At 30.5% G+C, this 57,671-nt stretch carries 56 protein-coding genes (1 of these 56 running past the window's edge); 35 read left to right on the top strand and 21 right to left on the bottom strand.

The genetic code is table 11. The features are described from left to right. Positions 1 to 821 carry the 5' portion of a UDP-4-amino-4,6-dideoxy-N-acetyl-beta-L-altrosamine transaminase gene (pseC, locus tag K354_RS0110570; protein WP_024955470.1) on the bottom strand. The gene continues 304 nt to the left of window position 1, outside the view, so the window shows 821 of its 1,125 coding nt (coding positions 1-821); its start codon is at positions 819 to 821; its stop codon lies off the left edge, out of view. Further along, positions 818 to 1,807 (bottom strand): UDP-N-acetylglucosamine 4,6-dehydratase (inverting), encoded by a 990-nt coding sequence (gene pseB, locus K354_RS0110565; RefSeq protein ID WP_024955469.1) that lies wholly within the window; start codon positions 1,805 to 1,807, stop codon positions 818 to 820. The genes pseC and pseB overlap by 4 nt, the downstream gene beginning before the upstream one ends. A gap of 115 nt (positions 1,808 to 1,922) precedes the next feature. On the opposite strand from pseB, the gene K354_RS0110560 reads away from it, so the two are divergent. The 7 genes from K354_RS0110560 (at position 1,923) to K354_RS0110530 (ending at position 7,129) form a co-directional block, all read left to right on the top strand. Further along, complete coding sequence (locus K354_RS0110560; RefSeq protein ID WP_024955468.1) at positions 1,923 to 2,678, top strand: flagellin; 756 nt, start codon at positions 1,923 to 1,925, stop codon at positions 2,676 to 2,678. 4 nt (positions 2,679 to 2,682) lie between these two features. After that, complete coding sequence (locus K354_RS0110555) at positions 2,683 to 3,264, top strand: class I SAM-dependent methyltransferase (protein ID WP_024955467.1); 582 nt, start codon at positions 2,683 to 2,685, stop codon at positions 3,262 to 3,264. Then, positions 3,261 to 4,031, top strand: coding sequence for an alpha/beta hydrolase (locus K354_RS0110550; RefSeq protein ID WP_024955466.1), 771 nt, complete (start codon positions 3,261 to 3,263; stop codon positions 4,029 to 4,031). Before K354_RS0110555 ends, K354_RS0110550 begins: the two co-directional genes overlap by 4 nt. A gap of 19 nt (positions 4,032 to 4,050) precedes the next feature. Next, complete coding sequence (locus K354_RS0110545) at positions 4,051 to 4,485, top strand: deoxycytidylate deaminase (protein ID WP_024955465.1); 435 nt, start codon at positions 4,051 to 4,053, stop codon at positions 4,483 to 4,485. A 95-nt stretch (positions 4,486 to 4,580) separates the two neighbouring features. Beyond that, positions 4,581 to 5,030: an acetyl-CoA carboxylase biotin carboxyl carrier protein gene (gene accB / locus K354_RS0110540; RefSeq protein WP_024955464.1), complete on the top strand. Its 450-nt coding sequence runs from the start codon at positions 4,581 to 4,583 to the stop codon at positions 5,028 to 5,030. A 2-nt stretch (positions 5,031 to 5,032) separates the two neighbouring features. After that, positions 5,033 to 6,364 carry an acetyl-CoA carboxylase biotin carboxylase subunit gene (locus K354_RS0110535; protein ID WP_024955463.1) on the top strand — a complete coding sequence of 444 codons (1,332 nt, stop codon included), beginning with the start codon at positions 5,033 to 5,035 and terminating at the stop codon, positions 6,362 to 6,364. 93 nt (positions 6,365 to 6,457) lie between these two features. After that, positions 6,458 to 7,129 carry a hypothetical protein gene (locus tag K354_RS0110530; protein ID WP_024955462.1) on the top strand — a complete coding sequence of 224 codons (672 nt, stop codon included), beginning with the start codon at positions 6,458 to 6,460 and terminating at the stop codon, positions 7,127 to 7,129. Here K354_RS0110530 and K354_RS0110525 read toward each other — a convergent pair. Then, positions 7,126 to 7,968 (bottom strand): peptidylprolyl isomerase, encoded by an 843-nt coding sequence (locus tag K354_RS0110525; RefSeq protein WP_024955461.1) that lies wholly within the window; start codon positions 7,966 to 7,968, stop codon positions 7,126 to 7,128. The two genes, K354_RS0110530 and K354_RS0110525, sit on opposite strands and share 4 nt — an antisense overlap. A gap of 192 nt (positions 7,969 to 8,160) precedes the next feature. On the opposite strand from K354_RS0110525, the gene gltX reads away from it, so the two are divergent. From gltX to upp, 4 genes are all read left to right on the top strand, one after another. Then, positions 8,161 to 9,564 (top strand): glutamate--tRNA ligase, encoded by a 1,404-nt coding sequence (gene gltX / locus K354_RS0110520; protein WP_024955460.1) that lies wholly within the window; start codon positions 8,161 to 8,163, stop codon positions 9,562 to 9,564. Further along, positions 9,557 to 10,837 (top strand): malic enzyme-like NAD(P)-binding protein, encoded by a 1,281-nt coding sequence (locus K354_RS0110515; protein ID WP_024955459.1) that lies wholly within the window; start codon positions 9,557 to 9,559, stop codon positions 10,835 to 10,837. Before gltX ends, K354_RS0110515 begins: the two co-directional genes overlap by 8 nt. A 121-nt stretch (positions 10,838 to 10,958) precedes the next feature. After that, the gene (locus K354_RS0110510; RefSeq protein WP_024955458.1) at positions 10,959 to 11,600 is read left to right on the top strand and encodes an adenylate kinase; all 642 of its coding nucleotides are present in this window, start codon (positions 10,959 to 10,961) and stop codon (positions 11,598 to 11,600) included. Between the two features lie 86 nt (positions 11,601 to 11,686). Then, the gene (gene upp, locus K354_RS0110505) at positions 11,687 to 12,310 is read left to right on the top strand and encodes a uracil phosphoribosyltransferase (protein WP_024955457.1); all 624 of its coding nucleotides are present in this window, start codon (positions 11,687 to 11,689) and stop codon (positions 12,308 to 12,310) included. A gap of 31 nt (positions 12,311 to 12,341) precedes the next feature. Here the strand turns inward: upp and K354_RS0110500 are convergent, their stop codons facing one another. From K354_RS0110500 to K354_RS0110485, 4 genes are read right to left on the bottom strand one after another with little or no spacing between them, the layout of a single operon-like run. Beyond that, on the bottom strand, positions 12,342 to 12,944 hold the full coding sequence (locus K354_RS0110500; RefSeq protein WP_024955456.1) for a class I SAM-dependent DNA methyltransferase: 603 nt from the start codon (positions 12,942 to 12,944) through the stop codon (positions 12,342 to 12,344). Between the two features lie 15 nt (positions 12,945 to 12,959). Next, a complete protein-coding gene (locus tag K354_RS0110495) occupies positions 12,960 to 16,136 on the bottom strand; it encodes an NAD-glutamate dehydrogenase domain-containing protein (protein ID WP_024955455.1) in 3,177 nt (1,058 codons plus the stop codon). A 57-nt stretch (positions 16,137 to 16,193) separates the two neighbouring features. After that, on the bottom strand, positions 16,194 to 17,555 hold the full coding sequence (gene gdhA, locus K354_RS0110490; RefSeq protein ID WP_024955454.1) for an NADP-specific glutamate dehydrogenase: 1,362 nt from the start codon (positions 17,553 to 17,555) through the stop codon (positions 16,194 to 16,196). A 38-nt stretch (positions 17,556 to 17,593) separates the two neighbouring features. Continuing rightward, the gene (locus K354_RS0110485; RefSeq protein ID WP_024955453.1) at positions 17,594 to 18,265 is read right to left on the bottom strand and encodes an MqnA/MqnD/SBP family protein; all 672 of its coding nucleotides are present in this window, start codon (positions 18,263 to 18,265) and stop codon (positions 17,594 to 17,596) included. A 103-nt stretch (positions 18,266 to 18,368) separates the two neighbouring features. Here K354_RS0110485 and K354_RS0110480 point away from each other — a divergent pair, with 103 nt between their 5' ends. The 9 genes from K354_RS0110480 (at position 18,369) to K354_RS0110440 (ending at position 26,832) form a co-directional block, all read left to right on the top strand. Beyond that, complete coding sequence (locus K354_RS0110480) at positions 18,369 to 19,409, top strand: threonine aldolase family protein (protein WP_024955452.1); 1,041 nt, start codon at positions 18,369 to 18,371, stop codon at positions 19,407 to 19,409. A 4-nt stretch (positions 19,410 to 19,413) separates the two neighbouring features. Next, positions 19,414 to 19,635, top strand: a complete 222-nt coding sequence (locus tag K354_RS0110475; protein ID WP_024955451.1) for a MoaD/ThiS family protein — start codon at positions 19,414 to 19,416, stop codon at positions 19,633 to 19,635. Between the two features lie 4 nt (positions 19,636 to 19,639). After that, positions 19,640 to 20,077, top strand: coding sequence for a molybdopterin synthase catalytic subunit (locus K354_RS0110470; RefSeq protein ID WP_024955450.1), 438 nt, complete (start codon positions 19,640 to 19,642; stop codon positions 20,075 to 20,077). Continuing rightward, positions 20,074 to 21,294 (top strand): molybdopterin molybdotransferase MoeA, encoded by a 1,221-nt coding sequence (locus tag K354_RS0110465; protein WP_024955449.1) that lies wholly within the window; start codon positions 20,074 to 20,076, stop codon positions 21,292 to 21,294. Before K354_RS0110470 ends, K354_RS0110465 begins: the two co-directional genes overlap by 4 nt. Then, positions 21,291 to 22,445 carry a Bcr/CflA family efflux MFS transporter gene (locus tag K354_RS0110460; RefSeq protein WP_084607364.1) on the top strand — a complete coding sequence of 385 codons (1,155 nt, stop codon included), beginning with the start codon at positions 21,291 to 21,293 and terminating at the stop codon, positions 22,443 to 22,445. The genes K354_RS0110465 and K354_RS0110460 overlap by 4 nt, the downstream gene beginning before the upstream one ends. 90 nt (positions 22,446 to 22,535) lie before the next feature. Further along, entirely contained in the window at positions 22,536 to 23,876 is a 1,341-nt protein-coding gene (locus tag K354_RS0110455) for a GntP family permease (RefSeq protein WP_024955447.1), read from the top strand. Then, positions 23,877 to 25,001, top strand: coding sequence for a glycerate kinase family protein (locus K354_RS0110450; protein ID WP_024955446.1), 1,125 nt, complete (start codon positions 23,877 to 23,879; stop codon positions 24,999 to 25,001). Positions 25,002 to 25,056: 55 nt separating this feature from the next. Beyond that, complete coding sequence (locus K354_RS0110445) at positions 25,057 to 25,878, top strand: mechanosensitive ion channel family protein (RefSeq protein ID WP_024955445.1); 822 nt, start codon at positions 25,057 to 25,059, stop codon at positions 25,876 to 25,878. A gap of 219 nt (positions 25,879 to 26,097) precedes the next feature. Then, a complete protein-coding gene (locus K354_RS0110440) occupies positions 26,098 to 26,832 on the top strand; it encodes a hypothetical protein (protein WP_024955444.1) in 735 nt (244 codons plus the stop codon). 398 nt (positions 26,833 to 27,230) lie between these two features. On the opposite strand, the gene K354_RS0110435 is transcribed toward K354_RS0110440, so the two are convergent. Continuing rightward, complete coding sequence (locus K354_RS0110435) at positions 27,231 to 27,428, bottom strand: hypothetical protein (protein WP_024955443.1); 198 nt, start codon at positions 27,426 to 27,428, stop codon at positions 27,231 to 27,233. Positions 27,429 to 27,801: 373 nt separating this feature from the next. On the opposite strand from K354_RS0110435, the gene K354_RS0110430 reads away from it, so the two are divergent. After that, the gene (locus K354_RS0110430) at positions 27,802 to 28,209 is read left to right on the top strand and encodes a DUF2237 family protein (RefSeq protein ID WP_217994604.1); all 408 of its coding nucleotides are present in this window, start codon (positions 27,802 to 27,804) and stop codon (positions 28,207 to 28,209) included. Positions 28,210 to 28,253: 44 nt separating this feature from the next. Here K354_RS0110430 and K354_RS0110425 read toward each other — a convergent pair whose 3' ends face one another. Together K354_RS0110425 and K354_RS0110420 are read right to left on the bottom strand one after the other, a co-directional pair. Then, positions 28,254 to 28,673 (bottom strand): YqaA family protein, encoded by a 420-nt coding sequence (locus K354_RS0110425; RefSeq protein WP_024955441.1) that lies wholly within the window; start codon positions 28,671 to 28,673, stop codon positions 28,254 to 28,256. After that, positions 28,674 to 29,990, bottom strand: coding sequence for an MFS transporter (locus tag K354_RS0110420; protein ID WP_024955440.1), 1,317 nt, complete (start codon positions 29,988 to 29,990; stop codon positions 28,674 to 28,676). Between the two features lie 162 nt (positions 29,991 to 30,152). Between K354_RS0110420 and K354_RS0110415 the strand changes: the two genes are divergently transcribed. The 5 genes from K354_RS0110415 to K354_RS0110395 all read left to right on the top strand — a co-directional run bounded on the left by K354_RS0110415 (position 30,153) and on the right by K354_RS0110395 (position 34,479). Beyond that, positions 30,153 to 31,352, top strand: coding sequence for a hypothetical protein (locus tag K354_RS0110415; RefSeq protein WP_024955439.1), 1,200 nt, complete (start codon positions 30,153 to 30,155; stop codon positions 31,350 to 31,352). 78 nt (positions 31,353 to 31,430) lie between these two features. Further along, a complete protein-coding gene (rdgB, locus tag K354_RS0110410) occupies positions 31,431 to 32,024 on the top strand; it encodes an RdgB/HAM1 family non-canonical purine NTP pyrophosphatase (RefSeq protein ID WP_024955438.1) in 594 nt (197 codons plus the stop codon). An 11-nt stretch (positions 32,025 to 32,035) separates the two neighbouring features. After that, positions 32,036 to 33,250, top strand: coding sequence for a saccharopine dehydrogenase family protein (locus tag K354_RS0110405; RefSeq protein ID WP_024955437.1), 1,215 nt, complete (start codon positions 32,036 to 32,038; stop codon positions 33,248 to 33,250). 69 nt (positions 33,251 to 33,319) lie between these two features. After that, complete coding sequence (locus tag K354_RS0110400; protein ID WP_024955436.1) at positions 33,320 to 33,658, top strand: hypothetical protein; 339 nt, start codon at positions 33,320 to 33,322, stop codon at positions 33,656 to 33,658. Beyond that, on the top strand, positions 33,658 to 34,479 hold the full coding sequence (locus tag K354_RS0110395) for an SDR family NAD(P)-dependent oxidoreductase (RefSeq protein ID WP_024955435.1): 822 nt from the start codon (positions 33,658 to 33,660) through the stop codon (positions 34,477 to 34,479). The genes K354_RS0110400 and K354_RS0110395 overlap by 1 nt, the downstream gene beginning before the upstream one ends. Here K354_RS0110395 and K354_RS14225 read toward each other — a convergent pair. Then, positions 34,476 to 35,654 carry a methyl-accepting chemotaxis protein gene (locus K354_RS14225; protein WP_425426685.1) on the bottom strand — a complete coding sequence of 393 codons (1,179 nt, stop codon included), beginning with the start codon at positions 35,652 to 35,654 and terminating at the stop codon, positions 34,476 to 34,478. The genes K354_RS0110395 and K354_RS14225 overlap by 4 nt on opposite strands. Before the next feature lie 616 nt (positions 35,655 to 36,270). Here K354_RS14225 and nhaA point away from each other — a divergent pair. Together nhaA and nspC are read left to right on the top strand one after the other, a co-directional pair. Beyond that, positions 36,271 to 37,560, top strand: a complete 1,290-nt coding sequence (nhaA, locus tag K354_RS0110385) for a Na+/H+ antiporter NhaA (RefSeq protein ID WP_037940655.1) — start codon at positions 36,271 to 36,273, stop codon at positions 37,558 to 37,560. Between the two features lie 7 nt (positions 37,561 to 37,567). Next, positions 37,568 to 38,680 (top strand): carboxynorspermidine decarboxylase, encoded by a 1,113-nt coding sequence (gene nspC / locus K354_RS0110380; protein ID WP_024955432.1) that lies wholly within the window; start codon positions 37,568 to 37,570, stop codon positions 38,678 to 38,680. An 87-nt stretch (positions 38,681 to 38,767) separates the two neighbouring features. Here the strand turns inward: nspC and K354_RS0110375 are convergent, their stop codons facing one another. From K354_RS0110375 to K354_RS0110335, 9 genes are all read right to left on the bottom strand, one after another. Then, on the bottom strand, positions 38,768 to 40,459 hold the full coding sequence (locus tag K354_RS0110375; RefSeq protein ID WP_024955431.1) for a methyl-accepting chemotaxis protein: 1,692 nt from the start codon (positions 40,457 to 40,459) through the stop codon (positions 38,768 to 38,770). A 120-nt stretch (positions 40,460 to 40,579) separates the two neighbouring features. Continuing rightward, entirely contained in the window at positions 40,580 to 40,945 is a 366-nt protein-coding gene (locus K354_RS0110370) for a NifB/NifX family molybdenum-iron cluster-binding protein (protein WP_024955430.1), read from the bottom strand. 138 nt (positions 40,946 to 41,083) lie between these two features. Further along, the gene (locus K354_RS15120; RefSeq protein WP_169733433.1) at positions 41,084 to 41,236 is read right to left on the bottom strand and encodes a hypothetical protein; all 153 of its coding nucleotides are present in this window, start codon (positions 41,234 to 41,236) and stop codon (positions 41,084 to 41,086) included. Positions 41,237 to 41,460: 224 nt separating this feature from the next. Next, complete coding sequence (locus K354_RS0110360) at positions 41,461 to 43,071, bottom strand: DEAD/DEAH box helicase (protein WP_024955429.1); 1,611 nt, start codon at positions 43,069 to 43,071, stop codon at positions 41,461 to 41,463. 220 nt (positions 43,072 to 43,291) lie between these two features. Next, on the bottom strand, positions 43,292 to 43,897 hold the full coding sequence (locus K354_RS14765) for a TetR/AcrR family transcriptional regulator (protein ID WP_024955428.1): 606 nt from the start codon (positions 43,895 to 43,897) through the stop codon (positions 43,292 to 43,294). Then, entirely contained in the window at positions 43,872 to 45,104 is a 1,233-nt protein-coding gene (locus tag K354_RS0110350) for an ArsS family sensor histidine kinase (protein ID WP_024955427.1), read from the bottom strand. Before K354_RS0110350 ends, K354_RS14765 begins: the two co-directional genes overlap by 26 nt. Then, a complete protein-coding gene (locus K354_RS0110345) occupies positions 45,101 to 45,781 on the bottom strand; it encodes a response regulator transcription factor (RefSeq protein ID WP_024955426.1) in 681 nt (226 codons plus the stop codon). The genes K354_RS0110350 and K354_RS0110345 overlap by 4 nt, the downstream gene beginning before the upstream one ends. A 46-nt stretch (positions 45,782 to 45,827) precedes the next feature. Continuing rightward, positions 45,828 to 47,843, bottom strand: coding sequence for a sensor domain-containing protein (locus tag K354_RS14760; RefSeq protein WP_024955425.1), 2,016 nt, complete (start codon positions 47,841 to 47,843; stop codon positions 45,828 to 45,830). A 42-nt stretch (positions 47,844 to 47,885) separates the two neighbouring features. After that, positions 47,886 to 48,596 carry a DsbA family protein gene (locus tag K354_RS0110335; protein WP_024955424.1) on the bottom strand — a complete coding sequence of 237 codons (711 nt, stop codon included), beginning with the start codon at positions 48,594 to 48,596 and terminating at the stop codon, positions 47,886 to 47,888. A 70-nt stretch (positions 48,597 to 48,666) separates the two neighbouring features. On the opposite strand from K354_RS0110335, the gene K354_RS0110330 reads away from it, so the two are divergent. Continuing rightward, positions 48,667 to 48,864, top strand: a complete 198-nt coding sequence (locus tag K354_RS0110330; protein ID WP_024955423.1) for a hypothetical protein — start codon at positions 48,667 to 48,669, stop codon at positions 48,862 to 48,864. A 67-nt stretch (positions 48,865 to 48,931) separates the two neighbouring features. Beyond that, complete coding sequence (locus K354_RS0110325; RefSeq protein ID WP_024955422.1) at positions 48,932 to 50,167, top strand: EAL and HDOD domain-containing protein; 1,236 nt, start codon at positions 48,932 to 48,934, stop codon at positions 50,165 to 50,167. Positions 50,168 to 50,170: 3 nt separating this feature from the next. On the opposite strand, the gene selB is transcribed toward K354_RS0110325, so the two are convergent. Then, positions 50,171 to 52,003 carry a selenocysteine-specific translation elongation factor gene (gene selB, locus K354_RS0110320; RefSeq protein WP_024955421.1) on the bottom strand — a complete coding sequence of 611 codons (1,833 nt, stop codon included), beginning with the start codon at positions 52,001 to 52,003 and terminating at the stop codon, positions 50,171 to 50,173. A 236-nt stretch (positions 52,004 to 52,239) separates the two neighbouring features. Here selB and aspA point away from each other — a divergent pair, with 236 nt between their 5' ends. From aspA to K354_RS0110295, 5 genes are all read left to right on the top strand, one after another. Then, on the top strand, positions 52,240 to 53,640 hold the full coding sequence (gene aspA, locus K354_RS0110315) for an aspartate ammonia-lyase (RefSeq protein ID WP_024955420.1): 1,401 nt from the start codon (positions 52,240 to 52,242) through the stop codon (positions 53,638 to 53,640). A gap of 343 nt (positions 53,641 to 53,983) precedes the next feature. Beyond that, entirely contained in the window at positions 53,984 to 54,655 is a 672-nt protein-coding gene (locus K354_RS0110310) for a response regulator transcription factor (protein WP_024955419.1), read from the top strand. 1 nt (position 54,656) lies between these two features. Further along, positions 54,657 to 56,504 (top strand): sensor histidine kinase, encoded by a 1,848-nt coding sequence (locus K354_RS14755; protein WP_024955418.1) that lies wholly within the window; start codon positions 54,657 to 54,659, stop codon positions 56,502 to 56,504. Then, complete coding sequence (locus tag K354_RS14750) at positions 56,494 to 57,174, top strand: response regulator transcription factor (RefSeq protein ID WP_024955417.1); 681 nt, start codon at positions 56,494 to 56,496, stop codon at positions 57,172 to 57,174. The genes K354_RS14755 and K354_RS14750 overlap by 11 nt, the downstream gene beginning before the upstream one ends. A gap of 133 nt (positions 57,175 to 57,307) precedes the next feature. After that, positions 57,308 to 57,671: hypothetical protein (locus K354_RS0110295; RefSeq protein ID WP_024955416.1), on the top strand; the 364-nt coding region annotated here is incomplete at its 3' end.

Here is a 57,671-nt window from a genome sequence, read left to right as displayed (position 1 = left end):
AAAGGAATTTTGATAGGAGAAAAGTAAGGATTTTTTTGAAATTTTTCATCATAATAAGCTGCTATTGCAGCTCTTTTTTCTATAAAAGTATTAAGTCTTTTTAGTTGTGACAGTCCAAGAGCACAAGCTACATCATTTAATCGGTAATTGTACCCAAGCTCTATCATATCAGAATTCCAAACTTGTTTTTTTATTATTCCATGACTTCTAAAAAGTTTAGATTTTTCATATAATTCTTTATTGTTTGTAACAATTGCCCCACCTTCTCCACAAGTTGTAATTGGCTTTATGGCATGAAAACTAAAAATAGCAATATCAGCTTCGCTTCCTACTTTTTTACCATCTATTTCACTTCCAAGTGCATGTGAGCAGTCTTGGATGAGGTAGAGTTGATGTTTTTTACAAATCTCTTTGATTTTATCTATGTTTATTGGGTTGCCACCAAAATCTACTGGAGCTAAAGCTTTGGTGTTTTTGTTTATTAACGCTTCTATTTTTTCTTCGTTTATATTGCCATCACTTTTTACATCACAAAAAATCGGAGTTGCTCCGGTCATCAAAACGGTATTTGCAGTTGCTGCAAAAGTAATAGGAGTTGTTATAACCTCGTCGTCTTCTTTTAAACCTATAGATTTATATGCTATATGTAAAGCAGAAGTTGCAGAGTTCATAACACAAGCATATTTGACACCAAGATATTCACATAAGGCACTTTCAAAATCTTCTACTTTTTTCCCGCCAGTTAAATAATCACCTTTTAAAGTCTCTATAACTGCGTTGATATCTTCTTCATTTATAGATTGTCTGCTATAAGGAATCATGCGTCAATCATCTCCAAAAGACCTTTTGCATCTAGCCATTGAGAATTGGTTTCAGAACTATACTCAAAACCTATTTTTACAGGTTTTCCCTTTTCTCCAAGAGCGTTACATGTAAAGTCATTAGATTGAGTAAATATAATACTTGGTTGAATTACATAATGGTCGTCAAATTCTAAAGTAAGGTGACTATCATCTTTTGGAACCATGATTTCATGAAGTTTTTCACCAGGACGTATTCCTATGATTTTGACACCTAAATTGGGAGCTAAACTTTTGGCTAAATCTAACATAGTCATAGAAGAGATTTTTGGGATAAATATTTCTCCACCTTGCATGCGTGAAAAGTTTTTTAGTACAAACTCTACTCCTTGTTCTAGCGTAATCCAAAAACGAGTCATATGCTCTTCAGTAATAGGAAGTTCTGTTACACCTTCACTAATAAGTTTTTTAAATAAAGGTACAACAGAACCTCTACTTCCCACAACATTTCCGTATCTCACTACTGAAAACTCTGTTCTTCTTGCACCTCTGATGTTGTTTGCAGCTACAAAAAGTTTATCACTTGCAAGTTTCGTTGCACCATACAAATTAATAGGACTTGCGGCTTTATCAGTAGAGAGTGCTATGACTTTTTGAACTCCACACTCTAAGGCAGCATCGATGACATTTCCTGCACCATTTATATTTGTTTTAATGCACTCCATTGGATTATATTCTGCAATAGGTACATGTTTTAAAGCTGCTGCATGAATAACATAATGAACTCCATACATGGCTTTTTTGAGGCGATCTAAGTCTCTAACATCACCTATCATATATCTCATGCAAGGGTTGTTAAACTTTTGTGCCATTTCGTACTGTTTAAGCTCATCTCTTGAAAAGATAATAATCTTATTTGGTTTATATTTTTTGAGTAAAATTTCTGTATATTTTTTTCCAAAACTACCTGTTCCACCAGTTATAAGTATGTTTTTATTGTTAAACAAGATATAGCCTTTAAGTATTATATACACTATATAAAGCAATTTTAATTCCTTTATTGACACGTTTACTATCAAGATGTATAATAAAGATATAGAGATTGTTCATAAGGAGTATGAGATGAATATAGGTAATAGTTTTAATTCAGCATCAACAAATTATATAAATCAAAATAAAACGAATACTGAGGAGACTCTTTCTAAAATAGGAGCAGTACGAGAACTTAGTGGTAAAGATAGTGCAAATTTAATTAGTGCCGATGCTTTATCTTTACAGATTTCGACACTTACTCAGGGTATTCAAAACTCCAATGAAGCTGTAGGTGTTTTGCAAATAGCAGACGCAGCTCTTTCAAATATTTCACAAAACACAAGTAAACTTAATGAACTTTCTGTTAAAAGTAATAATGCAGCATTAAATAGTTCACAAAAAGAGATGATACAAGAAGAATTTAACGCAACTAAAGATGCGATACAAGATATAGTAGATAATACTTCGTATAATGGTAAATCTTTATTTAATGAATCTTTGAGCTTTGAAACAGGTTCAGGTACAATTACTATACCTTCTTTAAGTGTAGATGGATTGGATAGTGTGTCTATGAGTGAGCAAGAAAGTATAGAAGATTTTGCCAATGCAATTAGCTCTTTACAATCAGATGTTGGGTCTTCTTCACAAGAATTTGGGGTAAGTATTGCAAATTCGTTATCAGCTGTTTCTAATTTGACAAATTCTTATGAAAATATTTCAGAAGAGCCAATAGACACCAAAATAAATGATTTAGAAAAAAACCAAATAAAATTAGAAAGCTCTATCATAGCTCAAAATCATGAAACACAAACTTTACAACAAAGAGTTTCAGCACTATTAGTTTAAAGTTTTGAAAAATTCAGAGTTTTATTTAAATGCATATGAAAAGTATGGCATATCTGCTCGTGGATTAAATTGGAATTCTGATGCTTCTCAAAAAATTCGTTTTGAAGTTATTACTTACTTTATACAAAATGAACTATCAAGTTGTAGTGTAGTAGATGCAGGATGTGGTTTTGCAGATTTGTATCTTTTTTGGGAAGAAAAAGGATTAAGGCCCAAAAGTTATATAGGTATTGACTCAGTACAAAATTCTATTAATATTTCTAAAAAAAGATTGAAAAAATTTCCAAGTTGTAGCTTTACATGTAGAGATATTTTAAAAGATGAATTATATCTTGCTGATTGGTACATAGCAAGTGGAAGTTTAAATGTCTTAAGTGATTTTGATACGTGGCTTTTTTTAGAGAAGATACTTTCTTACTCTAAAAAAGGAATTATTTTTAATATCCTTAAAGGAGAAAAGAAAAGTGAAACTTTTAATTACCAAAATAGAGAAAATATAATTCAATTTGCTAAAGAGAAAGATTTAAAAATAAGAGTTATAGAAGATTATCTAAAAAATGATATGAGTATAGAGATAAGAAAATGATAACACTTATATCAGTTTTAATAATTGTCTATTTAGCAAGTATTGGCTATTTGTACATAACACAAGATTCAAAAGTTTTTAATACGAAGGCTATAGAAGAGGAGAAATCTTTTGAGCTAGAAAATGTAAAAAAAATAACTTTTGAAGTAGAAAATGGAATTGTTTTAGATGGCGTTTATAAAACTTCACAAAAAAAAGATGCACCACTTCTTATATATTTTGGAGGAAATGCAGATGATGCAACAAGGTTTTTGTTACATGTGAAGAATTTAGATGATTATGAAATAGTAAGTTTTAACTATAGAGGTTTTGTAAAAAGCGGAGGGAAACCTAGTCAAAAAGCTCTTTATAATGATGCTTTAAAAATTTATGATAAATATGCAAAAGAAAAAAAAGTCATAGCTGTTGGAAGGAGTTTAGGTACGGGTGTAGCTGTTTATCTTGCTTCTAAAAGAGAAGTAAAAGGGACTGTTTTAATCACTCCATATAACTCTATTGCATCAATTGCAAAAAGAAAATATCCGATATTTCCTATTCATAGATTATTAAAACATAAATTTGAAGCAGATAAGCATATTTTGTATGTCAAAGAACCTGTTTGTTTGATTGAAGTAAAAGATGATAAAATAATATCTAAATATCATTTTGATAGGTTAAAAGAGAAAATTCCAAATTTAGGTTTACATGTAGAGTTAGAAGATACAACTCATGGAAGAGTTTTAACACATCCTGAGTTTGAAAATGTTTTAAAACAGATAATTCCGTAATTTAAAGGGTAAAGAGAGTATGTTAAGTGATAGAAATTTTATAAATATTGCTCATGAGATAGCGACTGCTAGCAAATGCATATCTAAGCAAGTAGGAGCAGTAATAGTTAAGAATGGAAGAATTTTAAGTACAGGTTATAATGGCACACCAGCTGGGTATACAAACTGCTGTGAGCATTGGGATAATGAGTACACAAGTGAGCATCATGAGTGGAGTAAAACTTACGAAATCCATGCAGAGATGAATGCACTCATATGGGCAGCCAGAGAGGGAATAAGTATAAAAGATGCGACGATATATGTGACACTTGAGCCATGTAGTGATTGTAGTAAAAATATTATTGCAAGTGGTATAAAAAGAATAGTTTATGATAAATCATACGAACATACAAATTCTGATGTTATTACAAGATTTATCAAGGACAATGGTGTTGTGATAGAGCAAATTAAGTGAGTTAGACTAAGAGTCAGTTCGTTTTAAGTAGTTTTATATGGGTAAAATAGTAAAATATAAAGAATTTTTGTATAAAAAATAATGAGGAAACATATATGACAAATAGAGAAATAAAAGATTTAATGCGTTTTTTTGACAACAGTGAAATTTCAAAAGTAAAAATCAAAGATGGTGAATTTTCAATAGAATTACAAAAGGGTTTTGAATCATGTTCATCTGTAGCTGCACCAGTAGTACAAACAATAGCTGCTCCTGCTGCGCCAGTAGCACAAACAGTAGAAACATCATCAGCTGAAGCTGTTAGTGGAGATGCTATTAAATCACCAATGGTTGGAACATTTTATAAAGCACCAGCTCCTGGAGCAGATGCATTTGTAAAAGTAGGAACTGTTGTGAAAAAAGGTCAAACGGTTGGTATTATAGAAGCTATGAAAATTATGAATGAAATAGAAGCAGAATTTGACTGTAGAATTATAGAAGTTCTTTTAGATGATGGACAACCTGTTGAATATGATATGCCACTATTTGCCGTAGAGAAAGTTTAAAAATGTCTATTGAAAAAATACTTGTTGCCAATAGAGGAGAGATAGCCCTTCGTGCAATAAGAACAATAAAAGAGATGGGTAAAATTGCTGTAGCAGTTTATTCAAAAGCGGATAAAGATGCTTTGTACCTTCAATATGCAGATGCTAGTATTTGTATAGGTGAAGCAAAATCAGCTGATAGTTATTTAAGTATTCCAGCTATTATTAGTGCGGCTGAAATAAGTGGTTGCGATGCTATTTTTCCAGGATATGGTTTTTTGAGTGAAAACCAAAGTTTTGTAGAAATTTGTGGTCATCACAATATAAAATTTATTGGCCCATCAGTTGATGCTATGGTTTTAATGAGTGATAAATCAAAAGCAAAAGAAGTAATGAAAAAAGCCGGAGTTCCTGTTATTGAAGGAAGTGAAGGTGCACTTGAAAATGTAGCTGAAGCTAAAGTACTTGCAAAAAAAATCGGTTATCCAGTTATTGTTAAAGCAAGTGCTGGTGGCGGTGGTCGTGGTATGCGTGTTGTTGAGAGAGAAGAAGATATGGAAGTTTCTTTTTTAGCAGCAGAAAGTGAATCTGCAACGGCATTTGGTGATGGTACTTTATACCTTGAAAAATTTATAAAAGATCCTCGTCATATTGAAGTTCAAGTTATAGGTGATGCTCATGGTAATGCTATCCATATTGGAGAGCGTGATTGTTCATTACAACGTCGTCATCAAAAGCTTATCGAAGAGTCACCTGCTGTGGCACTTGATGAAAAAACAAGAGCAAATTTACATGCAGTTGCAGTCAAAGCTACAAAATACTTAGGGTATGAGAATGCGGGTACATTTGAATTTTTACTTGATGCTGATAAAAATTTTTATTTTATGGAAATGAATACTAGACTTCAAGTGGAACATTGTGTAAGTGAGATGGTAAGTGGCATAGATATAATTGAACTTATGATAAGAGTAGCTGAAGGTGAAAAACTTCCAGAGCAAAGTGAGATTCAATTTAATGGGCATTCTATAGAGTGTAGAATTACTGCAGAAGATCCTGTGAAGTTTATTCCTAGTCCTGGTAAAGTTACTAAGTATATCGCTCCTGGTGGACGCAATGTTCGTATGGATTCACATTTATATCAAGGCTATATTGTTCCATCTACTTATGACTCGATGATAGGAAAACTTATTGTTTGGGGAGAAGATAGAACTAAGGCAATTGCTAAGATGAAAAATTCTCTAAGTGAATTACAAATAGAGGGAATTAAAACAGTAACAGACTTTCATCTTAAAATGATGGATAATGTAGATTTTATAGAAAATAATTTCGATACGAATTACCTATCAAAATATTAATTAGTTTTAGATCTTCATAGTTTATGAAACTTTGATATAATAAGTTGAGCTTGGATTTTTTCAAGCTCACAAACATTCAAAAGGGAGGTAAAAATGAAAATTAATGGAAGTTCTGCAAACAGTATAAATTTTATAGAACAAAAAAAATCAAATACCTCTTATTTAAAGACAGCAAACAATACGCTAAAAGAACCAATTGATACGTTTGAAGCCAAAACAGTATTTGCAACAAATTTATTAGAATCAAATGAGTCAGTAGGCATACTACAAACGGCTGAGTATTCTATAAAAAAACTTAAAAATAACAATGAAGAGTTACAAAAGCTTACAGAAAAATATGAATACTTTAAATCTCAAAAATCAGAATTAAATGAAAAATTTGAAGAAATAACGATAAATATGTTAGATATTGTAGATAATACAACATTTAAAGATACACAGCTTTTTTATACAACACATACTTTTAATTCTGGAAATTCAGAATTTAGTTTAGCTTTACCAAATGAGTATGGGATTGAAGACTTTAGCATAGATAATAGAGATGAATTAAACACTTTTAGCAATAAACTAGAAGAACTTACTACAAAAATATCTAGCATAAAACAGAATATAGAAGTTGCACATTTCAATCAGGTAGCAGCTTTAAATGAACATAGTCCACTTTTGAGTCAAATAGAAAATACAATATTAAATAAAGATGATATTCAGGGGGCTCATGATGTAAGCTCCCTGAAAGATAAACTCTCTTTTTTGTTAGACGATTAAGCTGGAGATCTTACAACTTTAATACTTGCAGAAGACTTCATTTTTTCAAAGTATTCATCGATGACTTGCTTTTCTTGTTGTTTAGAAAGCATATTATATATTGAATTTTTCACTTGCTCAAAAGGAAGTACAGTTAAATCCTTTTTTTCTTTAATATAAAACATTGTAGGGATATTTTCTACAGTTAATATATGAGTAAATAACCCTTCTCTTGTATCGTTTAGTACAGCATTTAGCTTATTGTTTAAAATATTTGAAGTTAGTATTTTATTTTCAATTTTTACACTTTCAGGTTGTAGCATTGGATTTTTTTGAATTGCTTTTAAATCATTTGCATTTTGTGAAGTATAAATGTTAACACTAAAACTATTTGCGACTTTAAATTTGCTTGGATTTTTTTTATAAAAATCGTTCAGTTCATTCTCTTCTATAGCTTTTAGTTTCTCTTTGAATATACGACCATATAACTTTTCTTGTTTAATTTTAGTTTTTACATCTTGTTTATAATCATCTATATTGATGTTTTTTGATTTTAGCATATTTAAAAATTCATATTGACTAAGCCCATTTTTGTTAGCCAAGTTTTCTATAAACTGGTCTATTTCAAATATATCTGCATCAATATTTAATTTTTTAATTTGAGAATTTTCTAGTTTTTGTCTTACTAAAACATTCAAAGCTTCTTTTTTTGAGATTTTGTATTGTTCTGAGTATTTATACACTTCATAGAGCGTAATTGGTTCGTTGTTAATAATAACAGAAACACCAGTTATGATTCCAGAAAAGCCCAATGTTACACAAACAGATGCGCTTAAAAAAAGACGAGAGATAATGTTCACTAATAATCCTTTGTTAAGTAAAAAATTTATATAATAGATATAACCTAACTGTCAATCATAACATTATTTTTAGAAATTTAAATTTAAATTTAAATATAGTTCAAAAAAAATAATGTTTAAGTTATTTCATAGTAACTAATTGATACATAACTTTGACATAAGTAGTACAAATTACTCAAGGAAAATTAAATTATGGTAGTAACACGTTTTGCACCTTCTCCAACAGGATATTTACACATTGGAGGTCTTAGAACAGCACTGTATAGTTATTTATGGGCAAAAAGAAAAGGTGGAAAATTCCTTTTAAGAATAGAAGATACAGATTTAAAAAGAAACTCCCAAGAAGCAACAGAGGCAATTGTTGAAGCTTTTAAATGGGTTGGATTGAGTCATGATGGTGAAGTATTTTACCAATCAAAAAGATTTGATATATACAAAAAGTATGTACAACAACTTTTAGATGAAGGAAAAGCATACTATTGTTATATGAGTTCAGAAGAAAAAAATGAATTGTATGAAAAGCAAAAAGCAAATAAACAAAGAACAAAATATGATGGTAGATACAGAGATTTTGAAGGTACTCCTCCTGAAGGTGTAGAACCAGTTGTTCGTATTAAATCACCATTAAGTGGAGAGATAAGTTTTATTGATGGTATTAAAGGTGAGATAAAATTTAATGTTGAAGATATCTTAGATGACTTTGTAATTGCTAGAGGCGATGGGACGCCACTATATAATTTTGTTGTTGCTATAGATGATGCTTTAATGGGTGTTACTGAAGTTATACGTGGAGATGATCATATCTCAAATACACCAAAACAGATAGTAGTTTATAAAGCACTTGGTTTTGACATCCCAAAATTTTATCATGTTCCAATGATACTTAATCCTAGTGGCAAAAAACTTTCTAAAAGAGATGGTGCTATGGATGTTATGGAATACAAAAAAGATGGTTTTTTACCAGAAGCACTTTTAAATTTTCTTATTCGTTTAGGTTGGAGTCATGGAGATCAAGAACTTTTTTCTTTTGAAGAGATGAGTGAGCTATTTGATCCAAATGATATTAATAAATCAGCTTCAGCGTATAATGCAGAAAAACTTTTATGGATAAATTCGCAGTATATTAAAACAGCAAGTACACAAAGGCTAGTAGAAGTTTTAAAAGATTATGATTTAGACTTAAGTGGGTTTGAAAAAACGGAAGAACTTTTAGGTTTATTAAGAGATAGAGCAAAAGATATGAATGAATTAAAACAGATGATAAGCTCAATCATAAATAAACCAACACAGTATGAACAAAAGGCAGTTGATAAGTTTTTAAAAGGTGATGCACTAGATATTTTAGAAGCATTTAATAAAGAGTTAAAATCTAAAGGTGAAGTTACTTTAACAGATGAGTTCAAAGAAGTAGCTAATAACTTTTTAGAGAGTAAAGGGCTAAAGTTAAAACATTTAGCACAGCCCATAAGAATTGCAATAGTGGGAAGTGCGGTTAGTCCATCTGTGTTTGATGTTTTAAGCATAGTGGGTTACAATGAAGTTGTTCAAAGAATTGACAATCTAATAAAAAATCAAAAAGGATTAGAGCGTGAGTAATAGTATTAAAGTTACAAAAGAAGAGTCATTAGAGTACCATATCAATGGTAAAATTGGTATTGAAGTTACAAAGCCTTGTGTAACAGCAAGAGACTTATCTATGGCATATACGCCAGGTGTTGCTTATCCATGTAGAGATATTTCAGCAGATCCTGAATTGGCGTATAAATATACAAATAAAGGTAACTTAGTAGCTGTTATCACTGATTCAACAGCAGTTCTTGGTCTTGGAGATATTGGAGCAGTTGCTGGAAAACCTGTTATGGAAGGAAAATCTGTACTTTTTAAAGCATTTGCTAATGTCGATGCATTTGATATAGAACTTGATGAAAAAGATCCGGAAAAGATTATAGAAATTTGTAGAGCTATGGCTCCAACTTTTGGTGGAATTAATCTAGAAGATATTAAAGCTCCAAAATGTTTTGAAATTGAAGAAAAATTACAAGAGTTAGTAGACATTCCTGTTATGCATGATGATCAACATGGAACAGCTATGATAACAACAGCAGCGATTATTAATGCTTTAGAGCTTAGTGGTAAAGATGTTGAAAGCATGAAGATCGTTGTATCTGGAGCTGGGGCTGCAGGAATTGCATGTGCTAAAATGTATAGACTTTTAGGTATTAAAAATATCGTTATGCTTGACTCAAGAGGGATAATTCATAGTGGAAGAGATGATTTAAATAAATACAAACAACAATTTGCAATTGATACTAATGATAGAACTTTAGATGATGCAATGAAAGGTGCAGATATGTTTCTAGGTCTTTCTGCTCCTGGTATTGTTTCAAAAGAGATGGTAGCTGCAATGAATCCAGATCCGATTATATTTGCTCTTTCAAATCCAATTCCAGAAGTTCTTCCAGAACTTGTTAAAGAAGTAAGAGATGATGTTATGATGGGAACAGGAAGAAGTGATTATCCAAACCAAGTAAATAATGTTTTAGGTTTTCCTTTTATTTTTAGAGGAGCCTTAGATGTTAGAGCAACTAAAGTAACGGAAGGTATGAAAATGGCTGCGGCTCGTGCACTTGCTGAACTTGCAAAAAAAGATGTACCTAATTATGTTAAAGATGCTTATGGTGGAGAAGATTTAACATTTGGTCATGAATATATTATTCCAAAACCATTTGATAGAAGAGTTTTACCAGAAGTAAGTACAGCTGTGGCAAAAGCTGCTATTGAAGATGGTGTTGCTAGAGTGAGTGATAGTTTTAATATAGATGCATATCGTTCAAAACTTGAAGCGCAAATCGCTCTAGAAAATAGATAAATAAAAATGCAAGATGGATTAGGTCCATCTTGCAAACTTTCTTTTTTTAACTTCCCTCTCTCAACTATTATTAACAACAATTCTTGTATATTACGTTTTAAAAACTAAGGAGATAACTCTCATGAATCTTATGGTATTTGGAGCACCTGGCGCTGGAAAAGGCACACAGGCTAAATTTTTAATAGAAAAATATAATATTCCACAAATTTCTACAGGTGATATATTAAGAGCAGCAATTAGCGAACAAACTGATATGGGAATGGAAGCTAAAAAATTTATGGATGAGGGAAAATTAGTACCTGATTCTACAATCATAGGAATTATCAAAGATAGATTAGCTCAAGATGATTGTAAATCTGGCTTTATTCTTGATGGTTTTCCAAGAACTCTACCACAAGCAGAAGCTTTAAAAACATTAATGGATGATATGAAAATTTCTTTAGATAAGGTAATTTCGTTAAATGTTCCTGATGAGTTAATTGTTGGAAGAATAACTGGCCGTCGTGTGTGTCCTGGTTGTGGAGCATCTTTTCATGTAGAGTTTAATCCTTCAAAAATTAAAGATGTTTGTGATTACTGTGGAGATAAACTTGTTATTAGAAAAGATGATAATGCAGAAACTGTCAAAAGTAGACTAGGAGCTTATCATGCACAAACAGCACCTCTCATAGAATTTTATACAAATATGGGTGTAATGGTAGAATTAGATGGAACTAAAGATGTTTCAGAAGTAACAAAAGATATGTTTAACTCTCTAAGTTAATATATAAGACTAGCTTCGTAGATATTTACGGGGAATTTTTAAGATTTGTTTCTTAAAAAATGGACAATAAAAAAGATAGGATAGTAATGAAAAATGTAAGCGTAATTAATCACCCTTTGATAGAGCATAAACTTTCAATATTAAGAGATGAAAAAACAGATCCTTTTCATTTTAGACTTTTAGTAGATGAGATTTCGTATCTTATGCTTTTTGAAGCAACAAGAGATTTACCTCTTAAAGATGTGAGTGTTAAAACTCCAGTAGCAGTTGCAAATGCAAAAAAGTTAGATACAAAATTGATGATTTGCCCAATACTAAGAGCAGCTCTTGGAATGTTAGATGGGATTTTTAAACTTATTCCTGATGCAAGTGTTGGATTTTTGGGATTTCAAAGAAATGAAGAGACGCTAGAGCCAGAATTTTATTATGCAAAACTTCCTGAAGATCATAAAGAGAGAACAGCAATCATTATTGATCCTATGTTTGCAACAGGTGGAACAGCGATAGATGCTGTAGATTTTTTGAAAGCAAAAGGTGTAACAGATATTAGATTTTTAGCAATAGTTGCTGCACCAGAAGGAATAGAAAAGTTTTCAAAAGCTCATCCTGATGTACAAGTTTATATTGCAGCAGTTGATGAAAAATTAAATGAAAATGGTTATATAGTACCTGGTCTTGGAGATGCAGGGGACAGAGTTTTTAATACATAAAAAGTAAAGAGGGATTTTCCCTCTTTAGCTTTTATTTTGTTCCTGTTAATAAAAATATAGGGTATTTCCCATAAGGTTTTACTGCAATACTTACTGTTTTTATTTTCAAATTTTTAAATCCAGCATTGTGTGCATACTGAAGAAATTTTTCTTTTTCAAAACCAAAATGGTACACACCAGTATCTTCTGTATGAAAAGAACCGTCTTCTGGTTCTAAATCAGCAATTGCAATACTTGCTTCATCATTTAACATTGAATAAAACTTAGAAAATAGAGCCTGAACATCTTCAATATGGTGTATTGTCATAGAGGAAATGATTCCATCAAACTTTTTATTGATTTTTTGATGGCTTAAATTTATGTTTAACATTTCTATTTCACAGTCTAATTGAGGTATTTTATCTTTCATCTTTTTATTCATTGTTTCAGAAATGTCAATAGTAGTAATCTTTTTGACATACGGAGCAATTTGAGATGTAAGAAGGCCAGTACCAGAGCCAAAATCTACAATAGAGCTATTTTTTGTATAAGCGATATCTTGTAGTATTGCATTAGCAATATTGTTTACATTATCAACTCGTTCAAACTCTTTTTCATAAATTTCTGATTTTTCATTAAAATAATCTTTTGTCATTAGTATCCTTTTAATTTAAATTAGCAGTAGATAATTTACTACAACAGCAAGTGAAGAGATTGGTGTTTCTTCACTTTTATTAATTTTTTCTATCATTTCATTATAGTATTCAAAATCAAGACCTTTTTCACTAAGATAATTGTTTACTATATTTTCAGTTGTTTCGTTTTTTCTTTTAAAATGGATCATTTTTTTGGTTACTAAAATCATCATCATCTCTACAATTTTTTGTAATTGAGTTTTGAGTAATTGATCTGTTTCATTTGAAATTTCTACTTTTTCAATTTTTTCTAAAAGAGTTGCAATGTAGAGTTTATCCATGATAAAATAAAATATTTCTGCAATTTCGATGAAATTTATATCAGTACTTTTTTTAATATGAATAATCGCTGTTGCAAGCTTTAGATAATCTAATGTAGAAAAGAATTTGCAGATTGATGAAGAAGTATCTATAGGACAAGATTTATGAAATTGCATATCAGTGATTACTTTTTCGATAGTACTCTTATATCCAAGTATAGTAGAAAAGCTAATTTCATTTTCTCGTAAACTTTGTAAAATCCATTGAGTATTATAATCTATGGCATTTTCAATATCCATGAGCATTTTGTATTGTTCTTTTATAGGAGTTTTAAAATCATCTCTATAGATTTCAAACCTTACATCATTTGCACAAAAAAGTTCATTACTTATAAGGTAAGCTTTTATTTTTAGTAAAAACTTTTCTTCTCCCAATTTATTTAAATCTGCTATAAAAGTAGAACCATAAAAGTTAATAATTTTATTGGCCAAGATAACAGAAACAATTTCTTTTTTCAATGGATGGTCTTTTATCTGATCTTCATAAGCAGAAACAAATGGTTTTGGAAAGTATTTGTAAGCAAATTTTTCAAAACTCATATCATCTGTTATCATAGAACTTTTTTTTAGAAGTTTTTGAAGTAAAATTTTTGAGTATAGAGTAAGTATTGATAAAATAGGCCTTATGATTGCTCCATTGTCTCTTGTAACTTTATGTAAATCAACATTTTTGGGTATTTCAAAATCAAATCTATTAAAATACTCTAAATGACCCTCTAATGTTTCAATAACTTTTTTAAAAGGAAGTAAATCTTCACGTGAACGAAGTTCATCTAATGAAATAGAGATGGCTTGTAGATAGTTACTCCATAAAACATTATCAACAACATAAGAGCTTAAAGATTTCAAGCTTTCATTTTTAGTATCTTCACTTAAAATCCCTTTTTCAACAATTTTATTTAGAAGAACTTTTAAATTTACTTCATGGTCACTTGTGTTCACTCCTGCTGCATTATCTATACTATCTAAATTAAGTTTACCACCATTTTGTGCATATTCTATTCTTGCTTTTTGAGTAAGTCCTAGATTTCCACCTTCACAAATACAAAAGGCATTTATCTCATTGGCATCTAGTCTTAGAGCCTCATTTTCTTTATCACCAACTTCAATATTGCTTTCACTACTTGCTTTAAAATATGTACCAACTCCACCATTGTAAATCATATCTACATGTAAAGTGAGTAAAGATTTAGCTAGTTCTTCAGCATTAAGGATTTTTTTTGTAGTTTTGAGCAATTTTTTAATTTCAGGGCTTAATACAATCTCTTTTTCACTTCTTTTAAATACACCACCACCCTTTGAAATTTTCTTTTTATCGTAGTTAGACCATTTTCCATTTTTAGAACTAAAGAGTTTGAGTCTCTCTTCATAAGAAACTAATGGATCAGGATTTGGATCAATAAAGATTTCATTGTGACTGATTGCAGCAATGAGTTTAAATTGTTTACTTTCTATCATTCCATTGCCAAAAACATCACCATTCATAGAACCAATGCCTACTATAGTAATGGGTGTTTCATAAAAATTTATACCTTTTTCTATAAAAAAACGTTCACTTGAACGCAAAGATCCGCGAGCAGTAATGCCTAGTTTTTTGTGGTGGTATCCATTGCTCCCTCCACTAGCAAAAGCATCTTTTAACCAAAAATCTCTTTGAATTGAGATGCTATTTGCAATATCACTCATACTAGAAGTCCCTTTATCAGCAGCGACTACAAAATAAGGATCATCATCATCGTAGCATATAATGTCACTATTTTTAACTATCTCACCATTTTTATAATTATCAACTAAATCCAATAGACCATTGATAAATTCTTTATAATAGTGTTCAAATTGTTCAGGGGATAATTCTTCTTTGTGTTTGTATATTATAAAACCACCTTTTGCACCTTCAGGGATTATTACAGCATTTTTACTCTCTTGTGCTGCCATGAGTGATTTAATCTCAGATCTAAAATCTTCATACCTGTCACTCCATCTGATACCACCTCGACTGACTTTGCCCATGCGTAAATGAATCCCATTGAACTCTTGGTGAAACACAAACATTTCTATATTGGGTTGCATTCCTTTTAAGTATTGTTTTATAGATTTAGTATCTACTTTAAAAGCTATTGTTTCTTTGTCTAAAAAAAATGTAGTTCTTGTTATATTTTTTAGTATTTCAAAAAAGAGTTTAAGTATTTTATCTTCTGTAATGTTATCTACTTTTTTTATTTCTTCTAATATTCTCTCTTTGCAATTGTTGAGTTTATGTGTTCTACTAGTGACAGATTTTTCAAATTTTAGATTAAAATATTCTAAAAACAGTCCAGATATATTGGAAAATTTCACTATAGTTTTTGTTATTTTTGAGTTGTTAAAAGCGATTACTAATTGGTCCTCATAGTTAATAAGTGCTTTAAAGAGTAAAATACCTCTTAAACAAAAATCTTCTTTATATACAAGTTCAAAAAGTCTACTCCCAAAATTTAGTTTACCATCTATTGATGAACTTATAATTTCTAAAATATTGTTTTTACTATCTAAAAACATTTTGTTATCATCTACTCTTATGTTAAATTTATTAATGTAGATTTGTTCATTATTATGCATGGTTGTATAAGATAATTCATCGATGACATCAAATTTAAAATTATGAAAAATAGGAATAATTTGTGTAAGAGTGAGTTTGTTTTTTGAGTATATTTTAATAATAGGATTTGGACTAGTAAATAGATCAATTACACTATCTTGAAGAGATAACCTTTTTACAATATCATCATTTATAATTAAATCATCTTGGGTTAAAATTTGTGAGCAAGCAGTGCTCAAGTCTTGGGAAACCATAATTTCTCCTTTATAAAATTTCCCCTTTTTAAGGGGAAATTTATTAAGAAGTTGTTTTTACACAGCTCCTTGGTCTATCATAGAATCTGCAACTTTTCTAAAGCCAGCAATATTGGCTCCTTTCATTAAGTTACCTTCATCTTCGAATTCTTTTGAGGTATCATAAGAAAGATCAAAAATAGATTTCATAATAGATCTTAGTTTATCATCAACTTCTGCAAATGTCCATTTTTGCATACTTGCATTTTGGCTCATCTCTAATTGACTTGTTGCAACACCACCAGCATTAGCTGCTTTTCCAGGAGCATACATAATACCATTTGCTTGCATGTAATCAATTGCTTCAGGAGTTGAAGGCATATTTGCCCCTTCACATACTAACTTACAACCATTTTTATGAAGATTTTTAATATCTTCTAGATTTAATTCATTTTGAGTTGCACTTGGGAATGCTACATCACAAGGAACAGCCCATACAGCATTTGTTCCTTCAGGATAACTATGAACTGGAAGATATGTTGCATGTTTATGAATAAGACAATACTCATCTATTGATTGTCTATTTATCTCTTTTATAAGTTTTAATGAGTCCAAATCAATGCCATTTTTATCATAAATCATACCACGTGAATCACTACATGTTACAGGAGTAGCTCCCATATCATAAAGTTTTTGTATAGTGTAAATTGCAACATTACCAGAGCCAGATACAGTAGCAATTTTTCCTTTAAGAGAGTCATCTTGTTTATTTAAAACATTTTCAGCAAAATAGACTGAGCCAAAACCAGTAGCTTCTGTTCTTGTCAAAGATCCACCCCAGTTAACGCCTTTACCAGTTAGAATACCTTCAAAATTACCAGTAAGTCTTTTGTATTCCCCAAACATATAACCAATTTCACGGCCACCAACACCAATGTCTCCAGCTGGTACGTCTCTTGTCTCACCAATATGTTTTGAGAGTTCAATCATAAATGATTGACAAAATCTCATAATTTCTCCATCACTTTTCCCCTTAGGGTCAAAGTTGCTACCACCTTTACCACCACCAATAGAAAGACCTGTTAGTGAGTTTTTAAAAATTTGCTCAAAACCTAAAAATTTTATAATTCCTAAATTTACACTAGGGTGAAAACGAAGACCACCTTTATATGGTCCGATTGCTGAGTTAAATTGTACCCGGTATCCAATATTTGTTTGGATTTTTCCGGCATCATCCATCCAGACTACTCGAAATAAAATTTGCCTTTCAGGGATTACAATTCTTTCTAAAATATTATAATTATCATATTTAGGTTCAGCTAATAAAATAGGTTCTAATGTCCCAAGAACTTCTTCTACTGCTTGATAAAATTCTGTTTGACCTGGAGTACTTTGCATGGTCGACTTCATTACTTTGTCAATATAACTTTGAACTGACATTGTGTATTTCCTTCTATTATTTACACTTTATGTGTAATTTAAATATTTTCTCGAGAAAGTTTTTCTTTTTTAAAAAAAAGATTCAATCCTCGCCTCTCTTTCTCCCCTATTTTGTAACTAATAAGCTTAAGATACTTCAAGATTTCTTGTGGAGGTATCTGACGCTCATGTGCATATTTTTTTAATATGTACTGAGGTATTCTAATACGTTTGTTTTTAAAGTTATCTGATATTTTTTTATAAATACTAAAATGTTTATTAATACTAAGCCTAGCGAATACAAAAGGTAACGAATATCTATTATGCCACTCGTGTGCTAAGTCTATATAATCTTGGGGTGATTCTAGATATAATTTTAGTGCTTTATCTCCTATATAGACTTCACCATTTATTTTTAAGACTTTAGCTAAAGCATTTGAGCTTGCAGAGTGTGGGTCGTTTGAACTTAATGTTCCTTTTTTTACCAGTACACTCGTAACTTGTTTTTTAGCAACTATGCCTAAAGGTAAGGTTTTAATAGATTTTCTATTTGATTCTATACTAGAGATAAAAGCTCCATCTACTCTACGACTTCGAAATTGTTTGTTTATATGAGAAGGATAAGACTTTTTATATTCACAAGATTTTTTAAGTGCATTTGTAAGAGAGGATTGTTTTAAATAAATATGGAAAGGCAGCAAGTTTATATAGTCGATTTTACCAAATATCATTATGTTTTTTTACTCTTTTTTTAAAAATTAAATGATTATATCACTAAGCAACTTAAACTTATTTTGCTATAATCTTCTCAATTTATGTAGAGGAGGAGAGAATTTGGAAGACACTAATTTAGAACAATTTGCAAGCGATAATTACTCGGGAATTTGTCCGGAGGTTTTAGAAGCTATGATACAAGCAAATTCAGGAACTGCTCCTGGTTATGGTGATGATATTTATACAGCCAAAGCATCTGAAAAAATAAGAGAAATTTTTGAATGTGATTGTGAAGTATTTTTTGTATTTAATGGAACAGCAGCAAATGCACTCTCTTTGGCTTCAATGTGTCAATCATACCATAGTGTGATTTGTCATGAATTAGCCCATATAGAGACTGATGAGTGTGGAGCACCAGAGTTTGCTTCAAATGGCTCAAAATTACTTTTAGCAGATGGGGGCAATGGAAAACTCAATCCAACAAGTATTGAAGAGTTGGCAACAAAAAGAGTTGATATTCATTACCCAAAACCAAAAGTTATAAGCCTTACTCAATCAAACGAAGTGGGTGTTGTGTATTCAATACAAGAGATAAAAGCTATCAAAAAGATAGCAAATAAACATAACTTAAAAATTCATATGGATGGAGCAAGGATTGCAAATGCACTTGTGACTTTAGGTTGTACACCTGCAGAGATGACATGGAAAGCTGGTATTGATGTTCTTAGTTTTGGTGGCACCAAAAATGGTATGGCTTTTGGAGAAGCTGTAGTTATTTTTGATAAAAACTTGGCTGAGGATTTTGAATATAGAGTAAAACAAGCAGGACAATTAGCTTCTAAAATGAGATTTATTTCATCACAATGGTTAGGACTTTTAGAAAATGATGTATGGCTTAAAAATGCAAAATATGCAAATGATATGGCTTTATATTTTGCATCACAATTAGAAGATGTAAAAGGGGTTAGTTTAGTATTTCCTGTACATGCAAATGAAGTATTTTTAAAACTAAAATCAGAAGTAGAAGTAGAACTTAAAAAACGTGGCTGGATGTCTTATGCTTTTATAGGAAGAGCAAATAGATTTGTTTTTTCTTGGAATTCAAGTAAAGAACGCATAGATGAATTAGTAAAAGATATTAAAGAGATAATTCAAGGATAACGATATGGCAAAAATAGAATTTTTAGGACCTTTAAATAGAGAGTCAATAGAGGTTGACATTAGTTCTTTAAATGATTTAAAAGAGATGTTTAAAGATGATACTGAGTTAGTAGAGTGGTTAGAAATTTGTGCTGTTGCAGTAAATGATGCACTAGTTTGCTCACTCGATACTAAAATAGAATCAAACGATAAGATATCACTTTTACCACCTGTTTGCGGAGGTTAAGTCTATGTTAGAATTACATGATGGACCTTTACATGTAGAAGAGATAACAAATCGTTGGTTTAACGAGATGAGAGATAAAAACTATGGTGCATATATCCCTTTTATTGGTATTGTAAGAGATGAGCAAGGCATAAGTGGGCTGAGTTTTGACATATATGAGCCTATACTTAATAGCTGGTTTGAAACATGGCAAGAAAAAGCAAAAAAAGAGGGTGCCTATCTTCTTATGGCTCATTCTCGTGGAGATGTTCCAAATCATACAAGCTCTTATATATCAGCGGTGGTAAGTCCACAAAGAAAAGTTGCACTTAAATTCATCAATGATTTTGTAGAAGATTTTAAAGCTTCTGCTCCAATTTGGAAGTATGATTTGATTGATGGTAAAAGAGTTTATGCTAAAGAGAGAAGCACAGCACTAAAAGGTGCAGGATTATTAAAATGAATAAATTTAAAGATTACGATGAAACAATAGAAGATTTAATCGCCTCAGTAAAAGGCGTTGAAACTTTAGTAGAAAATGTTTTTTTAGCAGACACATTAGAGAGAGTTTTAGCAGAAGATATCGTTGCTAAAGAGAGTTCTCCTTTACATGTAACATCTTCAATGGATGGTTATGCTATTAGGTTTGAAGATCAAGAAAAGGGTGTTTTAAAGCTAGAAGATAGGGTTCCTGCTGGAACGGATATTAGTACAGTTGTAAGAAAAGGGACTTGTGTAAAGACTTTTACTGGCTCATTGATGAGTGAAGGAAGTGATACTTTAATCCCTATTGAGAATGTAGAAGTAAATGGTGATGAGGTTAAAATAATAACTCCTGTAGCATTTGGTTCTTTCATAAGGCCTATTGGAGAGAGTTATAAAGAGGGTGAAGTTCTTATCAAAAAAGGTTCTAAGATAGGTTTTGCAGAGATTGGTGTTATGGGAGAACTTAGTTTCGTACAAGTTCCTGTTTATTGTGCTCCTAAAGTTGCTGTTATTGCAACAGGAAGTGAAATTCTTGATTTGGGTGAGCCAAAAACTAGTCCTGCTCAGATAAGAAGCTCAAACCATGTTACACTTGAAGCCATAGCAAAATCTTATGGTGCAAAAGTAAATAGAATAGGCGTAGTCCATGACGATAAAGAACTCATAAAAACAAAAATAGTCGAGTCTTTAAAACACAATGACATCGTTGTTACAACTGGTGGTGTAAGTGTTGGGGATTATGATTTTGTAAAAGATATTATTCAAGGTATGGATCCTGAGTATGTTGTAAACAGAGCTTATGTTAAACCAGGACGTCATATAAGAGTTGTAAAAATAGATTCAAAATATATAGTAGCACTTCCTGGATTTCCATATAGTGCAGCAGTTATGTGTTTTGTGTATATTTTACCTTTAATAAAAGCTATGCAAGGGCAAAACCCTGAAGCTAGATATATAGATGCGATTATAGAAGAAGAGTACAAAAAACGCTCACCTTATACAGAGTTTACCGCTTGTAATTTACTTATAAAAGATGGAAAGTTTTATGTAAATTTAGAAGGTAAAAAAAGAGGAAGTAGTGCAATCTTAAATAATATGTTAGATGGAAGTGCTTTACTACGTGTTGAGAGAGATACAAAAGTCATAAAAAAAGGTGAAAAAGTGAGAGTTTTACCAATGGGTAGGTTGTTATAAAAACGATAAATCATAAGCTGCTAATAGTTATATTAGCAGCATTATCTTCCGTAGCTCCGATTGCAACAGATACATATATCCCATCTATGTCTATGATTGCTTCATATTTTGATGTTGAAATAAATCTAGTGGAACTCTCTTTAACCATCTTTTTACTTGGTTTTGCATCAGGACAGTTTTTTGGAGGTCCTATCTCTGATAGTATCGGTAGGAAAAAAACTTCGCTCATTGGGTTGATTGGATTTTCACTTTTTTCTTATCTTATAGTTTTTAGCTCTTCTATTTATGAGCTGTGGATACTAAGACTTATGGAAGCTTTTTTTGGTGGTATGGTTGTGGTGAATGCAAATGCAACTGTGAGGGATTTGTTTGAAGGCAAAGAAGCTTCTAGAGTATTTACTCTCATTGGAACACTGAGCATGGTAGCACCATTGGTAGCTCCTGCAGTTGGATCTCTTTTAATACACTTTTTTACATGGAAAGCTATATTTGTTTTTTTAGGAACGTATGGGGTTTTTATTTTTGTAATGGTATTTATCAATATAAAAGAGACTTTTACATATGCAAAACAGAGTTTTTTTGAAGCATATAAAAATGTATTAACAAATAAAAAAGCAAGATCACTTATAATCGTTTTTCCTATTGTATTTTCTGGAATGTTTATTTTTATATCTAAGTCAGCTTTTGTTTATATAGAATATTTTGGAGTGAGTACTGATTGGTTTCCGTTCTTCTTTGGCTCAGATGTAATTTTTGTCATGATAATGGCAAGGTTAAATTTAAAACTTATAAAAAAGTATGAGACTCTTTCTATTGTTAAATTTGGTATTTTTATGCAACTTCTCATTGCTATTGCTCTGGTTATAGACTTAATCCATCCTACACTTTTAGTCATGTTTATTCTTCTAACAGCATATGTGAGTATGTTAGGAATTATATTTGGTAATCTTACCGCTTTAGTGTTAGAAAATTTTTCCAAAAATGCAGCAACGGCGACAGCTGTAGTAGGCGTTTTAAACTTTACTATAGGAGCAATTGTAGCTACTATAGTAAGTATGTTTCATGATGAAAGTTTAATATCTGTAGCAGTAGGGATATTTACCACAACAACCTTCTCTTATTTTCTAATATATAGGGTGAAAAAAAATTAGAAAAATGCTTTACCTTACCTTTTGATTGTGTTATACTTTTTTTGCAAAAGTTATAATTAATTTAAAAAATTTTCTTTTAAAGGATACTTTATGTTGGTACTGATTTTATTGGTAGCTATTGGATTTATTGTTATTGCTACAAGTAAATGGAAATTACATCCATTTCTTGCTTTACTTATTGCAGCTTATGGTATTGCAATTAGTGTGGGCATGGGGCAAGCAGATATTGCAAAAACAATCACCAAAGGTTTTGGTGGAATCTTAGCGTATATCGGGATTGTGATTGTTTTAGGAACCATTATTGGTGTTATACTTGAAAAAAGTGGAGCAGCTATAAAAATGGCAAATGTTGTTTTAAAAATAGTAGGTAAAAAACGCCCTGTTTTAGCAATGTCTGTGATTGGTTATATAGTTTCTATCCCTGTTTTTTGCGATAGTGGTTTTGTAATCTTAAATGCATTAAAACGTTCTATGGTAAAGCAGTTACAAGTTTCTGGTGTAGCTATGAGTGTTGCTCTTGCAACGGGTCTTTTTGCTACTCATACACTAGTTCCTCCAACGCCTGGACCAATTGCCGCAGCTGGTAACTTAATGGTAGATAATCTTGGACTTGTGATTATCTTTGGTTTAGTTATTTCTATAATAACTATGTTAGCTGGTTATTTTTGGGCTATGAGAGCTGGTAAAATCTATAAAAGTGGTGAAGATACACTTGTTGATTTGGAACAAGATGAAGAAGTGAAAGAAAAATATGGAGAATTACCAAGCACATTTAAATCTTTTGCTCCTATTTTTATTCCTATTTTACTTATGGCATTAGCTAGTATTGTGAAATTGGCTTTTCCAGAAATGAAAGAGAGCAGTTTATATGGTTTATTTATATTTTTAGGAACGCCAACTAATGCTCTTTTTGTAGGGGTACTTTTTGCTGCAAGACTTATGCCAAAGTTTGATGAAGAGAGACTTTCTGGCTGGGTTGGACAAGGTATAAAAAATGCAGGTGAGATTTTGATTATTACAGGTGCTGGTGGAGCGTTGGGTGCTGTACTCAAAGCGAGTGGTATTGGGGCTTATCTTGGTGATGTGCTACAAACTCTAAGCATGGGTATTCTTGTGCCATTTATCATAGCAGCTGCTTTAAAATCTGCACAAGGCTCATCCACAACAGCTTTAGTTGTTACTTCAACGATTATCTTTCCTCTTCTTGCTAGTTTAGGATTAGATAGTGAAATTGGAAAAGTATTGACAGTTATGGCTATAGGTGCGGGTGCGATGACAGTAAGTCATGCAAACGATAGTTTCTTTTGGGTTGTATCAAGATTTTCTAAAATGGACGTTGCAACAGCTTATAAAGCGTATACAATGGCAACTTTAGTACAAGGTTTAGTGACTATTGGTATAGTTGTAGTTTTAGCAGGAATTTTACTCTAAATGAGAGTTGTAATAGCAATTGATTCGTTTAAAGGGAGCGCTAGTTCAAGTGAACTAGCACTTCACGTTACAAAAGGTATAAAAAAAGTATATGAGAAAAGTGAAATAGTAGTTTGTCCTGTAGCTGATGGGGGAGAAGGTACTGTGGAGGCTCTTAGTTCAAGTCTTGGAGCAAAGCTTATAACTCTTACATGTAAAGATCCTTTGGGAGAAGATGTAGAAGCAACATATACTATTTTACAAGACAATACTGCTGTTATAGAGATGGCGAGTGCGAGTGGACTGCCTCTTGTGATTGAAGAAAAAAGAGATCCTAGTATAACAAGTACATTTGGTACGGGAGAGCTTATTGTTGATGCTATAAAAAGAGGAGCAAGAGAGTTTATTGTAGGTATTGGCGGAAGTGCTACAAATGACGCAGGTCTGGGAATGTTACGAGCTTTGGGATGGAAGTTTTTAGATGAGTATAAAAAAGAGATAGTTTTTGCAAAAGATTTATCAAAAATCGTTTTCATAGATAAACAAGATGTTTTAAAAGAACTTGAAGAGTGTAGTTTTAAAATCGCTTGTGATGTGAATAATCCTCTTTATGGACCAAATGGTGCGGCATATGTTTATGCTAAGCAAAAAGGTGCAGATGAGAAAATGATAGAGTTTTTAGATAAAGAGCTTAAAGCTTTTGCAAAAATTGTAAATGAAGATTTGGCATATGTAGCAGGAAGTGGTGCTGCTGGAGGTTTAGGATTTGGCTTTTTGGCTTTTTTAAATGCCAAATTACAATCAGGTATAGAGATAGTTTTAGAACAAGTCGAGTTTCAAAGTAAAATCAAAAATGCAGATTTTGTTATAACAGGTGAGGGCAAGATAGATAGACAATCAACCATGGGAAAAGTAATCGATGGTATAGGAAAACTGTGTAAAGAAGAGGGTGTTCCTTGTGTAGCATTAGCTGGAGGATGCAGTGAAGTTACAGATGAAATCCATGAGTGCGGAGTCACTTCAGTCTTTTCTGTTATAGATTCTCCTATGAGTTTAAAAACAGCTATGGATAAACAAAAAGTATTGGGTTTAGTAGAGAAAAAAGTAGAGCAGCTTTTTAGATTGATAAAAGTGAGTAGACGCTAGCTAGCCAATAATAGTATAATAGATTTATTTTACTTGGCAATAAGGAGCTAATCAAATGGAAAAAGTAGAACAAGAGTTAGTAAATGTAACAAAGTTTTATGATGTGATGATAGCATTTTTTGCCAACTATAGTTTACAAATCCTTGGTGCTGTTATTATTTTTGGTATTGGTATCTCTGTCTCAAAATATGTTCACAAAATAGTTTTAAATCTGCTCAAAACAAAGATAGATGAAACGCTTAGTTCGTTTGTGGCTAATTTAATTCGCTTTCTTATTATTGGTATGATGGGGATTTTAGCTCTTGGAAAACTTGGTATTTCTATAGGGCCATTTGTTGCTGCTCTTGGTGCTTTATCTTTAACGGCTGGTTTGGCTTTGCAAGGAAGTGTATCAAACTTTGCTGCAGGTGTTGTTCTTATTGTAACTAAACCTTTTAAGATTGGTGATACTATAACTACACACAACGTATATGGAGAAGTAGAAGAGATAAAACTAGCGTATACAGTTTTAATCAATGAAGATAAAGAACAAATAACCATACCAAACAAATACATGATAGGAGATGTTTTAGTAAACTCTTTTTCTTATCGTATTGTTGAAGGTAGTGTTGGAATCGCATATGACAGTGATGCTAAAAAGTGCATAGAAGTTATAAAAAAAGTAATATCTACATGTAAAGAAGTTTCTAGTGAGCAAGAGCCTATCGTAGGCATAGAAAACTTTGGAGATAGCTCCATAGATATAGGCTACAGATACTGGGCTCCAACAAAAAACTATTTTAAAACTCAATACGATGTAAATTTAAAAATACTAGATGCTTTAAACAATGAAAAAATCACCATCCCATTCCCTCAAAGAGAAGTACGAATGGTATAAAACAGTGAAAGGATTATGTAAAAAGCATAATTCTTCATTATTTAACTACATTTCTATTTCATTTTTCATAAATAAAAAAATATAATTTAAAAGGCGCCTGACGCTATTTTTATGTTCTCGCAAGTTATGAAGGGTGTATTTTAATACGGAATATATTTTGCTTATTATATGTTAATACTAAATTGTTATATTATTATAGCCCTCACATAGGAGAAAAGTATGCATGTAGATAAAACAGGAACAGGTTATACATTGTTTATTCAAAATAATAAATATGCAGATTTGTGTGCAAAAGAGCGTGAGCAAAACGGTTCATTAACCCAAGAAGAGTATAAAGGTTTAGATGATTATTTAAATGAAATTATAGATAGTATTCCAGAGTTAAAAGCATCTAAAGAATCTGGTGAAGGAATAGGTGTATATATTTTACCTGAAGGAACTTCTAAAGAAGTGACAGATGCTGTTGATGCTACAACAAAAAAGATGCTTGATGAAGGAACAGATGAAAATCTTCTTAAAGCTGTTTTAGGAATAGTAAAATATAATTATTCTTATAGTGCTGATGAAACACAAAGTATGGGTATGATCACAGCTAAAAATGCTTCTTTTAAAGTAGAGTGTGATATGGAAGCTTTAAACAATGTATTAGATATGTTTGAAGAAATTTATATGGCAGATGAAAAAGTATCTGCTACTTTTTCAAAATTTAAAGATTATATCAATCAAGCGTACGACAGCTTGGAAATGTATGCAGGTGAAGAAAATCCAGTAGAATCAACAGTTAAAAATGAAATGAAGAACGATTTAGTTGATACGCTTACAGCCGAACTAGATAAAGGTGAAGATAAAGACGTAGATGAACTAAAAACAGTTCAAGATTTAATGTATGAAAAATTTAGAAAATCTATTGCGTCAAGCAAAATAACTGGTAAAGTATTTCAACAGTTTGGATAAAATCTGGTGATAGTATCGAGGTTAAATTGCGATATCTTTATCAAAAATAGTTCATATAGATAAATAAAATTCTAAAACATATAACAAAACCTAATAAGATGTGTTTTTATATTGAATACATATAAAGCCTAAAAATTTAAAATTATTTTTTTATAGAGATAGATTTTGCGATTATGCTAAAGAAGATAGTGTAGAGCATGTGTGCTCTTCGTTGGATTTAAGTCTTACAAGCACCAAAAATAGTTTTAGAAGTAACTCATGAGATGATATTAGATTACGTAAGTTTAGATGTACTTAAGCAATTTGTTGTAGAAAATCATGATCAAAAAAAGGGTTAGTTTATACTCTAAATTTGCAATAAATTAATGAAGCTTTATAAAGCACAAAGTAGTTAAAACTTACTGTGTGACTTTTTCTGCTTCAAAATTTTTTTTGCATTCTTGAAGAGCATTAATTAGTACTTCTTCTGCTTCATGTTGCGTATTAAATTCATATTTTGGTTCTACTATAGTCTTTTCATTCTCATCATATATAATATAACCCCATTTTTTTATATCTTTTGAAATTAAGACAGTTTCTCCAAATAACTTTCCCATTTGTACTCCTTATATTTAAAAGTATCAATATAACTGTACACTATCGTAACATATTAGGTAAATATAATGATAAATTGAAGCAATATTATCTATAATATAACAAGAAAAATCTTTTTAGGTTTCAAAAAGTGCCATAGTCCTATAATCTAGAAAACTTATATAAGTAAAATAAAAAAGAATGGTAGAAAAATCTTGGAATAGAATGTTAAATAATCTAAATATGTTTTACAACATTTTTATATGAAGTTAAAAAAGTTAGATTGGAACTATTATAAAATCAAACAATAACCTCGCCTAAAAATTTAAAATTATTTTTTAATAGATAAAAAGAATTAAGATAAAAAGCAATAAACTAAAGCAAAAAGGGATTATGATGGAAGAGAAAAATGTTTTAGGAACCGTACTAAGACCTTGTTGCCATAGACCAAAAACAGGCTTTTATAGAGATGGGTTTTGTAGCTATGTTAAAGAAGATAGTGGAGAGCATACGGTGTGTATTATAGCGAGTGAAGAGTTTTTAAAATATTCTAAAGAGCAAGGGAATGATTTGAGTACTCCTAAACATCAATTTGGATTTGAGGGTGTACAACCTGGACAGCCATGGTGTTTGTGTGCACTTCGTTGGATTGAAGCTTTTCGTGCTGGAGCAGCACCAAAAATAGTTTTAGAATCAACTCATGAAATGCTACTTGACTATGTAAGTATAGATATTTTAAAACAATTTGCTACAAAAAGTCATGATGCAAAAAAAGGGTTGATATATACTTTAAGTTCACAATGAATTCTTAAAAAATAGTTAGGCGTTTAATGCCATATTAAATGAGTTTAAGTAACAACCTCATACATGTAAAGCAAAAAAGCATAACGCAGTAGTTTTGAGAGAAGTACTAAAACGAAGAATTTCCAAAAAGCATAACGCAATATACCAGCTACAAAAGTTATAGGATCTCCTATGATTGGAACCCATGCAAGTAAAAGAGCAAAAGCTCCATACTTTTCAAAATACTTTTCTGCTTTTTTTATGTTTTTATCAGAGATATATTTTTTATTCACTGCCCAAGTGTTGAAGTATTTCCCTAAAAAATAGTTTATAACAGAGCCAAGAGTATTTCCAGTCGTTGCAAAGCTAAGCAGTAAGAAGGTATTGAGCCCTTGTGATTTATAATAAAGCAAAAGGGCTTCACTTCCACCAGGAAGAAGCGTAGCAGCCCCTAGTGAAGTGAAAAAAAGTGTAAGATAAACCATCTATTTTATAAGAGGAAGTATGGATTCTTCTTGAATATTTTTTGAGTTATATTTTATGATGAGTACTTTTTCATTTTCATTTTTGTACCACTCTATAACTCCATTGGTATTATTTAAAACTTGAAGTTTTTCCTCTATAAATTCGTTAAATGGGATATATATATTTTTTGTAAAAACGGGATTTTCTAAAGAGATAATAAGAAATACCCAAAGTATACATGTAATAATAACAACAAGAGCAATAGACTCAATGCCATACCACTTAAGATAGTGTCCACCCCATAAAGCTCCAGTAAATGTACCAAAATGCCCAAAAGAGTTAAAAACACCTAAAGCAGCACCCTTTTGATGTACTTTTGCGTATTTACTCGCTAGTGATTGAAGGAGTGGTTCGTGCACATTAAAACCTATAAAAAAGACAACCACACCTGTTATAAATACAGCAGCAGAGTGAGTATAACCCATGATAGAAAAAGCTAGACCAAAAAAGATAATTCCTATGATAAGTACTTCTTTTGGTTTTTTCTTTTTTTCTCCCATGACAGCCGAGAAACCCATAGCAAAGATACCAAAAACCATAGCAGGCATATAGACTTGCCAAAGTTCAGTTTTTAAGTAACCAAACTCTCTTACCATCATAATAGGGATTGTTAAAAATGCTAAAGTCATCATGCCTTTTTGAAGCATATTTGTTATGTTCATTTTTATAAGGTTTTTATCTTTTAAAATTTTTATAATATCTTTTGTATTATTCTCATAATCATGAGTTATTTTTGGAGGATTTGGCACTTTTATATAGAGTACAAAGATAGCTAAAAAAGCACAGGCTGCTGTTATGAAAAAGAGTTTATCGATACCCCAATAGCCACTAATTAGTGGTCCTAAAACCATAGATAAAGCAAATGTCAAAGCAATACTTCCACCCATGATAGCCATAGCTTTTGCGCGTATCTCTTCTTTTATCATATCACTTATCATAGCAACTGCTACAGCTCCTATAGCACCTGCTCCTTGAAGAAGTCTTCCTAAAATAAGCATATATATATCAGTAGAAAATGCACAAATCAGAGAACCAATGATAAAGATAACAAGACCAATAGTAATAGTAATCTTACGTCCGATTTTATCTGAGAGCATTCCAAATGGAACTTGGAGTAGCATTTGAGTTAAGGCATAACCACCTATTGCAATTCCTATCAAGAGTTCATTTGCCCCTTTAAGGCTTAAAGCATAAACAGATAAAACAGGTAGAACGATAAAAAGTCCAAAAAAGCGAAGAGAAATAATGAGATTTAATGGCATGATTGTTTTTAGCATGGAACAAATTCCTAAAAAATTTTAATTAGGAGAGATTTTACCCTAATTAAACTTTAAAAAGTATTTAAATTTTTTAATGATAATTATTACTAGTTACTATCATTCAATGATATGTTTGTAACTTTAAAAACATTGTGCTATCATATTTTAAAGGAATTTTTTATGAACGGAACTATAATCTTTTATAATTTGGACAATGGTTCAGGATTGATACTTTCTGAAGATAAAAAAAAGTATAAATTTGATATTCAAATGTGGGATGATTTTGATTATATGCCTGCTATTGGATTGAAAGTTTCTTTTAAAATCAATGATGAAACGGTAACAAATATAAACAAATATCAAGATGACATCATTGTTCTTGAAGAGCCTAAACAGAGTTCAGCACCAACTTCGGTTGAAGATGCAGCCCGTATGATTTTACAAACAGGTATTTTTGCTTTATCTGATGAAGATACTTTAGATAAGTTAGATGTTGATTCGTACTCTGCAAAGAGCGTTCCTAATGGCTTTATTGAAGCTACTATGAATAAGTTTTTTGCTTCTTTGCATGAAACCGTAGATAAATACAAAGATTACCAACTCCAATCTGATGAAGAAGAACTAGACTATTTTAAGATGAAAAGATTTTTATTTACAGCGTATAATAATTTACTTGAAATTGATATTTCTTTAGCCGATGGAAGTTTAACGCAGACATATAGAAATATACAAGATATCAATAGTATTCATGATATATATAAAAAAAGTTTCATATATCCAAAAATTGCATTTTCTACTATTTTTTTAAAACACACAAGATATAAAGAAGCAAAAAGACGTTTAGAAAAAAATATTTCTGAGATGGCAAGTATAAAATCAAACTTGTCTGTAATGGAAAGTGATATTAAGTATAAACTTGAAAAATTAGGACAGCTAGATAAAGATGATGAAAGGTTTATGCCTTTAACAAAGAGTATAAGGCATATAAAAAGAATCTATGTAGATGCTATTGATAGAGTAGGAACTTTACGAGAAGAAAATGAAGCTTTGGTTCCTATTACAGATGAGTATTTTGAATTGTTTTTTGAAGAGTTTACAAAAAAATTTGAATCATCGTATGAAAAAAATATCAAAAGTTTAATAGGTATTTTGGATTCTATGGCATTTTTATTTGATAGGTTAATGTGGGAAAAAGCAAGTTCGTCAAATATTATTACAAAGCATTTTAAAGATGCTGGAATAGACTATCCGTATAGTAGTTTGACATTTTTACGTTATTATCTCAAAACTCTTAACAAATCAAAACTCACAAAAGAAAATAAAGAGTTATTTGATTTGTTAGAGTATTTAGAAAAAAGAAGTAAACGGGATAAAAAATAACTTTACAATAAGCATCTGAGTATTTAATGTTTTAAACAAAAAATCGCTAAAATATTTCTTTACATGTAAGGAATAGATTTGAAGATTATTTTGGCATCAGGAAACAAGGGAAAAGTTAAAGAGTTTAAATCTTGGATGGATGGTTTTGAGGTATTGGCTTTTAGTGAAGTTATGGAACCTTTTGAGATAATAGAAGATGGGAATAGTTTCAAAGAAAACGCACTCATAAAAGCAAGAGCAGTCTATGAAAAACTAGAAGACAAATCAGCAATAGTAATTTCAGATGATAGTGGGATTAGCGTAAATGCACTCAATCATGAGCCTGGAATTTATAGTGCAAGATATGCTGGGGTTGACGCAACTGCAACGCAAAATTTAGATAAATTAATACAAACGTTAAAAGAAAAAGGGCTTAAAAAGACACCTGCTTATTACACAGCAGCTATTGCTATTGTGTGTGAAGCTGGAGAATTTTGTGTGCATGGCTGGATGCATGGCGATGCTATAGATGAAAAAAGAGGAAATAATGGGTTTGGATATGACCCTATGTTTATTCCTGATGGATTTGATTTGAGTTTAGGTGAATTAGACGAGAGTGTAAAAAAAGAGTTAAGTCATCGCTCACGTGCCTTAGAATTGGCACAAATATTAATAAAAACATTAACAAAATAGAGGTTAAAGATATGGGAAAAGTACTTATAGTTGGTGCAGGTGGAGTAAGTAGAGTAGTAACTAATAAGTGTGCTATGAATAAAGAAGTGTTTAGTGAAATTGTATTAGCAAGCAGAACAAAATCTAAGTGTGATTTGATTGCAAGTGAGATAAAAAAGTCATTACATGTAGATATAAAAACAGCGCAAGTTGATGCTGATAATGTACCAGAACTTGTAAAACTTATAGAAAAGGTAAAACCAGATTTAGTTTTAAACATTGCTCTTCCTTATCAAGACTTGACTATCATGGATGCTTGTGTGCAAACAAAAGTTCCTTACCTAGATACTGCAAACTATGAACATCCTGATACTGCAAAATTTGAGTATAAAGAGCAGTGGGCAAAAAATGAAGACTTTAAAAAAGCAGGTATTATGGCTCTTTTAGGAAGTGGTTTTGATCCGGGTGTTACTAATGTTTTTTGTGCCTATGCAGATCAATACCTTTTTGATGAAATCAATTACATAGATATACTTGATTGTAATGCAGGGGATCATGGTTATCCTTTTGCTACGAACTTTAACCCAGAAATAAACCTAAGAGAAGTAAGCTCAAACGGTCGTTATTGGCAAGAAGGCTTGTGGTATGAGACACAGCCAATGGAGTATATGATGAAGTGGGATTATCCTGAGATTGGTGTGAAAGATAGTTATTTGTTGTACCATGAAGAGATGGAAAGTCTTGTTCAAAATATCAAAGGACTAAAACGCATAAGATTTTTTATGACTTTTGGACAGAGTTATCTAACGCATATGAAGTGTTTAGAAAATGTAGGGATGCTAAGAATCGATGAGGTAGAAGTCAATGGGGTAAAAGTAGTACCAATGGAGCTTCTAGCAAAACTTTTACCGGACCCAGCAAGTCTAGGACCAAGAACAGTAGGTCAGACTAATATAGGTTGTGTAATAACCGGCATAAAAGATGGTAAAGCAAAAAAAGTATATATTTACAATACATGTGATCATCAAGAGTGTTATAAAGAAACAGGTGCACAAGCAGTGAGCTATACAACAGGAGTTCCAGCTATGATTGGAGCTAAGATGATACTAGAGAAAAAATGGAGTGGCAAAGGAGTTTTTAATATGGAGAACTTTGATGCAAAACCATTTATGGATGAACTCAATGTTCAAGGTCTTCCTTGGAAGATTATTGAAATGAATCCAGATGAGACTTATGAGGTGAAGTAATTTTCTTTTTGAAAATTATTTTTCAAAAAAAGGAGTTTTAAAACTTTTTTTTAATAAGGAGATATCTATATGAAAAATGAACTTTTAGTCGTTTGGACAACTAACAATAAAAATACCATCATGAATATGATCTGTTTATACACACATAATGCAAAATTAAAAGGTTGGTTTGATGAAGTCACTCTTTTAGTTTGGGGAGCTTCTCAACAAGTTCTTAGTGAAGATAAAGAGATAAGAGATAAGGTTCAAGAGATGGTCAATGATGGCATAAAAGTTGTCGCATGCAAAAAATGTGCAGAAAATATGTACATAGAATCTCATTTACAATCTTGTGGTGTAGATGTTTTTTATACTGGAGAGCTTTTGAGTGACTGGGCAAAATCTGGTAAACCTATGATAACAGTGTAATGTACAATATTTTAATAACAGGTTGTTCAACAGGAATAGGGTACTTTTGTGCTCATGCCTTAAAAAAAGATGGATACAATGTTTTTGCAACTTGCCGAGATGAAAAAGATGTAGAAAAACTTCAAAATGAAGGTTTAAAGGCATATAAGTTAGATTTAGTTGACACAAAAAGTATGGAACAAGCACTTGATTGGATGAGTAAAGAGTGTGATGGCAAAATAGATATACTTTTTAACAATGGAGCTTATGGACAACCTGGAGCTGTAGAAGATTTAAGAAAAGAAGTTTTAAAAGAACAGTTTGAAACCAATGTGTTTGGAACGCAAGAGTTAACCAATATGGTTTTACCCTATATGCGAAAAAATAGTTTTGGAAGAGTTGTTTATAATAGTTCTATTTTAGGATTTGCTGCTATGAGTTATCGTGGAGCTTATAATGCTAGTAAATATGCGATTGAAGGACTGTGTGATACTATGCGACTTGAGCTTAGAGGAAGTGGCATTGATGTTGTACTTATTGAGCCGGGTCCTATTAGAAGTGATTTTAGAAAAAATGCTCTTATAAAGTTTAAAGAAAATATAGATGTACAAAAGAGTGCACATAAAGAGATATATGAAAAAACACTTTCTAGATTGCAAGGAGAGGGAGATGCTCCTTTTACTTTAGGAAGCGAAGCTGTATATGAGGTTTTAATAAAAGCGATTGAGAGTGAAAAACCACAAGCGAGATATTATGTGACTTTTCCTACAAAACTTTTTGGAGTCTTGAAAAGGATTTTACCAAATAGAGCACTTGATAAAATCCTTAGTATGATAGATTAAATTTTAAACTTAGAAAGCGTTGTATTTAGTTTTTCAGTAAGATTGTTTAGGTGTTCACTTGCACCAGAAACCTCTTCAACACTTCGTGTATTTTCTGTTGATAATTGATTTATTTGTTCGATTTCACTTACAATTTCTTCTACTTGGTTACTTGTATGTATATAATCTTTAACATTTAAATCATTTAATTCTGATGATTTATTCATAACTTCAACTGTTGATAAAATAGTATTTTCAACATCTTGTGAAATTGTTGTTAGTTGTTGTATCTCTTGGGAGTTAGAATTCATTTGTTCACTTGAATCTGTAATAGCTTGGACAATAACATTGATAGTTGCGTTTATTTCAACAAGAGATTTTTGAGTACGTTCTGCTAGTTTTCTCACTTCATCCGCAACAACTGCAAATCCACGACCATGTTCTCCTGCACGAGCAGCTTCAATGGCAGCATTGAGTGCAAGAAGATTTGTTTGATCTGCAATGTCAGAAATAACAGTTAATACATCTTTTACTTGTTCAGCATCACTACTAAGTTGTTGAATTTTATTTGCTAATTCAACCTCTATGGATGCACTATATTGAACTTTATTTGATAGATTTTGTATTTTGTCTAATGATGATTGGAGTTCAGTATTTGCTTTATTTGCTTCTTCTTGAGATTTTTTTGCCCCATCTACTGATTTTGTTATGGTGTCATTGATTTTTTTAGACATTTTTGTTGTTGTATTTACTATGTTTGTTGAGTTTTCGACTCTTTTCCCTACTTCTAATGTTGTTGTGGAAAGTTGCTGAGATATAGCAAAGTTTTCATTAGAATTATCTAGAATATCTTTTATCATATAAGTTATAGAATTTTTTAATTCATTTAAATTGGAGGCAATTTGAGCTATCTCATTTTTACCTTTTATTGAGAGTGATTGAGTAAAATCTAGATGAGATAGTTTATCAATATAGTTGTGAATTTTTGCAACATTTTTTAAGATACTACCGATACTAAGTATAGAGATTAAAACTATAAGAATAATAATTATGCTAGAAATTATATTTTTTTTACTCAAAGCATCTATGTTTAGAAGTATTTCTTCTCCTGCATGAGCATTTTCAGTTCTATGTTCAACTATCCATTTTTCTAATTGTTTAGATAATTTTTCAGCATAGGGGTCAAGTACGAGCATTTTTTGATTTCCTGCAATATGGCCATTATTAATATATGTATGAGCCATATCTACACCTACTTTATAATAATCAGCCAAACTTAATTTATAATTTTTTAATGTATTTACCATTTCGTCTTCTTGGTATTTTATATGCTCTTTTATAAGATGGTCTAAAACTTTGTTGGCATTTTTATAGTATTTTTCTGCCTCACTAAAACCGTCATCAAATCCTTCAACTCCTCTAGTAGCAGATATGTCTGTAAGCCATTGTTGTATTTGAATAACATTGATTTTTAAGTTTGTAAAGGATTCTATATGAGGACTAATCTCTTTCTCCTTTTCATTTATCATATTTTCTATTTGTGATATATTTGAATACATCAAATATGAATTTGTAACTAACGTAAATGAAACAATAACAATTGTTATCCATAACAGATTGTTTATTTTTATATTTTTAAGCATTTTCTCTCCCATTTTTGCAAGGTATTAAATAAATTTAATACTATTTATGGTACATAATATAATATTGTAATATAAAATTGTGCTTAAAAAATATACATTTACAAAGAAATTATATAATTTTGTGTATTATTGTATATAATTATAAAAAATAAATGAAGAGGAGAAAATAGTGACAAAATATATTGATACATTTCAAGATTTTATATCAAAAGAAGCACTGAGTGGATTTTTACTTTTTGGTGCAACTCTTTTAGCCGTTATAGTTGCAAACTCTTCTCTTTCGCAAATGTATTATGATCTTTGGCATATGCCTTTAGGAATACATTTAGGAGATACTGTCGTCTCTATGAACTTAACATATTGGATAAACGATGGTTTAATGGCCCTATTTTTTCTTATGGTTGGTCTTGAGATAAAAAGAGAACTTCTTTTAGGAGAACTTTCTTCTGTTAAAAAAGCATCTTTCCCAGTCGTAGCTGCTGTTGGTGGGATGATAGTTCCTGCTCTTGTATATGTTGGATTTAATCAAGACAATCCTATTGGTTTTGGTATACCAATGGCAACTGATATAGCTTTTGCATTGGGTATACTTCTTCTTTTAGGCAATAAAGTTAGTCCTCAGTTAAAGCTTTTTTTAGTAGCTCTTGCAGTTGTTGATGATTTGGGTGCAGTTGTAGTTGTTGCTACTGTTTATACAAATGAAATCCATAGTGCATATTTTTTACATGCAGGAATCATATATGCTCTTCTTTGGCTTCTTAATTTCAAAGGAATTAAATCTCTTGTTCCTTATCTTATTTTAGGCATTTTTCTGTGGGTGTATATTCATGCTATTGGAGTTCATGCTACTATTGCTGGGGTACTTCTTGCTTTTGCTATACCAATAAGCTCAAAAATTCGTGAGAGAGATTTTATAAAAAATTCTAGAAAAGCAATAGATGAATTTGAAAAAAATATAGATGAAATACCATTGCTAAATCATCATCAAATAGATGCTCTTGAAAATGTAGCATATGGATATGATAAAGTACAAAATCCTTTGGTAAAGCTAGAACATCTTCTTCATGGGTTTAGTGCTTTTTTTATTATGCCTCTCTTTGCTTTTGCGAATGCAGGTGTTTTAATAGATTTTAGTGCTGCTAGTCAACATGCTATGGTAGTTTTTGGAGTTATATCAGGTTTACTTATTGGTAAGCCAATAGGGATTATATTTTTTACATATGTAGCTTCAAAATTACAACTTATAAGTAAACCAGATAATTTATCTTGGGCAGAAGTTGTTGCGGTAGGGTTTTTAGGAGGAATTGGTTTTACAATGTCTATTTTTATAACAAGTCTTGCATTTAGTGATGAGAGTTTGATAGCTGCCGTTAAACTTGGTATTTTTGCAGCTTCATTTTTAGCAGCAGTCTTTGGAGTACTCCTTATTAACAGTGCTGCTAAAGCGAAAAGAGTATAGAAGTCGTATGAGCAATCTTAAAACACCATATTATCTCTGTGAAGAAAAACTTCTTCGTAAAAATTTAGAAATTTTAAAATATGTTAGTGAAAAAAGTGGAGCAAAAGTTTTGCTTGCGCTCAAAGGATTTGCTTTTAGTGGATTTGCTGATTTAGTGAGTGACTACCTTAGTGGTTGTACATGTAGCGGACTACATGAAGCAAAATTTGCTAAAGAGTATTTTAGAGGGCAGATTCATACGTATTCTCCTGCTTTTAAAGAAGAAGAGATAGAAGAGATACTCAGTTTAAGTCATCATCTTATATTTAACTCCTTTGCTCAATTAGAAAAATATAAAGACAAAGCACAAAAAAAAGTTTCTATTGGGCTTAGACTTAATCCTGAAGTTTCTTCAAGTCCAGTTGATTTGTATAATCCATGTGGATTGCACAGTCGTTTGGGAATTACAAAAAAGAATTTTGAAGAAGGCAAACTTGATGGGGTGGAAGGTTTACATTTTCATGCTCTTTGTGAACAAGATGCTGATGCATTAGAAGAAGTTTTGAAAAGCTTTGAAGAGAAATTTGGTAAGTTTATCTCAAAAATGAAATGGATAAATTTTGGTGGAGGGCATCATATAACGAGAAAAGATTATGATGTAGAAAAACTTATAAAACTCATATATGATTTTAAAGAAAAATATAGTGTAGAAGTGTTTATTGAACCTGGGGAAGCTGTTGGGTGGCAAAGTGGTACTTTAGTAACAACAGTATTAGATATAGTAGACAATGGTATGAAAATCGCCATCCTTGATAGCTCAGCTGAAGCACATATGCCTGATACCTTAGCAATGCCTTATAGAGCAGAAGTAAGAGGAGCAGGAGAAGCGAATGAGAAGAAATATACTTATAGATTAGGTGGTAATACTTGTTTAGCAGGTGACATTATGGGTGATTACTCTTTTGATAAACCTTTACATGTAGGAGATAAAATAATCTTTGAAGATCAAATTCACTATACCATAGTAAAAAACACAACTTTCAATGGCATAAAACTTCCAAATTTAACAATACTTCGTGAAAATGGAGATATGGAGATAGTAAGAGAATTTGGATATGAAGAGTATAAAAGAAGAAATTAGATATTACATGTAAAGGTTTAAAAACCTTTACATGTAAGTGAGTTATATTGATAAATTTATACGTTACATATGCTTTTTTTTATCTTATTATGTTCTAAATTCTGATAACTTATCGTTAAGAGATTCCGTCATTTTATTAAGATGTTCAGCAGCACTTGCAATTTCTTCTACATTTCTAGCATGATGTGTTGAAATATCATTTATTTCAGTAACGCCAGAAATAATGTTTTCAATATCTGCACCAGTTCTAAGATAACCATCAACTGTTTTATGAGAAATATTTGTTGTTTCAGTCATGATTTTAGATAAGTCAGCAATTTTCGTTTCTACATCTGTTGCTGTGTCACTTAGAGCTTCCACTTTTTTTGAATTAGTTGTCATTTGTTCACTTGAATCCATAATCGATTGAACAATAACACTTATTGTTGAGTTTATTTCTACTAATGATTTTTGAGTTCTTTCAGCCAATTGCCTAACTTCATCTGCAACGACTGCAAATCCTCGTCCATGTTCACCTGCCCTTGCTGCTTCAATTGCAGCATTTAGTGCAAGAAGATTTGTTTGATCTGCAATGTCACCTATTACTTGAAGAACATCTTTCACTTGTTCTGTATCTTGACTAAGCTGTTGTATTTTATGAGCTAATTCTATTTCAGTGGAAGCACTTACTTTTATTTCATCTGTTAGATTAAGAATGGCCTTGTTTGCTTCTTCTAAGAATTTATTGGCATTTTCCAAGTCAGATTGTGATGTTTTAGCTTCTTCGACACTAGCATTCATCTCATCCTTTACAATGGCTGATTGCTTAGTGGTATTGTTTATTATATTGGTAGATTCTTCAACTCTTTTTCCTACTTCTAATGAGGTAGTAGACAATTCATGTGCTATAGAAGAGTTTTCAGTTGAAATATGTTTTGCTTCAGATATAAGAATTCTTACCTTTTCAATAAAGTTATTTATCTGTGTACTAGCTTGGGCTATTTCATCTTTTCCTACAATATCGAGTTTTTTAGTTAAATCGCCATTTCCACTTGATAAATCTTTTGTTCTATCAATCATTTCATTCAGTGGATTTACCATATATTTTTTGATTAAAAAGGTACTGATTAATATAATAAGAATGATACTTATAGCTGATGCGCTCAGAACAAAAATTAACTCTTTACGCACATCATTATCTGTTGCTTCTTTTAAAACATTAATTTCACCTTCAATATCATCTACAAATACAGCTGAACCTACAGTCCATTTGTAAGGTTTAAATTCTTGGGTATAAGCAATCTTTAGTTTAGGGGGTGTTCCTGGTTTTTTTGGAAAGATAAATCTAGTGTAACCACCACCATTTTTAGCTTTTTTTATCATTTCTTGTGTAAAAAGGACACCGTCTTTAGTTTTCGAATTCCAAAAGTTTTTACCTTGTAATGGTGGGTGTTTAGGATAAGATACCATTGTTCCCGTATCTGTTGTAATAAAGACAAATCCATTGTTATCATCAAAATAGAAAGCTTTACTAAGCTTAGCTATAACATCTTTTGTAATTTCTTTTTCAGTCGCACCTTCTGCTGTTTTATCTTGATAGATTCTTTCTATAACAGCAAATGCGATTTTTGTAGCATTTTTTATTTGAGCTTTTTTTTGTGCATATAAAGTCTTTTCATATTTTGTATAAAATATGTCTGTTTCTCTATTAATAGTTTTGTTAAAAAAATATGTTAATAGAGTTCCTAAGAGAATGAGGGATAATGTTATAATAACAAGTATACGAGTAGAAATTTTCATATAAAATCCTTTTTTATAATTCGGTATAACATAGCTATAATTGAGTATATATTATACCGTTAATTCTATCTTTAAAAAGATTAATTAAATATAAAAATTTATTTTAATTAAATATTAATATTAATTATGGCTACAAGTACCCTGACCAGTGCTTTTTTCTAATTTATTATTTAAAAATTGTTTTAAACTATCTTGAACTGTTGGGCTAGTTTGATCAAAGTATACAGATAATCCAGCTTTAGCAAAACCTTCAGCAGGGCGTCCCCCAATCCCACCAACGATAAGCGCATCAGGGTTAAAACTCATAATATTGTCAATGGCATTAGTACAAGCACCTGTTTTATGACCAGGATTTTGGATACCTTCAACATTAATTATTTTGTCATCTTCTAAAGTTACGATAGTGTAAAATTTTGCTTTTCCAAAGTGAGCACCACGTTTACTTAAATAGCCATCATTTGCATCTGTTGGGAATACTAGTTTCATATTTTATCCTTAAATATTGTAATTCAATTTGTTGTTTTAATAAGCCTGATATACTTCTTATAGAGTCATATCATCAGCACCATGTCTTATAGTTATCGTCTTTTGCAGTAAAAATTATTTCATAATATAAATTTAGGGTTATTTTTTTTGTATAAATTTTTTACAACCTTTTTCTTTTGTTCCTCCATTAGTTGTAAACTCTTTTACTTCATTTTTAAATAAATCATATCTTTCACACTCAGTACTTTTTATACATGTACTATTGTTACATGCCATAATTTTTTCTTGCATAGTTTCTTCTTTAGTTAATTTTTATGTTTAATAATAATTTGAACATATGTTCATAATTATAACGAACATTACTAAGTATGTCAAGAATTATTTATAAATATAATATATATTATAAGTAATATTTAAAATGAGTTTTTGAGATATAAAAAAGGAGGGAGAGGAAAAATTAAAATGGGGTACATGTAAAGGAAAAACCTTTACATGTAAATGAATAATAGTTATATTTAGTCGCGTCTTCTTCTTGAGTTTCTATCACTTGATGCGTTACGGCTGTTAGAACTTCTTCCACCACCGTCTTTAGATCCACCGCCATCACGACTTCCTGAACTTCTTCCACCACGACTTCCGCCACCATCTCTGCTAGAACCACCACGGTTTCCACGATAGCCACCACCATCACGGCCACCTCTTGAGCTTCTTCCGTAACGTCTATTACCTTTACTTCTATCTTTTTCACCGATTCTTTTGATCATGCTAAGAAGAGATTGTTTATCAAATCCAATTTTATCTGGGCCTTGTGGAGAGTTTTTATCCATCATTGTTGAAATAAGTTTTAAAGCTATTTGAGCCATATCCATATCTTCTTCTAAAAGATTTAATAACTCTTGAGCGTTGTCATTAAGTGGAGCATGAGTTATATCATGTGCCATTTTTTTCAATCTATTTTTATTTACATCAACTAAAGTAGGAACAAGTTTATGGTTTAAGTCAGTACCAACTTTTTTTCCAATTCTTTGCATTGAGTGGTATTCGTTTGGAGTTACTAGTGTAATAGCTGTTCCTTTTTTACCAGCACGTCCAGTTCTACCAATACGGTGAACATAACTTTCTGGATCAAAAGGCATATGGAAATTGAATACATGAGAAATATCAGTTACATTTAGTCCACGTGCAGCAACGTCAGTCGCAACAAGAATTTCTAGTTGAGAACTTCTAAATGCTTTGATAACGCTTTCTCTTTGATTTTGTTCCATATCACCATGAAGACCTTTTGCTGAGTAACCTACAGCCATAAGGTGATTTGAAAGACGATCTACTTCTTTTTTTGTTCTACAAAATACAATTGATTTTACAGGATCTGTTGCATCAAGAAGTCTTACCATTGCACTATCACGCTCATACTCGTTAATTACGTAATATTGTTGTTCAATGTCATCATTTGTTGTGTGATCTTTTGGAGTTACACTTACATATTGAGGGTCTTTTAAAATTCTTTTAGCAAGTCTTTTAATAGGCTCTGGCATAGTTGCTGAGAAAAGAAGAGTTTGTCTTTGTTCTGGAAGGAAAGAGAATATACTCTCGATATCTTCTAAAAATCCCATATCAAGCATTTCATCTGCTTCATCAAGGATAACTATACTTGGAGCAAATCCTGGTAATCTGTCATTTTTTAGAAGGTCAAGCATACGTCCTGGAGTTGCTACAACTACACTTGCTCCTTTTTGGATAAGACCAAGTTGGCGAGAGTATGAACTTCCTCCATAAATAGTTACTGTTCTAACACCAGAGTTTCTTCCTAGTGTATAAAGTTCATCACTTACTTGTGTTGCTAATTCTCTTGTTGGAGTAATTACTAAAATTTGTACTTTATTTGATGCTGAGTCAATCATGCTCATACTTGGTAAACCAAAAGCAGCAGTTTTACCTGTTCCTGTTTGTGCTTGTGCTACGATATCATGACCTTTTAATACTAAAGGTATAGATTGTTCTTGTACTGGACTTGGTTCTCTAAAACCAGCTTCTTTGATTGATTGCATAATTTCTGGAGATAATCCAAATGATTCAAATGAAACTGTTTTTGTTTCTTCTACTGTTTTTGTTGCTGTTTTTTCCATTGTGTTTCCTGTTTTTGTTTGTCCAAAACTTCGGGCATGAAGAGTGTGTAGAAATATTCTACTACATAAAAATTTTTTGAGTAATCAAATACGGGTGAGTAACTCGGTATAACTAGTATGTAAAAACCTACTAGCTTGCTGAGTCTTTTTGTCAGTCTTGAATAGGTTTTGTACTTCTTTAAAGAAGTCTTGAATTTGGCTGATTATATCTAAAGTTTTCTTAAGATTTGATTGAGCTTATAAGATAATCCCTTTGAGGGTGCAGTTCAGCTCTTATTTCATCGATGTTTTTACCAATAGCTATGGCATTTATAATAGTTCCTTTAAAACTATCTGCAAAGAGTTCAGCAATAAGTTCAACATTTATATCTTTAAACTCTTTTGAGTAAACCCCTTCTCTTAAAATTTTTTCTATTTCATATAATTCATTTTTTCTCTCATCTTTAAAATTTTGAATAAGCCCATGATGAGAAAAATTTAAAATAATAGACATATTCATAGCGAATAATTTTAAAAGTATATCCATTGAATGATACTTTTCAAGGATAGAAAAATCAAAATATACTACAAGTTTTTGTGCAGCTGAAGAACATGTTTTAAATCTTTTAGATCTATTTTCATCTAATAATTCCATGACATAGTTCCAAATTTCTAAAATAATTTCTTCTTTTGTTTTAAAGTAGAGATAAACTGTTCCTTTTGCAACATTTGCAGCTAAAGCAATTGATTCTACAGAAGTTTTAGCTAATCCTGATTGCGCTAGTAGTGGAATGGCTGCAAGCGCTATAGCTCTTTTCTTTTCATTTTTTTCTGATTTTCTTAACATGTATTGTAAATATATTCCTCTGGTTTTCCCTATTATACTCTATTTTCATATTATGTAGTCTTATTACATGTAAAGTTATAAAAAGGCCAAAACCAAGTCCACGAGAGCTTCTTTGTTTTTTTCCATCTAAAAAATAAGGTTCTGCATACTTTTGAAGGGGAAATTCTAACTCATCTCCGTGATTTGAAATGATGATTTGATTTGGTGTAGATTCTATAGTTACTTGTAAATCATCGGAATAATTTATACCATTATCTAAGAGATTTTTTATAGCAGTACCAAAGAGCTCAAAATCAACATTGATGGTCATTGGGATTAGTTTACATATAACATTTGATTTGTCATGAGTTAATATGTCAAGAGAAAAATCTACAACATCTTCTAAAGCGTATTCTTGAGTATTAATATTAAGCTCATTTGCACTTAGTTTTTCTATTCTTGAAAATTCTTCAAGAAGAGCTTCTTGTCTTCTAAAAACATTTTTTAGAGTTGTTTGATAGTTTGATTCTTCTATCATTTCACATGAAAGTTTTCCTTTAGTAATAGGAGTTTTAAGTTCATGCATAATATTTCTCAAAAAAAGTTGTCTTGAATCTCTCAATTTTTTAATTTTATTGACACTTTTGTCAAACTCATTTGATAAAATTGCAATTTCATCTTTTTTATTGCTTTTACAATCTATATCGTAATTGCCATCAGCAAACTCTTTTACTTTTTGTCTAAGTCCATAAATAGGCAGGATACTTCTAATAATCGCTATATATAAAAACAGAAGTAATAATACAGCAATGGTAGGAAGCAATACTAGAGGGAGCATGTTTTTTTCATGAGGAGCTTTAAAAAACATCCCACCTCGCAGTGCTATATAAAAATCTCTTTTATACTCTATTGCTCGAAGTCTTAAGTTGTTATTGTGTCTTCGCATATGTCTTCGTTCTGGTGGAAGTTGGAGTGCTGTTCTAATTTGTTGTTTTAAGTTTGTATCTGTAACTAATTCAAAACCTTCTTTTTTGAGAAGTTGCATGTTAAAATCACCACTTTGTTGGTTGTAGGCAGAATTAAATACAACTTGAGCAAATCTTTGCATTTGTTCAGTTTGTGCTTTTAGTATTTGGATATGAAAAATGAATAAAATGGCAAAGAAACCCATCATAGCTATTGCAAAAATTATAGATATTTTTGTTATTACTGAGTTATACCATTTCAAGCTTGTAACCTATAACCAATACCTCGTATTGATTTAACATGTTTTTGATTTTTAGAGTTTTCTCCTAGTTTGGTTCTAATTCTACTTATAAGAACGTCTAAACTTCTACTATCGTTTTCATTATTTAAAGAAGGGGCATTTCCTATCAATTCACTTCTTGAAACGATACAACCATTTTTTTTAAGCATATAAGAGAGAACTTCAAACTCCGCCCTTGTGAGAGTTAACTCTTTATTCATAAAAAAGATACTATCTTCATTTTTACCAAGTTTTATATCACTATGTTTTTCATCTTCAAGTGTGTTTGTATTTCTTTTATATCGTCTTAAAACACTCATAATTCTTGCATATAACTCTTTGGGCTCATAAGGTTTTGGAAGATAATCATCAGCACCAAGCTCAAGTCCTATAATCTTGTCCTCTACATCACTTCTGGCACTTGAAATAATAATAGGTATATCATCTTTTGATCTCACTTCTTTACATATCTCAAGGCCATCCATACCAGGTAAAGAGAGATCTAATATAAGTAAATCGTATTTTTTTAAATTTAATGCACTTATGCCTAAATAGGGATCATCATAATTCTCTACATGTACGTTATATTTTTTTAAAAAAGCAGTTAAAATTTCAGCTAATTCTATATCATCTTCTATCATTAATATATTTGGATTCATACTGTACTCCTAAAAAGTATTTTATCAATCTATTGTGAATGGTTTGTTAACTTGGAGTGTAAAATATGTAACAACATTTACCAGTATTTTTTGCTTCGTACATAGCATTATCAGCAAACTCTAGTAACTCTTTTTTATTTTTGGTTTGGTTTGGATAGGTACTTATTCCTAAACTTCCACTGATGGTACAACTTTCATTTGTAGAGAGTTTTATAGGTTTTCCAATTTCTTCAATGATTTTTTGAGCGATAGTTGAAACATCTGTGAGTTGATTCACTTTTTCTAATATAACAACAAACTCATCACCACCAAGTCTTGCAATAGTATCAGTTTCTCTAACTACATGACTTAATCGTTTTGATATCGTAGCTAAAACAATATCGCCATTACTATGCCCTTGAGTGTCATTGATTTGCTTAAAATCATCTAAATCTATAAAAATTATACTTAACATACTATCTTCTCTATCAGATCTTTGTATTGCTTTATCTAATCTGTCATAAAAAAGAGTTCTATTTGGAAGGTTTGTAAGCAAGTCATAATGAGCCATTTTTTTAAGTTTGCCCTCTATATTTTTTTGTTCTTGTATATTTTGAAATATTCCAACATAATTTATTATTTGTTTTTTATCGTTTAAAACTACATTGATACTCATTCTCTCAGGGATAATTGTCCCATCTTTGTTTTTGTTAAACATTTCTCCTGTCCAGCTTCCATGAGTGAGTAAGTCTTTCCACATATGTTGATAAAAAGCAGAAGAATGTTTAAAAGATTTTCGTATACTAGGTTTTTTACCTAAAACATCTTTTTCGCTATATCCTGTTAGTTTTGTAAAGGCACTATTAACAGATACAATATTTGCTTTATCATCTGTTATAATCATTCCCTCTGTAGTGGTATTGAATACTTTTGCGTAAAGATTAATTTTATCTTGATAAACTTTTTCTTTGGTTATATCTAGCCCAAAACCACATAAAACTTTTTCACTATCATTTTCTATTGGGAATTTATAAGTCTCAAAGAGTTTATTAACTCCTTCTTCATTAGGGATTAATTCTTCGTGTTTAAATATACCTTCATAAAAAGCTTCTCGATCACTTTTTTCTATATTTTTACTTACGGTTTCATTAAATAGATCTTTGATTTTTTTATTTTCCCACGGTTTAAAACCCAATAACTTTTGGAAAAAGCTATTTATATATAAATATGTTCCTTCTTGATTTTTCATAAAAGCAAGAGCAGGTAAATTATCCATAAATGTCATAAACAAATCTCTTTGACGTTTTATTTTTGTTAATTCTGTTTTTTGTAAACTTATGTCTCTTATAGTTCCATAGATTTTAGTTATTTCATTGTTTGGTCCATATATACCTTTACCTCTAAAATTAACCCATACTTCTTGAAGTGATGTTTTAAGTCTATGCTCTACATCTATATAAGGAGATTTACCTGCCAGATGTGCAGCAATTGCTTCGTTAGTTGAAGCTATATCATATGATTCTATTAAATTGAGCCAATTTTTTATATTATCAGGGGCTTTTTCATGTTCTAAGTAACCTAAAATTTCTTTTGCTTTTTTTGAGAGGATAAGTTTGTCATTTTTTACTTCCCATTCCCAATAACCTTCACGTGAACCTTTTAAAATAAGTTCTAAATTTTCTTTTTGTTTGATTATTTTTGCTTTATTACTTTTCATTTCACTTGTATCAAATAAAACACCAATCGAACCATTTAGGTAGTTTGTAAAGTTGACTATAGTAGCTTTTGTAATATCATTATCATAAATTAAGTCTATTTCTTTTGTTTGAGAAGTTTTAAATTGATTGAGTTCTTTTATCGCTTGTTTTTTGAAGTTACCAAAACTTGTATTAAAAGATTTATTACAGCCTTTAAAGTTACCTTCTTTATCTTTATAGAAAATAGGTAAATTTATAGCATTTAAAACAGTATCTAAATCTTCTGATTTTGAACTTATTTTTTTAAGCTGTTTTGATTTTAGAACAAGTAAGACAATTAAAATAAATATAATAATAAATAAAAAAACATCGGGTATATTGAACATTAATACTCCTTATTTTAATCAAGTATTATACCTTTTTTTTATTTATTGTAATAATTCTTTCTCGTTTACATAAAAAGGAACACCTTCAAGACCAGCTGCAAAGTATTTTTTTATTAAATTTTCTATATTTTGTACTTCTTCATCACTTACTTTTTCATCTACATCGCTATTAAAATATTTTTTAATAATTTGTAATTTTTTGCCTAAATCTTTTGCTTTACTAGTTTGTCTATAAATAAGAACTGATTTTTCCAATGAACTTCTATCATGTACAGGTGTAAATATAAGTTTTAAATTATATGTTTGAAGTTTCGTTTCTATTTTTTGTATTTCTTTATAACAAAATGGGCATTCAGGATCTGTAAATTTTACTAATGTTTCTTTTTGAGGATCATCTCCTAAGGTTATAATATTGTTTTTATCTTCTTGTTTATAGAGTATAGATAATTCTCGTATTAGTTTTTGTTTATCTAGTTTATCTTTTATACTTCCCTCTTTTACACTAATGACATCAGGAAAAATTAGATCTCCTTGAGTAAATACAGAGAGTTTTTGAACTCTTGTGCCATCACTTATATTAAGCGAAACATAATCCATATCTTTTATATTAGCAATAGAAACTCTTGAGGAGATATCGACTTTGACTGTAGGGACAGGAATTTTAGATTCAAAGTAGGTTATTATTTGAGCATCTGTTGCTCCAAATAAAGATGTGCTAAGGACTGAAGTTATCATAATAAGCTGTTTTGTCATATTAAACCTTTAGAATTTACTGAAATTATTATACAATAGCTATTACAAATATTTTTTAAACGAGAATTAGATGGACAATAAAGAAGAATTAATAAAAGAGATTGCTAAACTCATAGAATCAGATCCCAATGCAACTCCAATGGAGCTTAATATGTTGGAATTTTTAAGTGAAGATGATTTGATTTCTGTTTTGAAGAATTTATACAAATCAAAAGAGACAAGAAGCGAACAAAACGAAGAGTGGTTTCAAGAACTTTGCACAAAATAAGAATTTTTAATAATATTTTATTTTAACTATGAGATAATATAAATCGTATTTTGTATAAGGAATTGTTATGATAAGAGATATTTATATAGCAAAACAACCGATAATTGATGTAAATAATGAAATTTATGGGTATGAACTTTTATTTAGAACAATTGATAATAATGGTAGTATGCATGCTTTATTTGAAGATGAACTTTTAGCAACGGCTAAGGTCTTAGTAAATGCACTTAATCATTTTGGTATAAGTTCATTAGTGAATGATAGCTTGGCTTTTATTAATATTGATCAAGAATTCCTTTTTGATCCAATTTTATTTAATATACCAAAAGATCGTTTTATTTTAGAAATACTTGAAGATACAATTTTAGATAAAAAAACTATAGAACGTATAAAAATGTTAAAAGAGCAAGGGTATAAATTTGCTCTTGATGATGTTCATTCTAATGATGGATTTATAGAAAGATTTATTCCAATTTTTCCTTATATAGATATTTTAAAATTAGATGTATCATTAATAAAAGAAAATGCTATAGAAAAATATTTAAAGAGTTTTAAAAAATATAATTTTGAACTTTTAGCAGAAAAAGTTGAAACACAAGAAGATTATGAACTTTTTAAAGCATATGGTTGTATACTTTTTCAAGGGTATTTTTTTGCAAAACCAGACGTTTTGCAAAAAAAATCAATAGATCCAGAATTTAAAAAAATATTTCAGCTCATTAATTTATTAGATGATGAAAATATTGCTACAAAGCAAATTGTAAAAGAATTAGAAAATGAAATTGAGTTAACTATCCAACTTTTAAGATTTATTAACTCAGGTTTTATTGGCTTAAAAAAAGAGGTTACATCTGTAAATCATGTTTTATCTTTATTGGGAAAAAAACCATTAAAACAGTGGTTGCTTTTAATAGCGTTTGCAAAGTCAATGGACAGTGAAATTAAGGTAGAGAAAAACCCTCTATTTAATCTTGCATTAAATAGATCAAAAATTATGGCTAGTATTGTCAAGTTGATGAAGAATACTTCTTGTGATATACATGAAGCATCTTTTGTTGGTATATTATCTCTAATAGATGTAATTTTAAAAATTCCCCTTGATACAATACTAGAAGAAATTAGCTTAGGGAATCATGTGAAAGAAGCTCTTTTGTATAGAAAAGGAGAGTTAGGTAAGCTTTTGAAATTAGTCATAGCCATAGAAAAGTTGGATATGCAAAAAGTAGACAAGATATTAGATGATATACATATCACAAATTTGCAATTAAATAAGATATTACAAGAGAGTTATGTTCATTCATAACTCTTAAACTAAAACTCTTTTCATGCCATCTTTTTTTACATCATCATAAAGATCAAGATAATCCAAATAAGCAACAAGATATTTTCTACTCATGTCATAAAATTTTCTAAAAGAGTTGATATCAACACTTCCTTCGTTTTTCATGATTTCTCTCAGTCTTGTTATTATTATACTTAGATTCTCCGTTGTTACAAAAAGATTATGTGCAAGGCGTACAACTTTTTGTGATTTAGTAAGTCTTTTTAAAGCATCATCTCCCATTTTTCTATCGATATCTAATTCATCATAGATATTATATGGGGCAGTTGGCATAAATCCCTCCTCTTGAAGGATATTGTGCATTTTCTCTTCTATAATTTTATCTATATTGTTTACGTTTATATTGGGATTTTTATATATACCATCTTTTAAGTCTAGTTGACCACTTTTTACAATGTCTTGTAAAACATCATTTAAAAGAGATTCACTTGCCCATTTAATTTTTAAAGAGAGTGAGTTTGCCGAAAGAAGGGCATATTCATTTTTTTCATAAATGGCATTTATTTTATTTTTTAGCTCTTTTTTTATAGATAGAGGATATATTACTAAACCTTTTTCATCAACAAAAACATTTTCCATTTTATGAGCAATTTTTAAAGCTTCATCATGATTGAGTCCAAATCTTTGGTTAGAAGATATAATACCAAAACCTCTTTTATGAGTGTTGACAAGTATTTCAAAGGCAGTTTTAAAATCATCATTTTTTAAGGCTTCTAAAAGAGGCATTTTTATTTTCTTTTTGATTGGATCATTAATAGGATTAAGGACTCGTCCACCACCAATAGTTTTACCACTTCTACAGATAATAAAAGGTTCATTATGAACTAAAAAGATTTTGGAGTGAAATTGTAGTTTTGCTAAACCACTTGAGATTTCATTTTCATCGCTATAAAGTAATATTTTTGTCTCTATTTGTTTTGTACCTATAAAAAGAATGACTTGAGTATTATGTTTTATTGTTTGATTAGAAATTCCTTCTACCCAAACGTCTACACTTGTAAAGCCACGAATAAAGCCTTTTTTACATAAAAGAGTTCCTTTTTTTAAATTTACTTTTGTATTTTGTAAATTGATTGCAGTTCTTTGAGAACTCAGGGCTTCTTTTTCATCTTTGTCATGAACTTGTAAGTTTTTTACCACAATTTCTTTTTCAAGTTCTGGAGCAAATACTTTTTCCCCTATTTTTATTGTACCATCAAGCACGGTTCCAGTAACAACAGTTCCAACACCAGCAAGTGAAAATGAACGGTCAATATAGTATCTAAAAAGGCCATTGCTTGGTTTTTCGATAATAGGAATGCTAAAAAGTTCTTGTTTTAAGTTTTTAATAGAATCTTTGTCATAGATACTAACTGGAATAATAGATTTGAGACTCAGATATGAAAAGGTTTTAAAGTATTCTTGAATTTCTTTTTTTCTTTCTTCTACTTCTGATGGTGTGACTAAATCACTTTTAGTTAAAGCTATAATTATACTCTTTACATGTAAAAGGTTTAATATCTCTAAATGCTCAGTAGTTTGAGGCATGATTCCTTCATTTGCATCGATTATGACCATACATGCATCAAATCCAAAAGCACCTGCTATCATATTTTTTAAAAGTTTTTCGTGTCCAGGGACATCTATAAAAGCTACATTTGTATTGTCGTTTTGGAGGTTTGAAAAACTAAGGTTGATAGTAATGCCTCTTTTTTTCTCTTCTTCTAAAGTATCGCCAGCATAGCCACTAAGGGCTTCAATAAGTGCTGTTTTACCATGGTCAACATGACCAGCCGTTCCAACTATAATGTGCTTCATTTAATTAATTCCTAGTCAATTCAGTTTGTATTAGTATATAGAAACTGCCATGAAAAGTATATTAATAATGATGAAATATTTCTAATATTACAATGATGAAAAAATAGGCAAATTTCTTTGTAAAAGTCACCTTAAATGTCTTTGAAAAAAGATATAATACCAAGTTTTTAGAAGAGTAGATTTTCATTAGTAAAATTAGAATAGTTTATATGTAAAAAGAGAAATAAGGATAGACGATGTCAACAAGGCTAGAACATGATTTAATAGGAGACAAACAAATCCCTATAAATGTGTATTATGGAGTTCAAACAGCAAGAGCACAAGAAAATTTTTCTATTACAGGAGTTATATTAGCAGGATTTCCTACTTTTATAATTTCTTTAGCAAAAGTAAAAAAAGCAGCAGCATTAGCAAACTTTGAACTTGACATGTTAGAAGAACATAAAAAGAATGCGATTTGTGAAGCTTGTGATGAAATCATTGCAGGGGAACTTCATGATCAATTTGTAGTAGATATGATTCAAGGAGGAGCAGGAACTTCAACCAATATGAATGCAAATGAAGTTATTGCAAATCGTGCTTTAGAAATATTAGGTCATGACAAAGGTGAATATAAATATTTACACCCAAATAATGATGTAAATCTTTCACAATCAACAAATGATGCATACCCAACAGCTCTTCGTATAGCACTATATGAAAAAATTTATGAATTAACAGATTCAATGAAAATATTACGTAAAGCTTTTATGAAAAAATCAGATGAATTTAAAGATGTTATTAAGATGGGAAGAACGCAACTTCAAGATGCAGTTCCAATGACATTAGGACAAGAATTTCATACTTATGTAACTATGATAGATGAAGATATTGCTCGTTTAGGTGAAGCACAACAATTGGTACGTGAGATGAATCTTGGTGCAACTGCAATTGGAACAGGGATTAATTCACATCCACAATACGCAGTAGTTGTAGAAAAAAAACTTCAAGATGTAACAGGACGTCCTTTCGTAACAGCAGGTGATTTAGTTGAAGCAACACAAGATACAGGTGCATATGTACAAATATCAGGTGTATTAAAAAGAGTAGTAACAAAGATTTCTAAAATATGTAATGACTTAAGACTTCTAAGCTCAGGTCCAAGAACAGGATTTAATGAAATTAATCTTCCAGCAATGCAACCTGGATCTTCAATTATGCCAGGTAAAGTAAATCCAGTTATACCAGAAGTAGTAAATCAAGTAGCTTTTCAAGTAATAGGAACAGATGTAACTATAACAATGGCAAGTGAAGGTGGACAACTGCAATTAAATGTGTTTGAACCAGTAATCGCATACAACCTTTTTAATTCAATCAATATGATGAAAAATGCCTTTGAAACTTTAGCAGAAAAATGTGTAATAGGTATTACAGCAAATGAAGATAGATGTAAAGATTTAGTACTTCATAGTATTGGATTAGTTACAGCACTTAACCCATATATTGGTTATGAAAACTCAACTAATGTTGCAAAAGAAGCATTAGAAAGTGGACGTTCAGTATATGACATAGTCTTAGAAAAAGAGTTACTGAGTAAAACGGAACTTGATGAAATCATTAAACCAGAAAATATGATTAAACCTTGTATAAGCAAATAATTCTCAAATCATTAAAATTTTAAAACAGAAGAAATAGTGTTGAGTTATTTAACGAAATACTATTTCTTTACTACCTACAATATTATTTTTAAACAACATCTTGCAAAAGTATAGCTTCTTATAAAATTAACCATAATTAGTACCTATTTAATAGGCTTAAAAACAACAAAAATCTTGACTTAATACAAAATATTTAGGTTAAAAACTCGAGTAATCTTCGGTATAGTAATGGTTTAAAAAGAAAATTTTATAAGATGTGCCATGCTTCTTAGTGTATAAAAATAAATTTAATTTTTTTTTTAAATATTTTTTCTATATACTTACATGCAGATAAAGGATTTATATGTTGACTAATGTAAAAATACTCTATGCAGAAGATGAAGAACTTATTCGCCAACAAATGGTTAAAACTTTAGAGTTCCTTTCTGCTAGAGTGATTAGTGTATCTGATGGAAATGCTGCATATGAAGCTTATAATAAAGAAAATCCTAATATTATCATTGCTGATATTGAAATGCCAGGGATGAGTGGCCTTGAATTGGCTGAAAAGATTAGACAAAATGATAAAAATAGTCAAATTATCATTACTACTGCTTATACAAATACAGAATACTTTTTAAAAGCTATTGAGTTAAACTTGGTGAAGTATTTATTAAAACCTATAAAATTACTTGATCTTGAAGAGGCACTGAATATTTGCTGTGAAAATCTTTGTGCACTTAATACTTATGAAAGATATTTTAATGATAAGGATTATTATAGTATGCGTTTAGGTACATTGGTTGTTAATGGGGAAGAAATTCCTCTTGAGTTTCAAGAGAAAGCTTTTCTTGAATTATTATTAACAGCGCCTAAAGAGATAGTTGTGTATAAAACAATAGAAGAAAAAATTTGGCCAAATGGCATGACTGATGCTGCGTTACGAACATTGGTTTTTAATCTACGAAAAAAATTACCTGATAAAGTTATAAAAAACATTTCTAAAACAGGTTACAAAATAGTTATAAAAGAATAAAATGAAACATATATTTTTACTGTTTTTTCTAGTATGCCAACTATTAGCACTTGATATTTCCCCGCAGATTGTTCCTGTTCATGCTAAAATAGAGATGGCGCAAAATATTGGAAACATTAAAGAGGCTATTAGTTCTTCAAAAAAGTTTGAAACAGTTAAATATTTCCGTAGATATCTTCGAAAGAAAAGAGATAATAATAATCTTTGGTTGAAACTTTCACTCCATAATCCAACAGATATTCCTTTGCAAAGAGAGTTGGTTATGCGTTGGGAACGAGTTAATGTTGATGTTTATTTAGTTGATAAAGAAGAGGTTATTTTTCAAGAAAGATTCAATAAGAAAAAATATCATTGTGTCTCTTCTCCTATGGTAATTCCTCCTAGCAAGAGTGTTACACTCTATTTACATGTAAATGTCCCAAAAGATATTGATGATTTCTATTATCTTTATATAACTGAACCAACACAAACACAAGATTTTATAATTAAAAAAGAAAAATACTATCATAATGGATTCTTTTTAGGTGTTCTTTTGACAATGATGTTTTATAATTTTTTTATGTATTTTTCTGTTAAAGAAAAAAGTTATTTTTTACTTGCCTTGTATCAGTTTTCTATAGTTTTTTATATTTCTGATCTTCGGTTATTTGTGATGAATTTACTTGAACCATTTCCAGAGTTTTCCTATTGGTTTTTGAAAGTAGGCTCAAGTGTTTTAATAAGTTTTCTTTCAATGCTTTTTACCAAAGAATTTCTAAATATGAAAAAAAATATGCCTTTTTTAAACAATGCACTGAATATTTCTTTTGTAGTATTAGCTTTTTTCCAACTCAATGCACAAATTTCTAATTATGCAGCATTTTTGTATTTACTTTATATGGTTGCTGGTTTATATGCCTTTTATAAAGGGAATTTTTTCGCATTATTTTTTACTTTTGGATTTAGTGGAATAGTGTTTTTTACTATAGGATTAAATGTTATTAAAATTTTTGAGTTGAATTTATATTTTGAGTATCAAAGTGTTATACAGGTTTTGGCATGTATAGAAGCTTTTGCTCTTAGTATGGCAATGTATCTAAAGATTAAATCTATAATTCAAGAGAAAGAATATGCACAAGCAGAAAATATTAAACAAGAAAAAATAATTTTAGAACAGTCTAGATTTGCTACTATGGGTGAAATGTTAGCAAGTATCGCGCATCAATGGAGGCAGCCACTTAATCATCTTAGTTTAATTTTAAATAATATTTATTTAGCAAATCGCTTGAATAAATTAGACAATAAGTATCTCAATCAAGTTCTTAATGAAGGATATCAGCAGCTTGATTACATGTCAATGACTGTTGAAGATTTTAGTAACTTTTTTTCTAAAAAAGGGCAACAAGAAAAATTTCAATTAAAAGAAGTATGTGAGTATGCTATTGAGTTAGTAGAAAGCAGACTTAATAAGCATCAAATTGTATTTTCAATTGAGAGTAGTAGCAATTATTATCATACTAATTATAAAAATGAACTCATACAAGTTTTAACTGTAGTTTTAAATAATGCAATTGATGCATTGACAATGAATAATATTGAAAATAGACAAATCAATATGACAATCACCAGTGATTCTATAACTATAGAAGATAATGCTGGTGGGATTCCAGACATGGTTCTACCTAAAATTTTTGATCCGTATTTTAGTACAAAGGATAAAAAATTTGGAACAGGACTGGGATTATATACAGCAAAAATTATAGTTGATACTCTTATACATGGACGTATTGAAGTAAACAATAGTGATATTGGAGCAAAGTTTGTTATTTTATTGCCTCAGGTAGAGAAGGAAAATAAAAATGGATTATGATTTAAAAGTGTTATATGCAGAAGATGAAGAGTTGATTAGAAAACAGATGGTGCAAACGTTAGAATTTCTCTCTTATAAAGTGGATGCCGTAGAAAATGGTGAGTTAGCATGGCAAAATTTTCAACAAAACAGTTATGATATAGTTATTTTAGATATTGAAATGTCTGATTTAAACGGTTTAGAATTAGCAACTAAAATCCGTGAACTGAATTCTACAATACCTATTATAATTATTAGTGCATATACAAATACAGAATATTTTATGAAAGCTATAGAGCTTAATTTGGTTAAATATCTTATAAAACCAGTGAAAGTTCAAGAATTAGAAGAATCTTTAAATCTTTGTGCACAAAGTATGGTTTCACAAAAAAGTCACCTATTTTATTTTAATGAAAAAGATTTTTATGATTTTAAATTGCAACAATTAATAGTCAATAATGAAGAGATACATATGGAACATTATGAACGTGAACTTTTAAATATTCTTGTAAAAAATAATCAGCGAACACTCTCTTATCGTGAAATCATAACAAAAATTTGGGAAGAAGAACCAGAAATTGGATCTTTGCGTTCGGTAGTTAGTAGTTTGCGTAAAAAACTTCCAATTGGTATTATAATTAAAAATATTCCACAAATTGGGTATAGACTTTTTATTGATGAGAATAACTAATAAAACTATACAAATAAATTTACAAAAATTTTTTCCCTATTTTTTCCTTATTTTTTTCCTAACTCTTTAGATTATAATTAATTTATAAAATTAAAATACATCTTTAAGTAAAGATATATAAAAGGAAAGAAAAATGTTGCGAAAAGTAATTTTAGCATTAGTAGTTAGTGCAGTAGCACTATTTGGAGCGGATTATAAGGAGGGAGTTAATTATAAGACTCTTGAGACACCACTTGTAGGTGTAGAAAAAGGGACTATAGTTAAAGTATGGAGCTATACATGTCCATTTTGTTATAAATATGATAAAGCAGTAACAGAGAAAGTAATTCACTCTATTCCTGGTGTAAACTTTGAAGTATGGCATCTATATACAAAAGGTACATATGGTCAACAAGGTTCAAACCTAATGGCAGTAGCACAAGCAAGAGATTTAGCTAATGGAATAAAAGATCCTCTAGATAAAAAAGGTCTTCTTAAAAAGATGAAATTTACATACT

Origin of the sequence: Sulfurospirillum arcachonense DSM 9755, from assembly GCF_000597725.1 — a bacterium.
Taxonomy (GTDB): Bacteria; Campylobacterota; Campylobacteria; order Campylobacterales; family Sulfurospirillaceae; genus Sulfurospirillum_A; species Sulfurospirillum_A arcachonense.
The sequence above is the reverse complement of the archived record's forward strand: the minus strand, read 5'-3'. Positions and strand labels throughout refer to the sequence as shown.

Excerpts from the sequence above, each read along its gene's own strand:
- K354_RS0110550 (WP_024955466.1), top strand. The coding sequence starts at position 3,261 with ATGATAACACTTATATCAGTTTTAATAATTGTCTATTTAGCAAGTATT.
- K354_RS0110420 (WP_024955440.1), bottom strand. The coding sequence starts at position 29,990 with ATGCTAAAAACAATCATGCCATTAAATCTCATTATTTCTCTTCGCTTT.
- K354_RS0110400 (WP_024955436.1), top strand. The coding sequence starts at position 33,320 with ATGAAAAATGAACTTTTAGTCGTTTGGACAACTAACAATAAAAATACC.
- K354_RS0110450 (WP_024955446.1), top strand. The coding sequence starts at position 23,877 with ATGAGAGTTGTAATAGCAATTGATTCGTTTAAAGGGAGCGCTAGTTCA.
- K354_RS0110435 (WP_024955443.1), bottom strand. The coding sequence starts at position 27,428 with ATGGGAAAGTTATTTGGAGAAACTGTCTTAATTTCAAAAGATATAAAA.
- K354_RS0110470 (WP_024955450.1), top strand. The coding sequence starts at position 19,640 with ATGTTAGAATTACATGATGGACCTTTACATGTAGAAGAGATAACAAAT.
- K354_RS0110530 (WP_024955462.1), top strand. The coding sequence starts at position 6,458 with ATGAAAATTAATGGAAGTTCTGCAAACAGTATAAATTTTATAGAACAA.
- K354_RS0110545 (WP_024955465.1), top strand. The coding sequence starts at position 4,051 with ATGTTAAGTGATAGAAATTTTATAAATATTGCTCATGAGATAGCGACT.
- K354_RS0110310 (WP_024955419.1), top strand. The coding sequence starts at position 53,984 with ATGTTGACTAATGTAAAAATACTCTATGCAGAAGATGAAGAACTTATT.
- K354_RS0110500 (WP_024955456.1), bottom strand. The coding sequence starts at position 12,944 with ATGACAAAAGATTATTTTAATGAAAAATCAGAAATTTATGAAAAAGAG.
- K354_RS0110425 (WP_024955441.1), bottom strand. The coding sequence starts at position 28,673 with ATGGTTTATCTTACACTTTTTTTCACTTCACTAGGGGCTGCTACGCTT.
- K354_RS0110395 (WP_024955435.1), top strand. The coding sequence starts at position 33,658 with ATGTACAATATTTTAATAACAGGTTGTTCAACAGGAATAGGGTACTTT.
- K354_RS0110370 (WP_024955430.1), bottom strand. The coding sequence starts at position 40,945 with ATGAAACTAGTATTCCCAACAGATGCAAATGATGGCTATTTAAGTAAA.
- K354_RS0110325 (WP_024955422.1), top strand. The coding sequence starts at position 48,932 with ATGATAAGAGATATTTATATAGCAAAACAACCGATAATTGATGTAAAT.
- K354_RS0110345 (WP_024955426.1), bottom strand. The coding sequence starts at position 45,781 with ATGAATCCAAATATATTAATGATAGAAGATGATATAGAATTAGCTGAA.
- selB (WP_024955421.1), bottom strand. The coding sequence starts at position 52,003 with ATGAAGCACATTATAGTTGGAACGGCTGGTCATGTTGACCATGGTAAA.
- K354_RS0110465 (WP_024955449.1), top strand. The coding sequence starts at position 20,074 with ATGAATAAATTTAAAGATTACGATGAAACAATAGAAGATTTAATCGCC.
- K354_RS0110475 (WP_024955451.1), top strand. The coding sequence starts at position 19,414 with ATGGCAAAAATAGAATTTTTAGGACCTTTAAATAGAGAGTCAATAGAG.
- K354_RS0110330 (WP_024955423.1), top strand. The coding sequence starts at position 48,667 with ATGGACAATAAAGAAGAATTAATAAAAGAGATTGCTAAACTCATAGAA.
- K354_RS0110485 (WP_024955453.1), bottom strand. The coding sequence starts at position 18,265 with ATGATATTTGGTAAAATCGACTATATAAACTTGCTGCCTTTCCATATT.
- aspA (WP_024955420.1), top strand. The coding sequence starts at position 52,240 with ATGTCAACAAGGCTAGAACATGATTTAATAGGAGACAAACAAATCCCT.
- gdhA (WP_024955454.1), bottom strand. The coding sequence starts at position 17,555 with ATGTCAGTTCAAAGTTATATTGACAAAGTAATGAAGTCGACCATGCAA.
- nspC (WP_024955432.1), top strand. The coding sequence starts at position 37,568 with ATGAGCAATCTTAAAACACCATATTATCTCTGTGAAGAAAAACTTCTT.
- K354_RS0110535 (WP_024955463.1), top strand. The coding sequence starts at position 5,033 with ATGTCTATTGAAAAAATACTTGTTGCCAATAGAGGAGAGATAGCCCTT.
- K354_RS0110455 (WP_024955447.1), top strand. The coding sequence starts at position 22,536 with ATGTTGGTACTGATTTTATTGGTAGCTATTGGATTTATTGTTATTGCT.
- K354_RS0110415 (WP_024955439.1), top strand. The coding sequence starts at position 30,153 with ATGAACGGAACTATAATCTTTTATAATTTGGACAATGGTTCAGGATTG.
- K354_RS0110495 (WP_024955455.1), bottom strand. The coding sequence starts at position 16,136 with ATGGTTTCCCAAGACTTGAGCACTGCTTGCTCACAAATTTTAACCCAA.
- K354_RS0110405 (WP_024955437.1), top strand. The coding sequence starts at position 32,036 with ATGGGAAAAGTACTTATAGTTGGTGCAGGTGGAGTAAGTAGAGTAGTA.
- K354_RS14765 (WP_024955428.1), bottom strand. The coding sequence starts at position 43,897 with ATGTTAAGAAAATCAGAAAAAAATGAAAAGAAAAGAGCTATAGCGCTT.
- K354_RS0110430 (WP_217994604.1), top strand. The coding sequence starts at position 27,802 with ATGGAAGAGAAAAATGTTTTAGGAACCGTACTAAGACCTTGTTGCCAT.
- K354_RS0110375 (WP_024955431.1), bottom strand. The coding sequence starts at position 40,459 with ATGAAAATTTCTACTCGTATACTTGTTATTATAACATTATCCCTCATT.
- K354_RS0110440 (WP_024955444.1), top strand. The coding sequence starts at position 26,098 with ATGCATGTAGATAAAACAGGAACAGGTTATACATTGTTTATTCAAAAT.
- K354_RS0110560 (WP_024955468.1), top strand. The coding sequence starts at position 1,923 with ATGAATATAGGTAATAGTTTTAATTCAGCATCAACAAATTATATAAAT.
- K354_RS14750 (WP_024955417.1), top strand. The coding sequence starts at position 56,494 with ATGGATTATGATTTAAAAGTGTTATATGCAGAAGATGAAGAGTTGATT.
- K354_RS14760 (WP_024955425.1), bottom strand. The coding sequence starts at position 47,843 with ATGTTCAATATACCCGATGTTTTTTTATTTATTATTATATTTATTTTA.
- accB (WP_024955464.1), top strand. The coding sequence starts at position 4,581 with ATGACAAATAGAGAAATAAAAGATTTAATGCGTTTTTTTGACAACAGT.
- K354_RS0110510 (WP_024955458.1), top strand. The coding sequence starts at position 10,959 with ATGAATCTTATGGTATTTGGAGCACCTGGCGCTGGAAAAGGCACACAG.
- K354_RS0110335 (WP_024955424.1), bottom strand. The coding sequence starts at position 48,596 with ATGACAAAACAGCTTATTATGATAACTTCAGTCCTTAGCACATCTTTA.
- gltX (WP_024955460.1), top strand. The coding sequence starts at position 8,161 with ATGGTAGTAACACGTTTTGCACCTTCTCCAACAGGATATTTACACATT.
- upp (WP_024955457.1), top strand. The coding sequence starts at position 11,687 with ATGAAAAATGTAAGCGTAATTAATCACCCTTTGATAGAGCATAAACTT.
- K354_RS15120 (WP_169733433.1), bottom strand. The coding sequence starts at position 41,236 with ATGCAAGAAAAAATTATGGCATGTAACAATAGTACATGTATAAAAAGT.
- K354_RS0110360 (WP_024955429.1), bottom strand. The coding sequence starts at position 43,071 with ATGGAAAAAACAGCAACAAAAACAGTAGAAGAAACAAAAACAGTTTCA.
- K354_RS14225 (WP_425426685.1), bottom strand. The coding sequence starts at position 35,654 with ATGCTCGTACTTGACCCCTATGCTGAAAAATTATCTAAACAATTAGAA.
- K354_RS0110445 (WP_024955445.1), top strand. The coding sequence starts at position 25,057 with ATGGAAAAAGTAGAACAAGAGTTAGTAAATGTAACAAAGTTTTATGAT.
- K354_RS14755 (WP_024955418.1), top strand. The coding sequence starts at position 54,657 with ATGAAACATATATTTTTACTGTTTTTTCTAGTATGCCAACTATTAGCA.